42 protein-coding genes, 1 tRNA gene and 2 pseudogenes (2 of these 45 only partly in view) are annotated in these 57,671 nt (G+C 72.3%); 14 read left to right on the top strand and 31 right to left on the bottom strand.

The genetic code is table 11. From position 1 onward, the window contains the following. Positions 1–136, top strand: the 3' end of a protein-coding gene (locus tag ABZY20_RS12245; protein ID WP_356440377.1) for an ATP-binding protein. Its footprint begins 353 nt before the window's first position; only the last 136 of its 489 coding nucleotides appear in the window; its start codon lies off the left edge, out of view; the stop codon is at positions 134–136. Here the strand turns inward: ABZY20_RS12245 and ABZY20_RS12240 are convergent. Continuing rightward, a pseudogene (locus ABZY20_RS12240) lies at positions 135–312 on the bottom strand (FMN reductase); the annotation flags it as partial. The gene ABZY20_RS12245 and the pseudogene ABZY20_RS12240 overlap by 2 nt on opposite strands. Positions 313–552: 240 nt before the next feature. On the opposite strand from ABZY20_RS12240, the gene ABZY20_RS12235 reads away from it, so the two are divergent. Further along, the gene (locus ABZY20_RS12235; protein WP_356440374.1) at positions 553–1,683 is read left to right on the top strand and encodes a hypothetical protein; all 1,131 of its coding nucleotides are present in this window, start codon (positions 553–555) and stop codon (positions 1,681–1,683) included. Positions 1,684–2,368: 685 nt separating this feature from the next. Here ABZY20_RS12235 and ABZY20_RS12230 read toward each other — a convergent pair. Further along, on the bottom strand, positions 2,369–2,683 hold the full coding sequence (locus ABZY20_RS12230) for a WXG100 family type VII secretion target (RefSeq protein WP_356440371.1): 315 nt from the start codon (positions 2,681–2,683) through the stop codon (positions 2,369–2,371). A gap of 154 nt (positions 2,684–2,837) precedes the next feature. Next, a pseudogene (locus ABZY20_RS12225) lies at positions 2,838–2,988 on the bottom strand (sugar ABC transporter substrate-binding protein); the annotation flags it as partial. Positions 2,989–3,264: 276 nt separating this feature from the next. Here ABZY20_RS12225 and ABZY20_RS12220 point away from each other — a divergent pair. Beyond that, positions 3,265–5,052 carry a coagulation factor 5/8 type domain-containing protein gene (locus ABZY20_RS12220; RefSeq protein WP_356440369.1) on the top strand — a complete coding sequence of 596 codons (1,788 nt, stop codon included), beginning with the start codon at positions 3,265–3,267 and terminating at the stop codon, positions 5,050–5,052. 214 nt (positions 5,053–5,266) lie between these two features. Here the strand turns inward: ABZY20_RS12220 and fusA are convergent, their stop codons facing one another. From fusA to ABZY20_RS12195, 5 genes are all read right to left on the bottom strand, one after another. Further along, positions 5,267–7,318 carry an elongation factor G gene (gene fusA, locus ABZY20_RS12215; protein WP_356440367.1) on the bottom strand — a complete coding sequence of 684 codons (2,052 nt, stop codon included), beginning with the start codon at positions 7,316–7,318 and terminating at the stop codon, positions 5,267–5,269. A 322-nt stretch (positions 7,319–7,640) separates the two neighbouring features. After that, positions 7,641–8,555 (bottom strand): YceI family protein, encoded by a 915-nt coding sequence (locus ABZY20_RS12210; RefSeq protein WP_356440365.1) that lies wholly within the window; start codon positions 8,553–8,555, stop codon positions 7,641–7,643. Positions 8,556–8,798: 243 nt separating this feature from the next. Further along, entirely contained in the window at positions 8,799–9,863 is a 1,065-nt protein-coding gene (locus ABZY20_RS12205) for a maleylacetate reductase (protein ID WP_356440363.1), read from the bottom strand. Further along, positions 9,863–10,795, bottom strand: a complete 933-nt coding sequence (locus ABZY20_RS12200; protein WP_356440361.1) for an intradiol ring-cleavage dioxygenase — start codon at positions 10,793–10,795, stop codon at positions 9,863–9,865. Before ABZY20_RS12200 ends, ABZY20_RS12205 begins: the two co-directional genes overlap by 1 nt. 48 nt (positions 10,796–10,843) lie before the next feature. Then, complete coding sequence (locus ABZY20_RS12195; protein WP_356440359.1) at positions 10,844–12,586, bottom strand: FAD-dependent monooxygenase; 1,743 nt, start codon at positions 12,584–12,586, stop codon at positions 10,844–10,846. A gap of 393 nt (positions 12,587–12,979) precedes the next feature. Here ABZY20_RS12195 and ABZY20_RS12190 point away from each other — a divergent pair, with 393 nt between their 5' ends. After that, positions 12,980–14,710, top strand: coding sequence for a helix-turn-helix domain-containing protein (locus ABZY20_RS12190; RefSeq protein WP_356440357.1), 1,731 nt, complete (start codon positions 12,980–12,982; stop codon positions 14,708–14,710). 135 nt (positions 14,711–14,845) lie between these two features. On the opposite strand, the gene ABZY20_RS12185 is transcribed toward ABZY20_RS12190, so the two are convergent. Further along, positions 14,846–14,930, bottom strand: a tRNA-Leu gene (locus ABZY20_RS12185). A gap of 142 nt (positions 14,931–15,072) precedes the next feature. On the opposite strand from ABZY20_RS12185, the gene ABZY20_RS12180 reads away from it, so the two are divergent. Continuing rightward, positions 15,073–16,404, top strand: a complete 1,332-nt coding sequence (locus ABZY20_RS12180; RefSeq protein WP_356440355.1) for a DUF2254 domain-containing protein — start codon at positions 15,073–15,075, stop codon at positions 16,402–16,404. A 101-nt stretch (positions 16,405–16,505) separates the two neighbouring features. Here the strand turns inward: ABZY20_RS12180 and ABZY20_RS12175 are convergent, their stop codons facing one another. The 3 genes from ABZY20_RS12175 to sucC are packed head-to-tail and all read right to left on the bottom strand — an operon-like array spanning position 16,506 to position 20,182. Next, positions 16,506–18,062: an aldehyde dehydrogenase family protein gene (locus ABZY20_RS12175; RefSeq protein ID WP_356440354.1), complete on the bottom strand. Its 1,557-nt coding sequence runs from the start codon at positions 18,060–18,062 to the stop codon at positions 16,506–16,508. Between the two features lie 48 nt (positions 18,063–18,110). Next, positions 18,111–19,037, bottom strand: a complete 927-nt coding sequence (sucD, locus tag ABZY20_RS12170) for a succinate--CoA ligase subunit alpha (protein WP_356440353.1) — start codon at positions 19,035–19,037, stop codon at positions 18,111–18,113. A gap of 14 nt (positions 19,038–19,051) precedes the next feature. Next, the gene (gene sucC / locus ABZY20_RS12165; RefSeq protein WP_356440350.1) at positions 19,052–20,182 is read right to left on the bottom strand and encodes an ADP-forming succinate--CoA ligase subunit beta; all 1,131 of its coding nucleotides are present in this window, start codon (positions 20,180–20,182) and stop codon (positions 19,052–19,054) included. 142 nt (positions 20,183–20,324) lie between these two features. Here sucC and ABZY20_RS12160 point away from each other — a divergent pair, with 142 nt between their 5' ends. The 4 genes from ABZY20_RS12160 to ABZY20_RS12145 all read left to right on the top strand — a co-directional run bounded on the left by ABZY20_RS12160 (position 20,325) and on the right by ABZY20_RS12145 (position 26,913). Further along, a complete protein-coding gene (locus tag ABZY20_RS12160) occupies positions 20,325–22,007 on the top strand; it encodes a thiamine pyrophosphate-binding protein (RefSeq protein ID WP_356440348.1) in 1,683 nt (560 codons plus the stop codon). Positions 22,008–22,017: 10 nt separating this feature from the next. Next, complete coding sequence (gene frc, locus ABZY20_RS12155; RefSeq protein ID WP_356440345.1) at positions 22,018–23,253, top strand: formyl-CoA transferase; 1,236 nt, start codon at positions 22,018–22,020, stop codon at positions 23,251–23,253. Between the two features lie 4 nt (positions 23,254–23,257). Continuing rightward, positions 23,258–25,402, top strand: a complete 2,145-nt coding sequence (locus ABZY20_RS12150) for an acetate--CoA ligase family protein (RefSeq protein ID WP_356440742.1) — start codon at positions 23,258–23,260, stop codon at positions 25,400–25,402. A 122-nt stretch (positions 25,403–25,524) separates the two neighbouring features. Beyond that, a complete protein-coding gene (locus ABZY20_RS12145) occupies positions 25,525–26,913 on the top strand; it encodes an OFA family MFS transporter (protein ID WP_356440343.1) in 1,389 nt (462 codons plus the stop codon). Positions 26,914–27,002: 89 nt separating this feature from the next. On the opposite strand, the gene ABZY20_RS12140 is transcribed toward ABZY20_RS12145, so the two are convergent. From ABZY20_RS12140 to ABZY20_RS12050, 19 genes are all read right to left on the bottom strand, one after another. Beyond that, on the bottom strand, positions 27,003–28,061 hold the full coding sequence (locus ABZY20_RS12140) for a sugar phosphate isomerase/epimerase (protein WP_356440341.1): 1,059 nt from the start codon (positions 28,059–28,061) through the stop codon (positions 27,003–27,005). 118 nt (positions 28,062–28,179) lie between these two features. After that, the gene (locus tag ABZY20_RS12135; protein WP_356440339.1) at positions 28,180–29,592 is read right to left on the bottom strand and encodes a nucleotide pyrophosphatase/phosphodiesterase family protein; all 1,413 of its coding nucleotides are present in this window, start codon (positions 29,590–29,592) and stop codon (positions 28,180–28,182) included. Continuing rightward, positions 29,589–30,758, bottom strand: a complete 1,170-nt coding sequence (gene eboE, locus ABZY20_RS12130) for a metabolite traffic protein EboE (RefSeq protein WP_356440337.1) — start codon at positions 30,756–30,758, stop codon at positions 29,589–29,591. Before eboE ends, ABZY20_RS12135 begins: the two co-directional genes overlap by 4 nt. A gap of 3 nt (positions 30,759–30,761) precedes the next feature. Then, a complete protein-coding gene (locus ABZY20_RS12125; RefSeq protein ID WP_356440335.1) occupies positions 30,762–31,673 on the bottom strand; it encodes a TatD family hydrolase in 912 nt (303 codons plus the stop codon). Further along, positions 31,673–32,425 (bottom strand): EboA domain-containing protein, encoded by a 753-nt coding sequence (locus ABZY20_RS12120; RefSeq protein ID WP_356440332.1) that lies wholly within the window; start codon positions 32,423–32,425, stop codon positions 31,673–31,675. The genes ABZY20_RS12125 and ABZY20_RS12120 overlap by 1 nt, the downstream gene beginning before the upstream one ends. After that, complete coding sequence (locus ABZY20_RS12115; RefSeq protein WP_356440330.1) at positions 32,422–33,438, bottom strand: sugar phosphate isomerase/epimerase family protein; 1,017 nt, start codon at positions 33,436–33,438, stop codon at positions 32,422–32,424. The genes ABZY20_RS12120 and ABZY20_RS12115 overlap by 4 nt, the downstream gene beginning before the upstream one ends. After that, a complete protein-coding gene (locus ABZY20_RS12110; RefSeq protein WP_356440740.1) occupies positions 33,435–34,436 on the bottom strand; it encodes an SCO3242 family prenyltransferase in 1,002 nt (333 codons plus the stop codon). Before ABZY20_RS12110 ends, ABZY20_RS12115 begins: the two co-directional genes overlap by 4 nt. A gap of 230 nt (positions 34,437–34,666) precedes the next feature. Further along, positions 34,667–35,920, bottom strand: a complete 1,254-nt coding sequence (locus tag ABZY20_RS12105; protein WP_356440327.1) for an inositol-3-phosphate synthase — start codon at positions 35,918–35,920, stop codon at positions 34,667–34,669. An 82-nt stretch (positions 35,921–36,002) separates the two neighbouring features. Continuing rightward, positions 36,003–39,725, bottom strand: a complete 3,723-nt coding sequence (locus tag ABZY20_RS12100) for a ThuA domain-containing protein (RefSeq protein ID WP_356440324.1) — start codon at positions 39,723–39,725, stop codon at positions 36,003–36,005. Positions 39,726–39,988: 263 nt separating this feature from the next. Next, positions 39,989–40,987, bottom strand: coding sequence for a sugar phosphate isomerase/epimerase family protein (locus tag ABZY20_RS12095; RefSeq protein ID WP_356440322.1), 999 nt, complete (start codon positions 40,985–40,987; stop codon positions 39,989–39,991). A gap of 13 nt (positions 40,988–41,000) precedes the next feature. Next, complete coding sequence (locus tag ABZY20_RS12090) at positions 41,001–42,209, bottom strand: Gfo/Idh/MocA family oxidoreductase (RefSeq protein WP_356440320.1); 1,209 nt, start codon at positions 42,207–42,209, stop codon at positions 41,001–41,003. A 55-nt stretch (positions 42,210–42,264) separates the two neighbouring features. Next, the gene (locus tag ABZY20_RS12085) at positions 42,265–43,311 is read right to left on the bottom strand and encodes a substrate-binding domain-containing protein (protein ID WP_356440317.1); all 1,047 of its coding nucleotides are present in this window, start codon (positions 43,309–43,311) and stop codon (positions 42,265–42,267) included. 17 nt (positions 43,312–43,328) lie between these two features. Continuing rightward, entirely contained in the window at positions 43,329–44,348 is a 1,020-nt protein-coding gene (locus ABZY20_RS12080) for an ABC transporter permease (protein ID WP_356440315.1), read from the bottom strand. Continuing rightward, positions 44,345–45,862: a sugar ABC transporter ATP-binding protein gene (locus ABZY20_RS12075; RefSeq protein WP_356440313.1), complete on the bottom strand. Its 1,518-nt coding sequence runs from the start codon at positions 45,860–45,862 to the stop codon at positions 44,345–44,347. Before ABZY20_RS12075 ends, ABZY20_RS12080 begins: the two co-directional genes overlap by 4 nt. A 126-nt stretch (positions 45,863–45,988) precedes the next feature. Further along, entirely contained in the window at positions 45,989–47,170 is a 1,182-nt protein-coding gene (locus tag ABZY20_RS12070; RefSeq protein ID WP_356440310.1) for an ROK family transcriptional regulator, read from the bottom strand. Positions 47,171–47,872: 702 nt separating this feature from the next. Beyond that, on the bottom strand, positions 47,873–48,550 hold the full coding sequence (locus ABZY20_RS12065) for a GntR family transcriptional regulator (protein ID WP_356440308.1): 678 nt from the start codon (positions 48,548–48,550) through the stop codon (positions 47,873–47,875). 281 nt (positions 48,551–48,831) lie between these two features. Beyond that, on the bottom strand, positions 48,832–49,770 hold the full coding sequence (locus ABZY20_RS12060) for a beta-ketoacyl-ACP synthase III (protein WP_356440305.1): 939 nt from the start codon (positions 49,768–49,770) through the stop codon (positions 48,832–48,834). 149 nt (positions 49,771–49,919) lie between these two features. Next, on the bottom strand, positions 49,920–50,060 hold the full coding sequence (locus ABZY20_RS12055; protein WP_356440303.1) for a hypothetical protein: 141 nt from the start codon (positions 50,058–50,060) through the stop codon (positions 49,920–49,922). After that, positions 50,029–51,369, bottom strand: a complete 1,341-nt coding sequence (locus ABZY20_RS12050) for an OFA family MFS transporter (protein ID WP_356440301.1) — start codon at positions 51,367–51,369, stop codon at positions 50,029–50,031. Before ABZY20_RS12050 ends, ABZY20_RS12055 begins: the two co-directional genes overlap by 32 nt. A 219-nt stretch (positions 51,370–51,588) precedes the next feature. On the opposite strand from ABZY20_RS12050, the gene ABZY20_RS12045 reads away from it, so the two are divergent. The 5 genes in view from ABZY20_RS12045 to fdhD are tightly spaced (at most 10 nt apart) and all read left to right on the top strand, a layout consistent with a single transcriptional unit that may run on beyond the window. Continuing rightward, positions 51,589–52,560: a 2-dehydropantoate 2-reductase gene (locus ABZY20_RS12045; RefSeq protein WP_356440299.1), complete on the top strand. Its 972-nt coding sequence runs from the start codon at positions 51,589–51,591 to the stop codon at positions 52,558–52,560. Between the two features lie 10 nt (positions 52,561–52,570). Then, a complete protein-coding gene (locus ABZY20_RS12040) occupies positions 52,571–54,490 on the top strand; it encodes a molybdopterin-dependent oxidoreductase (protein ID WP_356440297.1) in 1,920 nt (639 codons plus the stop codon). Positions 54,491–54,496: 6 nt separating this feature from the next. Beyond that, positions 54,497–56,320, top strand: a complete 1,824-nt coding sequence (locus tag ABZY20_RS12035) for an NADH-ubiquinone oxidoreductase-F iron-sulfur binding region domain-containing protein (protein WP_356440294.1) — start codon at positions 54,497–54,499, stop codon at positions 56,318–56,320. After that, on the top strand, positions 56,317–57,177 hold the full coding sequence (locus ABZY20_RS12030; protein ID WP_356440292.1) for a 2Fe-2S iron-sulfur cluster-binding protein: 861 nt from the start codon (positions 56,317–56,319) through the stop codon (positions 57,175–57,177). The genes ABZY20_RS12035 and ABZY20_RS12030 overlap by 4 nt, the downstream gene beginning before the upstream one ends. Before the next feature lie 7 nt (positions 57,178–57,184). After that, on the top strand, positions 57,185–57,671 hold the 5' portion of the coding sequence (gene fdhD, locus ABZY20_RS12025) for a formate dehydrogenase accessory sulfurtransferase FdhD (protein WP_356440290.1). 401 nt of this gene lie beyond the right edge of the window; only the first 487 of its 888 coding nucleotides appear in the window; its start codon is at positions 57,185–57,187; the stop codon falls past the right edge of the window.

The raw sequence follows: 57,671 nt of genomic DNA, 5'->3' as shown, positions 1-57,671 counted from the left end.
CCCCGAAGGCGAGTCCGGCCGCGGGCTCCTCCTCGTCGCCGCCCTGGCCGACGACTGGGGCGTCACCGACCGCCGTGGCGACCCTGGCAAGTTTGTGTGGGCGTCCGTGAACGTGACCTGCCCTTCCACGGCGTGAAGCCGTCCGCCCCGTCGACGATCCGGCTCCACCGGCGGGTGTGCTCGCGGTGGCCGAGCGCCGGTCGACGGGTGTTCCTCGTCGTTCAGGAAGGGCAGGTGCACATCACCGATGGCCAGGGATACGAGGTCCGCGTCGAGCGCTTCGGCGCTCGGGGTGAAGGTCTCGGGGGCCATCCGGCGACGGCGAGCCGAGCGCGCACGCGTGCCTGCCCTCGCGCTTACCGCGCCCGCCTGCAGACCCACGCCCTCTTATCCCAACGCGGCGCCCATCGCGCGACGAGAGGCTAGGGTTGCGCCTCAAGGGGAGGACATCGAGCGGCCGTTGCACCGCTCGCCGAAGCAACGCGCGGAGACGGCAGCCGGGGCCGCGCCCCGCAGCTCGGCCGACCGCGGAACAGTCTGGGGGAACGCGCCGTGACAGACGCGCCGACACACGCTGCCGACACCGGCACGGACCAAGCCGACGACGCCGCCGACCGGAAGGTCGTCGAGCAGGAGCAGGCCGAGATCAAGGACTTCGTCAAGGGCCTGAGCGCGGACGACATCAGGTCGGGCAACTGGTTCACCAAGCTCGCCGCCCATGCCATGCATTCGTACACCGAGAAGGTTGACTGGCAGTACTTCCAGGACCGGTACGCGGGTGTGCCCGCGGACGCCATCGTGGATCAGCGAATCAAGATGGCGTCCCGGTACGCCGCGCTGGAAGGCGGGCTCTCCGCCGGGGCCTACACGGCGACCGTCGCCGCCACCATCGGAAGCCTGGGGGGTGCCTCACCGGCGACCGTCCCCGCGGCCGTGGCGACCGTGATGGTCGACATCGCGTTCATCACCCAGCTCCAGCTTCGCCTGGCCTACGACATCTCCGTCCTCTACCGGGTCCCGCTCGACGTGCACGACCCCGAGGACCTGTGGAAGCTCATCCGCGTGGCCCTCACCATCAAGAGCGGGGAAGCGGCCAACAAGACCGTGGTCAAAGCGGTCCCCGCCCTGGTGCGACCGCTGGTCAAGCGCTTCTACTCGAAATCGGTGCTCGCCGCCGGGAAGGCGCTCCCCGTCGTCGGGAAGCACCTCCTGCAGCGCAACGTCATCAAGATCGGTATCCCCCTGATCGGCGTCCCCCTCGCCGTCCTGTTGAACCGCTACACCACGCTCCTCGCCGGCCGGCACGCGCGGGCCGTCTTCCGGAACGAGGCGCGGGTGATCGAACTCGCCGAGGGGATGAGCGGGAGCAGTCGGCACCCGCAGTTGATGCTGTGGGTCGCATGGCTCGTCATCAGGGCGAACTCCAAGATCGCGGACGACGAGGCGCTGCTGATGCGGCATCTGGTGCGGCTGGTCCGGGAGCGGCACGAGGTGGTCGACGAACGGCTCGCGCACGTCGTCGACATCGACCCGGCCGAGGTGTGGAAGCGCGTGGACGCCGAGCCGGGTGATCTCAGCGACGTCCTCGACGCGGCGGAGCGCGTGGCCACCGTGGACGGTGACGTCAACTCCCAAGAGAAGGCGGTCCTCGCGCAACTGCGGGAGCGATGCCACCGGGGGTGATCCTGTCGTGCGGCAGCGCTCTCGCACCGCCGTCCAGCACGGACGCGTTCCGGGACGGGACTTCCACGTCCGGCTGGCCGCCGAGGCGGACGGCAGGCCGATGCGCGTGGAGGTCTCCGATACCCGCGCGGAATGCCGGCCCGTCGCCACCACCCCCACGGGTCCCCGACGCCGAGTCCGAGTCCGGCCGCGGCCTCCTCCTCGTCACCGCGTACGTCCCGGACCAGCTCGGGCACCCACTCGAGGAGCCTGCGGATGAAATCGTCGCCACCGTCGTCGTCGCCCCACTTCAGATTCGGCACGGAGCCGTAGTCGGGGGGCTTCTCGATTACCTTCGGCAATGGCTGGACGATCGGTTTCGCCTTCCTCGTCGGATCGTTGACCGCCTCCGCCTTCGCATAGGCATTGGCCGTCGAAGTGAAGCCGACCGCCGCACCGCCGATGCTGACGACGCTCTTGGCCCACACTTCGAGGAAACTATTGCCGATCTTGACGTTCGATGTCACGAACGCCTGGGGCGAGGTGCCGAAACCGCCGGCGTCCGGATACTTGTGCAGATCGTCGAGCAGGGCCTTGGCACCTTTGTCCATCACCGTCTGCTGGCTCGCCACACCACCGGAGACTCGGTGGAGGTCGGACGGCTTGACGTCGATGGTGCCGTTCTGGCCCGGCGGCGGCGTACCCATCAGTCGGCCCCCCAGCGGCGCAGTACCGCCTGGTGCGCTGCCGCATAGTTCATGTGGCTTGTGGTCGCGCACTCGTGCAACCACGTCTGGGCCGCCTGGAGGTCCTGGGCCGAGCGGTCCCACTCGTCGAGCTTGTCGACGAAGACCTCGCGGGCCTCCCCCTCCCAGGACAGCACGACCGGCACGACTCGGTCGTGGAGGTCGTCCAGACTGCTGTTGAGCTTCTTGAGGATGTCCTCCAGTTCTGCGGCGAGCTCTCGGAGGGTGGCGCAGGAGACGGTGATGTGCCCGTCGTCCGCGTTCCCGGTCGGCATATTCCCCCGTATGTGGTGTGGCGGTTGCGGCAAAGATCTCGCCGTGCGGTCAGACGGCAAAAGCTGCTGCGCGGCGGGACGAGCGCGGCCGGCTCCGGGTTCGGCGTCGACAGTTTGTCGACCTCGCTGTCGATGTCCACCTGGATTCGCCGTACTCGCCCTCGGCGCCGGTCGAGCCGAGCGCCGAGTCGACGAAGCGGTCCCGGCCGCCGATCCTGTCGGAGTTCTTCACGTACCAGGGCGGCAGCGTGCCGCTACACCTGGAGCGAGGCACTCCAGGTGTTGCCGGTGTTCGGCACGTCCGGGCGCATGGCTGCTCGCGTCCATTCCGGATATGCGGGGGCACAAGGGTGCCTCCCCCGACCGCGCTCCCCCTCCGCGCCCGCCGAGAAGGAGCCGTCATGGCTTAATTCAGGACGTGAGTTAACCCCTCGGCGGCAGTGTCGTCAAGAGGTTCGGCACACTCTTCGAACTCTCGCCGCACCCCTTGACGCGGCTGTTCCAGAGATGAACCATTCAGCGGCGAGAGAGCGCTCCCAGAACCTCACTCCGTTCACTTCCTGAACCAGGAGAGCCGCCCCATGCCTGCTGACTCCCCGTCGTCCCGCCCGGCCGCGCCGGGCCGCCGTGCCGTTCTCGGTGCCGCCGCGGCCGCCTCCGCGCTCGCGGCCCTGCCCGGCCCGGCCGCGGCCGCCCCCGCCCGGCGCGGGAAGCCGCGCGCCCTGCCCGGCGGGGGCGATCTCGGCCCGAACGTGCTGGTCTTCGACCCGTCGACGCCGGACATCCAGGGCCGTCTCGACGAGGTCTTCCGGCGGCAGGAGTCGGCGCAGTTCGGCACCGGCCGCTACCAGCTGCTGTTCAAGCCCGGCTCCTACCACGGCCTCAACGCGCAGATCGGCTTCTACACCTCCATCTCGGGCCTCGGTCTCTCCCCCGACGACACCACCATCCACGGCGACATCACCGTCGACGCGGGCTGGTTCGGCGGCAACGCCACGCAGAACTTCTGGCGTTCGGCGGAGAACCTCGCGGTCGTCCCCGTCAGCGGCACCAACCGCTGGGCGGTGTCCCAGGCGGCCCCCTTCCGCCGGATGCACGTGCGCGGCAACCTCAACCTCGCCCCGAGCGGCTACGGCTGGTCCAGCGGCGGCTACATCGCCGACAGCCGCATCGACGGCCAGGTGCAGCCGTACTCGCAGCAGCAGTGGTACACCCGGGACAGCGCGATCGGCGGCTGGCTCAACGGCGTGTGGAACATGGTGTTCTCCGGTGTCGAGGGCGCCCCCGCGCAGGGCTTCCCGAACCCTCCCTACACCACGCTGGACACCACACCCGTCTCCCGCGAGAAGCCGTTCCTGTACCTCAGCGGTGACGAGTACCGGGTCTTCCTGCCGGAGAAGCGCACCGACGCCCGCGGCGTCACCTGGGGCAACGGCACCCCGCGCGGCACCTCGCTGCCCCTGTCGCGCTTCTACGTCGCCCGGCCCGGCGTCCCGGCGGCCACCCTGAACCAGGCCCTGGCACAAGGGCTGCACCTGCTGCTGACGCCGGGCATCTACCACCTCGACCAGCCGGTCCGGGTCGAGCGGCCCAACACCGTGGTGCTCGGCCTCGGCTACGCGACGCTCATCCCGGACAACGGCGTCACCGCGCTGCGCGTGGCCGATGTCGGCGGCGTACGGCTGGCCGGTTTCCTCGTCGACGCCGGACCGGTCAACTCCCCCACCCTGCTGGAGATCGGCCCGCGCGGTGCCTCCCGGGACCACTCGGCCAACCCGACCACCGTCCAGGACGTGTTCGTCCGCATCGGCGGAGCGGGCCCCGGCAAGGCCACCACCAGCATGGTCGTCAACAGCCGCCACACCATCGTCGACCACACCTGGGTCTGGCGCGCCGACCACGGCGACGGCGTCGGCTGGGAGACCAACCGCGCCGACTACGGCGTCGTCGTCAACGGCCACGACGTCCTCGCGACCGGGCTGTTCGTCGAGCACTTCAACAAGTACGACGTGCAGTGGTTCGGCGAGCGCGGCCGCACGATCTTCTTCCAGAACGAGAAGGCGTACGACGCGCCGAACCAGGCCGCGATCCAGAACGGTGCGATCAAGGGCTACGCGGCCTACCGGGTCGGGCAGAACGTGACCAGCCACGAGGGCTGGGGCCTGGGCAGCTACTGCTACTACAACGTCGACCCGACGATCGTGCAGCACCACGGCTTCTCGGCGCCCAACCGGCCCGGGGTGCGCTTCCACGATCTGCTCGTGGTGTCGCTGGGCGGCAACGGGCAGTACGAGTGCGTCATCAACGACACGGGGTCGCCGACCTCGGGGACGTCCACCGTGCCGTCGACGCTCGTGTCCTACCCGTAGAGACGGACCGCGCTCGTGTCCTACCCGTAGGAGACGGACCGCGCTCGTGTCTTGCCCGTAGGAGACGGGCCCGGCGTCCAGGAGACGGGTCCGGCGCCCCGGAGGCGGGTACCGCGACGCTGTGGGCACCGGCACCGGCACCGGCACCGGCGGGGCCGGCCAGCCCCTTCCCGTCGCGCGAAGGTCGCGCGGAGGGAAGGGGCCGGCCGCGGTCTCAGCGCACCACCGTCGCCGCGGGCGCCGGCGCGTAGCCGGTGGGCCGGGCCGTGAAGGTGCCCCGGCCCTGGGTGCGGCTGCGCAACCGGGTCGCGTAGCCGAACAGTTCGGCCAGCGGCACGGTGGCGGTGACGACCGCCGCGCCCGCCCGGGTGACCGAGCCGGTCACCCGGCCGCGCCGGGCGGCGAGGTCTCCGAGCACGCCGCCCACCGCGTCCTCGGGCACGGTGACCGTGACCTCGACGACCGGCTCCAGCAGGACCATCGCGCAGGCGTGCAGGGCCTCGCGCAGACCGAGCCGGCCGGCGGTGCGGAACGCCGTGTCCGAGGAGTCCTTCACATGGGTCGCCCCGTCGGTGAGCGTGACGCGCAGCCCGGTCACCGGGTGCCCGCCGAGGGGCCCTTCCGCGAGGGCGTCCCGGCAGCCGGCCTCGACCGCCCGGACGTACTCCTGCGGCACGCGCCCGCCGACGACCGCCGAGCGGAAGGCGAACCCGCCCTCCTCGTACGGCTCCACGTCGAGCACCACCTGCGCGAACTGCCCGGCCCCGCCGTCCTGTTTGACGTGCCGGTACACCAGCCCGGTCACGCCCCGGCCGACGGTCTCGCGGTGACTGACCCGGGGGCGGCCCACGTTGACCTCCAGTCCGAGGTCGCGGCGGAGCTTCTCCACCGCCACCTCCAGGTGCAGTTCGCCCATGCCCGACAGCACGGTCTGGCCGGTCTCCGGGTCCGTCCGCACGGCCAGCGAGGGATCCTCCTCGGTCAGCCGTGCCAGCCCCGACGCCAGACGGTCGGTGTCGCCGGCCCGGCGGCACTCCACCGCCACCGACACCACCGGCTCGGGCACGCCGGGCGGTTCCAGCAGCAGCGGGGCGTCCGGTGCGCACAGCGTCGAGCCCGCGCGCGCCGACTTCAGCCCGACGACGGCGACGATGTCACCGGCGACGGCACGGTCCAGCGGGGCGTGCCGGTCGGCCTGGACGCGCAGGATGCGCCCGATCCGCTCGGTGCGCCGCGCGGTCGCGTCCCACAGGGTGTCCCCCTTCTCGATGGTCCCGGAGTAGATCCGCAGATAGGTCAGCCGTCCGGTCGGTGTGGCGTGCACCTTGAACGCGAGGGCGGCCGTCGGTGCCGCCGGGTCGGCGTGGCGTGCGTGCTCCCGTCCGTCGTGGGTGCCCCGGACCGGCGGCACGTCCAGCGGCGACGGCAGCCAGGCCACGACGGCGTCGAGCAGCGGCTCCACCCCGCGGTTGCGGTACGCGGAGCCGCACAGCACCACCACGCCGTCGCCGCTGCGGGTCAGGTCCCGCAACGCCGAGGAGAGCGTCGGCCCGGACAGCGTGCCGGACTCGCAGAACTCCTCCAGCGCGCCCGGGTGGAGCTCCGCGACGGCCTCCTCCAGCGCCCGGCGGCGGGCGAGGGCCTCGTCGCGCAGGTCAGACGGCACCGGCACGTCCTGCATGGCCTCGTCACCGGTCCACAGCAGTGCGCGCATGCGGACGAGGTCGACGACGCCGGTGAAGGCGTCCTCCGCGCCCACGGGCAACTGCACGACCAGCGGGGCCGGGTGCAGCCGCTGCCGGATCGACGCCACCGCGGCGTCGAGGTCCGCGCCGGCGCGGTCCATCTTGTTGACGAACGCGATCCGCGGTACGCCGTGCCGGTCGGCCTGCCGCCACACCGACTCGCTCTGCGGCTCCACACCTGCGACCGCGTCGAACACGGCCACCGCGCCGTCGAGCACCCGCAGGGCGCGTTCCACCTCGTCGGCGAAGTCGACGTGCCCGGGGGTGTCGATGAGGTTGATCCGGTGGCCGTCCCAGGCGCAGCTCACCGCCGCGGCGAAGATGGTGATGCCCCGGTCCCGCTCCTGCGGGTCGAAGTCGGTGACGGTGGTGCCGTCGTGGACCTCGCCGCGCTTGTGCGTGGTCCCGGTGGCGAACAGGATCCGCTCGGTGACGGTGGTCTTGCCGGCGTCGACGTGGGCGAGGATGCCGAGGTTGCGTACGGCGGCGAGCGGGTGAGGGCTGGGGTTGTGGGTGCGCACGGCCCGTGGCCTTTCGGTGCGATCAGGAAAGGGGCAGCGCGATTGCCGGGGAGGAAGGGGCGGGACCGCGGCCCTGACCGTGGGTCAGGGGCCGTGGAGTCGTCCGGTGCTCGTCCCGGTCAGCCGGTGCCGCCGCGCAGCGGGCACCGGGGCGGCGAGGACACGAGGATCACCTCGTGGAGCGGCAGGGAGACGGCGGCTGCGGTGTGGTCACGCATGGCCGTCTCCCTTCGTCCGTCGCGGCGGTGCCCGGCGCCCAGGATGGTGGGCGGCGCCGGTACGAGCGTGAGTGTAGGGAGGGCGGGGGAGACGGGGCCAGGGATTATTCCGGCGGGGTCGGCGTGTCGTGGGTGCGGTACATCGCCTGTACGTCCAGCGCCAGTTGGACCGTCGGGCCGACGACCGCGATGCCCCGGGCCAGCATGGAACGCCAGTTGAGGGTGTAGTCCTCGCGGTGCAGCTCCGCCGTCGCGAGGGCCGCGCAGCGCAGCTCCTGGTCGTAGCCGCCGTTCACCGTGCCGAGGTAGGTCGTGTCCAGGGACACCGAGCGGCTCACGCCGTGCATCGTCAGGGAGCCCAGCAGGGACCACTTGCTGCCGCCCCGGTAGGCGAAGCGCGTGCTGGTGAAGTCGATGTACGGGAAGCGCTCGACGTCCAGGAAGTCGGCGGACCGCAGGTGGTTGTCGCGGGTGGTGTTGCCGGTGTTGATGCTGGAGGCGTCGATGCGGACCTGCACCCGGGAGCGGGTCATGTCCTGGTCGACCTGGATGCCGCCCTCGAACCGCTCGAACCGGCCGTGCACATGGGCCATGCCGACGTGCTTGGCGATGAAACGGATCGCGGTGTGCGGCGGGTCGAAGAGCCAGGTGCCGGGCGCCGGCAGCTGGAGCGCCTCGGCCGGCTGCAGCCACACGCGCTCGGTGGGGGTCGAGGCACCGGCCTGGACCTCGACGGTCTCGCGGTGCGGCCGCAGGCCCTCGGCCGCGATCAGCAGGCTGTACCGGGCGGGCGGCAGCGCCGCGAGGAAGTAGCCGTACGGGTCGGTCGTCCCGCGGGCGGCGACCCGGTGGCTGTCCAGGGCGGTGACGGTGACGTCGGCGGCGGCCAGGGGCGAGCCCATCGGGTCGACGACCTCACGGGCCACGGCGCCGGCACCGGCCGGCAGGGGGAGGGCGAGGCCCGCCGCTGCGGCGGGGTCGCTCTTGAGCCACCGGCGCCGGAGCAGTGCGAGGGCCATGTGGTTCACCTTTCTTCGGGTGGCACGGCCGTGCGGGCGCGTCCGAGCGCATGCCGACGGCCGCGACCTTGCTACGGTCACGCCCCCCTTGTCGATCTTGACGCCCCGGGCTCGGCCGTGGGTGTCTCAATACGAGACAGTCGCCGCGGGACGGCGCGGGCACCGTCCGCCCTCTCTCGCTCTCTCGCTACCTCGCTCTCTCGCCACCTCGCTACCTCGCTACCTCGCTACCTCGCTACCTCGCTACGGCGGGCCTCCCCCGTACGCCGCCCGCAGCACCGCCAGGGCGTCCTCCACCGTCACCGGGCGGGGGTTGGCGTACGGCTCGCCCGCCGCCGACCTGGCCGTCGGTGCCAGGCCGGCCTCCGTGAGGCCGAGTGCGGCGAGGGAGCGGGACGCGCCGAGGCGGCCCGTCAGGTCCCACAGGGCGCGGGGCACGTCGTCGGCGCCGAGGGCGCGGCGGAGCACGCTCAACGCCCCTATGGCAGCGGGTGCGTTGAAGGCGAGGGCGTAGGGCAGGAGCACGGTGTGGGTCTCGGCGTGCGGCAGTCCGAAGGTGCCGCCCAGGACGTGGCACAGCTTGTGGTGCAGCCCCATGGTGGTGGCGCCCAGGCAAGCGCCGCAGAGCCATGCCGCGTACAGCGCCCGGCCGCGCGCGTCCTCGTCCCGCGGGTGTTCGGCCAGCCGGGGCAGGGCCTGCGTCATGGCCCGTACGCCCTCCTTGGCCATGAGCGATGTCAGGGGTGAGGCGTCCGGGGCGTACAGCGCCTCCACCGCGTGCGCGAGGGCGTTGACACCGCTGGTCACGGTCAGCGGCACGGGCAGCCCGAGGGTGAGCCGGGGGTCGTAGACGACGCTGCGCGGCTGGACGGCGGGGTCGCGGCCGGTGCGCTTGGTGCCCCGCTCGGTCAGTCCCCACACCGGGGTCATCTCGGAGCCCGAGTAGGTCGACGGTACGGCGATCAACGGCAGCCCGGTCCGCAGGGCGATCGCCTTGCCCAGGCCGATCGCGGAGCCTCCGCCGACGGCGACGCAGCCGTCCGCCCCGGCCGCCCGCGCGGCGGCGACGGCCCGGTCGGCGTCTTCGACGGGTACGTGCATCCGGGCCTCGGCGTGCACGCCCGCGCAGCGGTCGCCGAGGGCGTCCGCGATCTCCCGGGCCGTCGGCTCGCCCCGGCTGCCGCACACGACGAGCAGTCTGCGCAGCCCCAGCCGCGCGGCCTCGTCCGGGGTGGCGGTGACGGCCGCGCCGGGGCGGAAGACGACCCGCACGGGCCGCGTCTCGTAGGTGAACTCCTGCTGGAACATCAGGAACTCCGCTCCAGGACGAGGTCGAAGCGCGCGTGCCGGAAGGGGTTCGGCACGCCGAACTCCCGGGCCAGGGCGGGGTCGTCCGTCTCCGCGAAGTCCTGGACCAGGCTCTCCTTCACGGCGAACACCGCGTCGGAGTCCAGGTGTTCGTCGCCGGCCACGAAGATGTGCGTGGTGACCGGGGTGTGCCCCTCCGCCGAGGCGATGAAGTGGATGTGGGCCGGCCGGTAGGGGTGCCGCCCGGTCGCGCGCAGCAGGTCGCCGACGGGGCCGTCGGTGGGGATCGGGTACGGCGCCGGGACGCAGGTGCGGAACCAGAAGCGGCCCTCGGTGTCCGCCGTGAACAGCCCGCGTCCGTTGCCCGCGGGCTGGACGCCGGGCTGCTGGACGTCGTAGAAGCCCTGGTCGTCGGCCTGCCAGACATCGACGACGGCGCCGGGCAGGGGCGTGCCGTCCGCGGCGCGCACCCGGCCGCTGACCACGCAGGGTTCGCCGCCGCCGACCAGGTCGATGTCGTCACCGAGCTCCCGGACCGGTGACTCGGTCATGTGGAACGGGCCGAGCACGGTCGACTCCGTGGCTCCGGGGGCGCGGTCCTGGTGGAGGGTCTCCAGGAGCGTGGACAGGCCGAGCACGTCGGACAGGAGGATGAACTCCTGCCGGGTGCCGGTGCAGGCCTGCCCGGTCACCGTGAGGAAGGCGATCGCCCGCTCCCATTCCTGGCGGGTGAGCCGGGTCTCGCGCGTGAAGTCGTGCAGATGCCGGATCAGGGCGGTGAGCAGCTCGCGCAGCCGCGGGTCGGCGGTCCCGTCGAGACTGGCGACGGCCTGCTCGGTGACGCTGGTCCCGGTGGTGTCACGGGGTCCGGTTGCGTCGCTGGTGATCCCAGCTCCTCGTCGTCGACGTCCCGCTGTCGCGTCGCTGGTCATCCCGGCTCCTCGTCGTCGACGTCCCGCTTCTTTCATGATGGCGCGCGCTCAGGCGTGCCCGAGGATCCGCCGCAGCGCATCCGCGAGCAGGTCCCCGGCGCTCTCGGGCGCGGCGGCCGGGTGCCGGAAGGCGACGAAGCCGTCCGGGCGTACGAGCAGCGCGCCCGCGTCGGGGATCTCGCGCAGCCGCGCCCAGTCGCCGTACGGGTCCTCGTACCGCTGCCCCGGTCCGATGACCACGGTCGCGATGTCGACGTCCTGCTCCCGGGCGGCCCGTACCCAGGCCTCTCCCCCGATGCCGGTCAGCAGGGTGAAGCGGCCCCGGCCGGCGGTGTCGAGGGTGGAGAGCGTGCGGGTGCCGGAGGTGATCCAGGCGTGCGGGAGCCGGGCGCCGGGGCGGGTGGACGGCTGGTGGTACAGCTCGGGGTCGCGGGGGAAACCGGGGTCGGGGGTGCCGTCCGGGACGATCGCGCCGGAGGTGTAGCGCTGGTTGAGGTCGACGCCGTGCGCGTTGAACTCGTACACCTTGGAGGCGATCGCCTCGCGCAGCGCGGCACGCTGCTTCTCGGCGCCGCCGGTGGCGTCCTTGCGGGCGGCGATGTTGGCCCACAGCTGCTCGGGGGTCTGCGGGGCGAGCCCGTCGAGGGCCTCGAAGACGGGGGCGGTCTCGCGGATGGACCGGTTGGCGCGGGTGACGATCTGCCGTCCGACCGGGGCGCGTTCGGCGGTGTAGCTGTCGAGGAGCCGGGAGTGGGCGGTGCCGTCGAGGACGAGCCCGAGCTTCCAGGCGAGGTTGTAGGCGTCCTGGATCGAGGTGTTGGAGCCGAGTCCGTTGGACGGCGGGTGCCGGTGCACGGCGTCACCGGCGCAGAGCACCCGGCCGTTGGCGTAGGTCTCGGCGTACATCTCGTTGACGGTCCACGCCGAGGACGAGGTGACCTTGACGGGGATCTCGTCGTCGCCGACGAGTTTCCGGACGATCGACTCGGCGTACTCGGTGGTGAGGTCGGGGGCGCCCGCGGTGACGTCGTAGCCCCACACGATCAGCCACTCGCTCCACGGCCGCACGCAGCGCACCAGGCCCGCGCCGATGCCGCCGACCGTGGCGCCCGGGGCGAGCACCCAGTAGAGCGTGGCGGGGCGGTGCGCGGTGTACTGCGCCAGGTCCGCCTCGAAGACGATGTTGATGCTGCCCGCCACGCCCATCTGGCCGCCCATCGGCAGCCCGGCGTCCCGGGCGACCCGGGAGCGCCCGCCGTCGGCTCCGATCAGGTACCTGGCGCGGATCTCGTAGGTGTCGCCGCGCAGCCGGTCGCGGACGGTGGCGGTGACGCCGTCGGCGTCCTGGGTGTGGGAGAGGTACTCGGTCTCGAAGCGCAGCCGGGTGCCGCGGGCGACGGCCGCGTTCACCAGGACCGGTTCCATGAGGTGCTGCGGCATGTCGCACATGCGGGTGGGACTGGCGAGTTCGTGCTCGGCCTGCACGAGCGGGTCGTTGCCCCAGGAGCGCACCCGGCCCAGTTCCTCGCCCGCCAGGCTGGTGCAGAACGTGGTGTTCCCCATCAGGTGCTGCGGGGTGGCCCGCGCGACGACCTCCTCCTCCACGCCGAGGTCGCGCAGCACCTCCATGGTGCGCTGGTTGGTGATGTGCGCGCGGGGGGTGTCGGCGAGGCTCGCGTAGCGGGTGACGACGATGTTGGGCACGCCGTAGGTGCTCAGGGCGAGCGCGGCAGAGGCACCGGCCGGGCCGCTGCCCACGATCAGGACGTCGGTTTCGACGACGGGGGACACGGGGCGCTCCTGCGAGGGTTGGGCGTCGGGCGTCGGGCGCGGGGAGGGCTACGGCGTTGGGGGCGGGGGTTGGGCGGCACGGGTTGGGCGTTGGGCGTTGGGCGTTGGGCGTTGGGCGTTGGGCGTTGGGCGTTGGGCGTTGGGCGTTGGGCGTTGGGCGTTCACGATGATGGTGTGTCCGGTCCGTTCGCGGGTGTCTCATTACGAGACATCGCCGGGCAGGCCGGACCCGCAGTTGTTTCCCCTTCAACTGAACCCGCTACGGTGTCCAGTGCCGTGACCACCGCAGAGCCCTCCCCCACAGCCACGCCCCTGCCCTCACCGTCCCCCGTGTCCGCCGTACCCTCCACGCCTTCCGTGCCCTCCGTGCCCTCCGTGCCCTCCGTGCATTCGATGTCTTCCCTGTCTTCCCTGCGTCTCGCCCGTGAGCGGTTCCTGTCGGGGCGTCCGGTGCCGAGGGACGTGCCGGAGGAGATCGTCGCGGCGTGGCGACGGGCCCGCTTCTTCGGCGTGCCGCACGACTTGGAGGGACCGGCAGCGGATCCCGTACCGCCGCGGGAGTCGGCGCTGCTCGCCGCCGCCCGGCCGGTGCTGGACCGGATCGTCCCCGCCCTCGATCCCGGCCGGTCGCTCCTCGTCCTGACCGATGAGCGGCTGCGCGTGCTGTGGACGGCGGGGAGCGTGCCGGGGCTCGACGAGTGCGCGGTCCTGTCGGAGCGGGAGGTCGGCCACAACAGTGCCGCCCTCGCCCTGCACACCCGCCGCCGCGGTGAGGTGCACGGGCCCGAGCACTTCCTCGACCGGTGGCAGGACGTGTCCGCGGTGAGCGTCCCGCTGCTCGCCCCGGAGGGGGCGCGGGCGCTCGGCACCCTGTCCGTCGTGACGCCGCTGTGCCCCGCGCGGGGACCGCACCCGCAGGCGGCGCTCCTGGAGGCGACGGCCGTGGCCGTCGAGACGGAGGCGCGGGCCCGGGCGGGGCGGGCGGAACGGGTGTTGCTGGAGGCGTATCTGCGGGCCGGCCGGGAGCGGGCCGTGGCGGCGCTCGACGGCCGCAACCGACTGGTCAGCGCGGCGGCGCAGCGGTTGCTGACGCCGGAGGTGCTGCGGGTTCTGGAGCGTACGGCGGTGGCTGCGAGGAGTCGCGCTCCCGGACACCCGGAACGGCCGGACGAGGGCGCGGTCTCACGGCGCGTGGCGTTGCCGGAGGGAGCCGGGTGCGCCGCCCGCGTCACCCCGGTCCGTCTCGACGGCACGGTCATCGGAATCGTCGCCGTCCTGGAACCGCTCGACGAGCCGGCGTCCACGCCCGCACCGGTCCCTCCCGCGCCGCCGGTCGCGCTGACCGGCTCCTCGGTCCCGTGGCGGCATGCCGTAGGACGTGCCGTCGAACTGGCGCGCTCCCGGGAACCACTGCTGCTGACCGGCGAACGGGGCACCGGCAAGTCCGCCCTGGCCCGGCAGGTGCTGGGCCAGGAGGCGCTCCTGGTCGCCGACGCCGCGCGGGACCCCGGGCTGGAACACGTCCTGCCCCTCCGGCGGGACGGCCGCCCGCTCCTGCTCACGCACGCCGAGCGCCTGGCGCAGCCCGGCGTGGCCGCGCTCAACTCCCTGCTGGACGACCGCCCGGACACGCCGCTCCTGGTCACCTACACCCCCGGCGCCCCGGTCGGTCCCTGTCTGCAGCGTCTGCTGGACAAGCTCTCCGCCCGCTCGGTGACGCTGCCCCCGCTGCGGGAACGCACCGAGGACATAGGGGAACTGCTGCCCGCGCTCGCGCCCCGGCCGGCGCCCGGGCGGCCGCCGCTGACCTGGACCCTGGACGCGCTGCGCGCGCTCGAGCTGTACTCGTGGCCCGGGAACGTCACGGAGCTGGCGCATGTCGTCCGTGCCCTGGCGGAGCACCGGCGGCTCACCGGTCCGGTGCGTCGCGCGGAGCTGCCGGACGCCGTGCGGGAGGGACCCGCGGCACGTCCCCTCAGCCCGATGGAGAGCGCCGAGCGCGCCACCATCCTGGAGGCGCTGCGCCGTCACGGCGGCAACAAGGCCCGTGCGGCGGCGGCGCTGGGGATCGGCAGGGCGACGCTCTACCGCAAGCTGCGGGGCTACCGGGGGGACCGGGGGTGAGGGCGGATCCGGAGGCGGAGACGGGGCACCAGGCGTCCCGTACATCCCGCACATCACACAGCTCGGGTACATCCCGCGCATCATCACACAGCTCGGGCGGGCCGGGATTTCTCCCGACCCGCCCGAGCTGGTCTGTGTCCGAGGGGGGACTTGAACCCCCACGCCCGATAAAGGGCACTAGCACCTCAAGCTAGCGCGTCTGCCATTCCGCCACCCGGACGAGGTGTCCGCCGCCTTGCCAGGGCTGGCCCCGGCGGCGACATGGACAACCATACCAAGGTTTCGCAGTGCCTTTCACCTGCGTTTCCTTGCACAGGGCGGGGGTGCGGGACCTCGTGCGGCGATGCCCCTATGGTCACACCATGAGTGACTGGATGGTTGCGCAGAGTTCTCCCGCCAGGCGCCGGCCGCGTGCGTTGTCGCCGTTCCAGGAGCATCTGCGGGACACGTTCTGGTTCGCCCCGACCGCCGCGATGGTGAGCGTCTTCGTGGTCTGGGTGGCGGCTCAGGCGCTCGACACGGCCATCGTCGGGGCGCTGCGGGAGGACGGCGACTACGAGGCGCTCGACGAGCTGCTGCGGTTCGCGGAGGACGCGAAGGCCGTGGTGACCGCGGTCGGCTCGGCCATGATGACCTTCATCGGTGTGGTCTTCAGCATCTCGCTGGTGGCCGTGCAGATGGCGAGCGGGCAGTTCACACCGCGGGTGGTGCGGTTGTTCGTCCGCAGCCGGATCACCAAGGCGACCTTCGCGGTCTTCCTGGCGACGTTCGTGCTGACCCTGCTGGTCCTGACGTCCTTCGACACCGTCGACGACCCCCGGAAGGTGACGACGCTGCCCTTGGTGCAGTCGGTCCTCACGCTCTGCATGGTCGCGCTGAGTCTGCTGCTGTTCGTGCTGTACGTGAACTCCACCCTGCGGCTGATGCGGATCAGCCATGTGATCGCCCGGATCGCCGCGGAGTCCTTCCGGGTGGTCGCCTCCATGCCCGGGCAGGGCGACGGGCGGGATGCGCCAAGTCTCGGTCCCGTCACCGCGTGGGTGCCGCACGAGGGCGGGGCGGGGGTGCTGCGGGACGTGCACATCGCGCGGCTGCTGCGGGTGGCCCGCAAGCACGGTGTCGTGCTGCGGCTGATCCCGCGGATCGGGGACTTCGTGGTGCCGGGCACGCCCCTGCTGGCGGTCCACGGCGGGGCCGCACCGCCGCGCGGCGCGCTGCGCCGCACCGCGTCGGTCGGGGTGGAGCGGACCTACCACCAGGATCTCGGCTTCGGGCTGCGGCAGTTGTCCGACATCGCGCTGCGCGCCCTGTCGCCCGCGATCAACGATCCGACGACGGCGGTCCAGGCGCTGGACCGCATCGTCCAGCTCCTGGCGGCGCTGAGCCGCTGTCCGCTGGACACCGCCCTGCACCGTGACCGGGGCGGGACGGTTCGGCTGGTGCGGCCCGTGCCCGGGTGGAGCGCGTTGGTGGACCTCGGGTTCGCGGAGGTGCGCGGGTGTGCCGCCGGGAGCCCGCAGGTGTCGCGCCGCATGCTGGCCGGGCTGGACGATCTGCTGCTGCTCGCGCCGCCCGGCCGGCGGGAACCGCTGCTGCGCCACCGCGCACTGCTGTGCCAGGCGGTCGACCGGACCGTCCCGAGCCCGGCGGACCGCGCGTTCGCCCAGCGCCCGGACCGGCAGGGCATCGGCTGACCGGATCACTGACACACGGGCACGCCGACTCACCGGCACACCGGCACACCGGCACACCGGCACACCGGCACACCGGCACACCGGCACACCGACTCACCGACTCACCGACTCACCGACGACGGAAGCAACTGGTACTCCGGAAAGTTCCCCGGCAGCCACTCCCCCGCCGGTCCCTGTGTGACCGCGCGCACCAGCAGTTCCCCGCCGACGAACGCGCCGCGCCAGGACGCCCCGAGTCCGCCGAACAGTTCGTCGCGGTCGCCGCGGGAACGGGGCCGGCCGTGGCCGACCTTGAACGCGCGGATCTGCGGGGCGAGCCGCTCGTAGGTGGCCCGGTCGTCCGTGGACAGCGTGGCGACCAGCGCCCCGTTGGAGGCGTTCATCGCGGCGAGCAGCTCCGCCTCCGTGTCGACCAGGACGATCGTGTCGACCGGGCCGAACGGTTCCGCGTGGTGCAGTGGTGAGGACCGCGGCGGGTTGAGGAGCGTGACCGGCTGGACGTAGGCCGAGGTGTCCTGGCCGGGCAGGAAGCGGGCGCCGGCCGGGCTGCCGCGGTGCAGCGGGACCGCGCCGCGTTCGACCGCCTCGGCGATCTGGTCTCGCAGCTCCTTCGCCTTGGCCGCGTTGACCACCGGCCCGAAGTCCAGCTCCGGGTAGGGGTCGTCGGGCTGTTCGACGGCGAGCGGATGGCCGACCCGCAGTGCGCGGACCGCCGGGAGGTACGCCGCCAGGAACGCGTCGAACAGCTGCCGCTGGACGACGAAGCGCGGGTACGCCGTGCAGCGCTGCTTGCCGTAGTCGAAGAGCTTGGGGATCACCGCGGTGAGGGCGTCCCAGTCCGAGTGGTTCCAGATGCCCCAGGTGTTGAGTCCCTCCTGTTCGAGGACGTGTCGTTTGCCGAGGTCGGTGACGGCTGTGGCCACCGCGGCGCCGGTGTCGCGGCCGCCGACGAAGGAGACGCAGCCGATCTCGGGCGCCCGCACCAGCGCCCGGGACAGCTCGCCTCCGCTGCCGCTGACCAGGGTCACCGGAACGCCCTCGCGGGCGGCGAGCGCGCAGGCCAGGGTCAGGCAGGCGACACCACCGTCGGTCGGGGTCTTGGCGATGACCGCGTTGCCCGCCAGTGCCTGCACCAGCATCGCGTGAACGAGCACGCTCATCGGGTAGTTCCAGCTGGCGATGTTGGACACCGGGCCGTCCAGCGGGGCCCGGCCGGCGAGCATCGGCTCGATGCCGTCGACGTACCAGCGGACCCCGTCGACGGCGCGGTCGACGTCCGCCTGCGCGAGCCGCCAGGGCTTGCCGATCTCCCAGAGGAGCAGCAGGGCGAGCAGTTCGCGGTGGGCGGTGAGCGCGTCGAGGGTGGCCGCGACGCGGGCCCGGCGTTCCTCCAGTGGCAGGTGCCGCCAGGCGCGGTGCTGGTCGAGTGCCGCGCGCACGGCCCGGTGGGCGGTGTCCCCGTCCAGGCGCGGCGGGCCGGCCACGGGGCTGCCGTCGACGGGGCTGACGGCGGGCAGCACCCGGCCGTCCTCCCGCCAGGCGCCGTTCCAGAGGTTGAGGACCCGGTCGTCGCGGAAGGCCTCGGGCGCGGCGGCGAGGCAGCGTCGCCACGCGTCGGGCCAGGACGTGCCGGTCTTGAGGGTGAGGGTGGGTGTCATGCGGTCGCTCCGCTCTCGGTGCGCGGTCGGGGGCGGAAGGGCACGGGCTCAGGCGGCCCACTGCCGGTCGTCGAGCAGCGCGAGCACGAGCTGCGCGGTCTCGGTCGGTGTGCGGCCCACCCGCACCCCGACCGCCTCCAGGGCCTCCTTCTTCGCCTGCGCCGTACCGGTGGAGCCGGACACGATCGCACCCGCGTGCCCCATGGTTCTGCCCTCGGGTGCGGTGAAGCCGGCGATGTAGCCGACGACCGGTTTGGTGACGTGCTCGCGGATGTACGCCGCCGCGCGTTCCTCGGCGTCGCCGCCGATCTCGCCGATGAGGACGATCAGTTCGGTGTCGGGGTCGTCCTGGAAGGCGGCGAGGCAGTCGATGTGCGTGGTGCCGGCGACCGGGTCGCCGCCGATGCCGACGCAGGTCGAGAAGCCGGTGTCGCGCAGCTCGTACATGAGCTGGTACGTCAGCGTGCCCGACTTGGAGACCAGGCCGATGCGGCCGGGTTCGGCGATGTCGGCCGGGATGATCCCGGCGTTGGACTGGCCCGGGGCGATGAGGCCCGGGCAGTTGGGGCCGATGACGCGGGTGCCGTTCGCCTGGGCGTACGCGGTGAAGGCGACGGAGTCGTGGACGGGGATGCCCTCGGTGATGACGACCGCGAGCGCGATGCCGGCGTCGGCGGCCTCGGTCACGGCCGCCTTGGCGAAGGCGGGCGGGACGAAGACGACGGTGACGTCCGCTCCGGTCGCGCTCATGCCCTCGGCGACCGAGCCGAAGACGGGGACGGTCACGGGTGCGCCTCCCTGGCCGTTCGGGCACCGGGGGACGTCGAAGTCGACGGTACGGCCGGCCTTGCGCGGGTTGACGCCGCCGACGACGTTCGTGCCGGCCGCGAGCATGCGCCGGGTGTGCTTCATGCCCTCGCCGCCGGTCATGCCCTGGACGAGGACCTTGCTGTCCTTGGTGAGGTAGATGGCCATGGCGTTCTCTCCCGTCAGGCCGTGGCGGCGAGTTCGGCGGCACGGGCGGCGGCGCCGTCCATGGTGGTGACCTGCTCGACCAGCGGATGCGCGTGCGCGTCGAGGACGGCTCGTCCGCGGGCCGCGTTGTTGCCGTCGAGCCGGACGACGAGCGGCTTGGTCAGCCGGACGCTGTCCAGCGCCTGGACGATGCCGTCGGCGACCGCGTCGCAGGCGGTGATCCCGCCGAAGACGTTGACGAGGACGGATTTCACGGCCGGGTCGGCGAGGATGACGGACAGTCCGTCCGCCATGATCCGGGCGCTCGCACCGCCGCCGATGTCGAGGAAGTCGGCGGGGCGCGCGCCGCAGCCCGCGACCACGTCGAGGGTCGACATGACGAGTCCGGCGCCGTTGCCGATGACGCCGACCTCGCCGTCGAGCTTGACGTAGTGGAGGCCCTTGGCGGCCGCCGCCGCCTCGAGGGCGTCGCCGTGCTCCGGGTCGTCGGCGCCCCAGCGTGCCTGCCGGAAGCGGGCGTTGTCGTCGAGGGTGACCTTGCCGTCGAGGGCGAGGACGCGGCCCTGCCGGGTGCGGACGAGGGGGTTCACCTCGACCAGGAGGGCGTCCTCGCGGACCAGGACGTCCCAGAGCCGTACGAGGACGTCGACGGTCTGCGGCGGCAGTCCGGCCGCTTCGGCGATCTCGGCCGCCTTCGCGGAGGTGACGCCCGTGCCCGGGTCGACGGGGACGCGGGCCACGGCCTCGGGCCGGGTGGCGGCGACCTCCTCGATGTCCATGCCGCCCTCGGCCGAGGCGATCGCGAGGAACCGGCCCGCCGCGCGGTCGAGTACGTAGGACACGTAGAACTCGGCCTCGATGTCGACCGGTTCGGCCAGCATCACCGTGCCGACCGTGTGCCCCTTGATGTCCATGCCGAGGATCTGACGGGCGGTGAGCTCCGCGGCGGCGGGGTCGGCGGCGAGCCTGACCCCGCCGGCCTTGCCCCGTCCGCCGGTCTTCACCTGGGCTTTGACCACCACACGCCCGCCGAGCCTGCGCGCGATGCCGCGTGCCTCCTTGGGCGAGTCGGTGACCTCGGCCCTCGGCACCAAGATGCCGTGTTCTGCGAAGAGTTCCCTTGCCTGGTGTTCGTACAGGTCCATTCCGGCTCCTGACTGAAAGTGCCGCACGCCCCCTGGACACCACCCACCGGATGCGGGATAACAAGCTTCATACAGTATTCGTCGACTGTATGCAATGTACCGCGAGCCGCTCCAACCCCCTACGAAGGGACAGGACTTCGCCATGCCCGACGACACCCAGGACGTGATCTCCGGTGGTCATCTCGTAGCCAAGGCGCTCAAGGCAGAGGGGGTCGAGCGCATCTACACGCTGTGCGGCGGCCACATCATCGACATCTACGACGGCTGCGTCGACGAGGGCATCGAGGTCGTCGACGTACGCCACGAGCAGGTCGCCGCCCACGCCGCCGACGGCTACGCGCGCATCACCGGCAAGCCGGGCTGCGCGGTCGTCACCGCCGGCCCCGGCACGACCGACGCCGTCACCGGGGTCGCCAACGCCTTCCGCGCGGAGTCCCCGATGCTGCTCATCGGCGGCCAGGGCGCCCTCACCCAGCACAAGATGGGCTCCCTGCAGGACCTCCCGCACGTCGACATGATGAACCCCATCACCAAGTTCGCGGCGACCGTGCCGGACACGGCCCGCGCGGCGGACATGGTCTCCATGGCCTTCCGCGAGTGCTTCCACGGCGCGCCCGGCCCTTCCTTCCTGGAGATCCCGCGCGACGTGCTGGACGCCAAGGTGCCGGTGGCCACGGCACGCGTGCCGCGGGCCGGTGCCTACCGGGCCTCGACCCGCTCGGCCGGCGACCCGGAGGCCCTCGAGAGGCTCGCCGACCTGCTGGTGCACGCCGAGAAGCCGGCCATCCTGCTGGGCAGCCAGGTCTGGACGACCCGCGGCACCGAGCCGGCCGTCGAGCTGGTGCGCACGCTGAACATCCCGGCGTACATGAACGGCGCCGGCCGCGGCACCCTGCCGCCCGGCGACCCGCACCACTTCCAGCTCTCCCGCCGCTACGCGTTCTCCCACGCCGACGTCATCGTCATCGTCGGCACGCCCTTCGACTTCCGCATGGGCTACGGCAAGCGGCTGTCACCGGAGGCGACCGTCGTGCAGATCGACCTCGACTACCGCACGGTCGGCAAGAACCGCGACGTCGACCTCGGGATCGTGGGCGACGCCGGGCTGGTGCTGAAGGCGGTCACCGAGGCCGCCTCCGGACGCGTCAACGGCGGGGCGTCGAAGCGCAAGGAGTGGCTGGACGAGCTGCGCGCGGCCGAGCAGACCGCCCTGGAGAAGCGGCTGCCCAGCCTGAGGTCGAACGCCTCACCCATCCACCCCTACCGCCTGGTCAGCGAGATCAACGACTTCCTCACCGAGGACTCGATCTACATCGGCGACGGCGGGGACATCGTCACCTTCTCCGGCCAGGTCGTGCAGCCCAAGTCGCCCGGGCACTGGATGGACCCCGGTCCCCTCGGCACGCTCGGCGTCGGCGTCCCCTTCGTGCTCGCGGCCAAGCAGGCACGGCCCGACAAGGAGGTCGTCGCCCTCTTCGGCGACGGCGCGTTCTCCCTGACCGGCTGGGACTTCGAAACCCTCGTCCGCTACGACCTCCCCTTCGTCGGCATCGTCGGCAACAACTCCTCCATGAACCAGATCCGCTACGGCCAGGCCGCCAAGTACGGCAAGGACCGCGAGCGGGTCGGCAACACCCTCGGCGACGTCCACTACGACGAGTTCGCCCGGATGCTGGGCGGTTACGGCGAGGAGGTCCGCGACCCCGCCGGCATCGGCCCGGCCCTCAGGCGCGCCCGTGAGTCCGGCAAGCCGTCCCTGATCAACGTCTGGGTCGACCCCGACGCGTACGCCCCCGGAACCATGAACCAGACCATGTACAAGTGAGGTGCCCCCGATGACAGGAACCAAGGCCCTCGAAGGCATCCGCGTCCTGGACATGACGCACGTCCAGTCCGGGCCCTCCGCGACCCAGCTGCTCGCCTGGCTCGGCGCGGACGTCGTCAAGCTGGAGGCGCCGGCCGGCGACATCACGCGCAAGCAGCTGCGCGATCTGCCGGACGTCGACTCCCTCTACTTCACGATGCTCAACTGCAACAAGCGGAGCATCACGCTCAACACCAAGACCGAGCGCGGCAAGGAGATCCTCACCGAGCTGATCCGCCGCTCCGACGTCATGGTCGAGAACTTCGGTCCGGGCGCGGTGGACCGGATGGGCTTCACCTGGGACCGCATCCAGGAGATCAATCCACAGATCGTCTATGCCTCCATCAAGGGGTTCGGCGAGGGCCCGTACACCGACTTCAAGGCGTACGAGGTCGTCGCGCAGGCCATGGGCGGGTCGATGGCGACCACCGGTTTCGAGGACGGGCCGCCGCTGGCGACGGGGGCCCAGATCGGGGACTCGGGGACGGGGGTGCACGCCGTCGCGGGCATCCTCGCCGCGCTCTACCAGCGGGAGCGCACCGGTCGCGGGCAGCGGGTCAACGTGGCCATGCAGCACGCCGTACTGAACCTGTGCCGGGTGAAGCTGCGGGACCAGCAGCGTCTGGCACACGGGCCGCTCACTGAATATCCCAACGACGACTTCGGCGACGAGGTTCCCCGGTCCGGGAACGCGTCCGGCGGCGGCCAGCCCGGCTGGGCGGTCAAGTGCGCGCCGGGCGGCCCGAACGACTACGTGTACGTCATCGTGCAGCCCGTCGGCTGGCGGCCCCTCAGCGAGCTCATCGGCCGGCCCGAGCTGGCCGACGACCCCGAGTGGGCGACGCCCGAGGCGCGTCTGCCCAAGCTGAACAAGATGTTCCAGCTGATCGAGGAGTGGTCCTCGACGCTGCCCAAGTGGGAGGTGCTGGAGCGGCTCAACGCGCACGCCATCCCGTGCGGGCCGATCCTGTCCACCCGGGAGATCATCGAGGACCGGTCGCTGGTCGCCAACGGGATGGTCGTCACCGTGCCGCACCCCGAACGGGGCGAGTTCGTGACCGTGGGCAGCCCGCTCAAGCTGTCCGACTCCCCCGTCGAGGTGACCAGCTCGCCCCTGCTCGGCGAGCACAACGAAGAGGTCTACGTCGGCGAACTCGGCCTCGGCGACGAGGAAGTGCGCCTGCTCAAGTCGAACGGGGTGATCTGACGTGATGGCCGAAGACCGGGTGCTGCGGGTGCGCTCCCTCCTCGATGCCGTGCGGGCCGAGGGGCGGACCGCGCTGACCGCGCCCGAGGGCAAGGTGATCGCCGACGCCTACGGCATCGCCGTACCGGGCGAGGAACTGGCGCGGGACGTCGAGGAAGCCGTGGCGTACGCGGCGCGTTTCGGCGGGCCCGTGGTGATGAAGATCGTCTCGCCTGACATCCTCCACAAGACCGACGCCGGCGGCGTGGTCGTCGGGGTCGAGGGGTCGTCCGAGGTGCGGGCCGCGTTCCACCGCGTCATCGGCAACGCGCGCGCCTACAAGCCGGACGCCCGCATCTCGGGCGTGCAGGTGCAGGAGCTGCTGCCCCAGGGGCAGGAGGTCATCGTCGGCGCGGTCACGGACCCGACGTTCGGGAAGGTGGTCGCCTTCGGGCTCGGCGGGGTGCTCGTCGAGGTGCTCAAGGACGTCACCTTCCGGCTCGCGCCGGTGGACGCCGACGAGGCGCTGTCCATGCTGGACTCGATCCGGTCGGCGGAGATCCTGCGCGGGGTGCGGGGCCGGCCCGGCGTGGACCGGTGGGCCGTCGCCGAGCAGATCCGCCGGGTGTCCCGGCTCGTCGCGGACTTCCCGGAGATCGCGGAGGTCGACCTCAACCCGGTGATCGCCACCGCGGAGGGGGCGGTGGCGGCCGACATCCGGGTGATCCTCGCCGAGTCGCGGCCCGCGCCGCGCCGGACGTACTCCAGGGAGGAAATCCTCACCTCGATGCGCCGGCTGATGCAGCCAGCCTCGGTCGCCGTCATCGGCGCGTCCAACGAGCAGGGCAAGATCGGCAATTCCGTGATGCGCAACCTCGTCGACGGGGGTTTCGCGGGCGACATCCACCCGGTGAATCCCAAGGCCGACGACATCCTCGGCCGCAAGGCCTACAAGAGCGTCACGGACGTTCCCGGCGAGGTGGATGTGGCGGTCTTCGCGATCCCCGCCAGGTTCGTGCCTGCGGCGCTGGAGGAAGTGGGACGCAAGAGGATCCCGAACGCCGTGCTGATCCCCTCCGGTTTCGCCGAGACCGGCGAGCACGCGCTCCAGGCGGAGATCGTGGCGATCGCCGAACGGCACGGCATTCGCGTGCTGGGACCGAACATCTACGGCTACTACTCGACCTGGCAGGACCTGTGCGCCACCTTCTGCACGCCGTACGACGTCAAGGGCGGGGTGGCGCTCACCTCGCAGTCGGGCGGCATCGGCATGGCCATCCTGGGGTTCGCGCGCGCCACCAAGACGGGCGTGTCGGCGATCGTCGGGCTCGGCAACAAGTCGGACCTGGACGAGGACGACCTGCTGACCTGGTTCGGTGAGGACCCCCGCACCCAGTGCATCGCGATGCACCTGGAGGACCTGAAGGACGGGCGTGCCTTCGTGGAGGCCGCGCGGGCGACCGTGCCGAAGAAGCCGGTGGTCGTGCTGAAGGCGGGCCGCACTGCGGCGGGCGCCAGGGCGGCCGGTTCGCACACCGGGGCGCTGGCCGGTGACGACGCGGTGTACGACGACATCCTGCGGCAGGCCGGTGTCATCCGGGCGCCCGGGCTGAACGACATGCTGGAGTACGCGCGCGCCCTGCCCGTACTGCCCGCTCCCCGGGGCGACAACGTCGTGATCATCACGGGCGCCGGCGGCAGCGGAGTGCTGCTCTCCGACGCGGTCACGGACAACGGCCTGTCCCTGATGGAGATCCCGCCCGACCTGGACGAGGCGTTCCGCACGTTCATCCCGCCCTTCGGGGCGGCGGGCAACCCGGTGGACATCACCGGGGGCGAGCCGCCGTCGACGTACGAGGCGACGATCCGGCTGGGGCTGGAGGATCCGCGCGTCCACGCGCTGGTGCTGGGCTACTGGCACACGATCGTCACTCCCCCGATGGTCTTCGCGGAGCTCACCGCGCGCGTGGTGGGCGAGTTCCGCGAGCGCGGGATCGAGAAGCCCGTGGTGGCGTCGCTCGCGGGTGACGTGGAGGTCGAGGAGGCCTGCCAGTACCTCTTCGAGCGCGGGGTCGTGGCGTACCCGTACACGACCGAGAAGCCGGTGGCCGTGCTGGGTGCGAAGTACCGCTGGGCGCGGGCGGCGGGGCTGCTGGGGGGCGGTACATGAGGTGAGGCAGCGGGGGGCCGGCCGACGGTGCGCGTCGGCCGGCCCCGGGACCCGCACGCGCACGAAAGGCATGGGACAGGGGGCGCTGGCCAGATCTTTCGACGCAAGGGGTGCGACACGACATGACAACGACCGAGCTGCCCACCACGGTTCCCTACCGGGAGGTCACCGACGCGAACGGCCGCGTCTACCGCCTCGGTGAGACCGACATCGACATCATGGGGCGCAAGCGCAAGTGGATGGTGATCCTGCCGTGGATCGGCATGATGGGCATCTCCTCCGCCGAGTACGCGTTCGCGTCGGCCGAGGAGACGCTGCACACGGCGCACAGCTGGAACAGCATGCACATCTTCTGGATGATGACGGTCTGGGTCTTCTTCCAGGCCGCGGTGGCCTTCCCCGCGGGCAAGCTGCGGGAGAGCGGAAAACTCCCGGCCCGCTGGGCCATGATGTGCGGCGCGGCGGGCACCCTCATGGGCTACCTGTCACTGGCGTTCGCACCGCACGTCGTCTTCGCCTACATCGGCTTCAGCATGTTCAGCGGCATGGGCGCGGGCATGGTCTACGCCACCTGCGTCAACATGGTCGGCAAGTGGTACCCGGAGCGCAAGGGCGGCAAGACCGGCTTCGTCAACGGCGGTTTCGCCTATGGTTCGGTGCCCTTCGTCTTCCTCTTCAACGGCTACATGGACCTGACCAACTTCCGCTGGGTGCTGGTCTCGGTGGGCGTGTTCCTGGCCGGGATCGTGGCGTTCTCCGGCTACTTCTTCAGGGATCCTCCGAAGAACTGGTGGCCCGCCGACATCGACCCGCTCAACCCGCCGAAGGACCCGCGCGCGGCCCGCTCGCTGCGCATGAACCCGCCGGCGGTGCGCCAGTACTCCCCCAAGGAGGCGTGGCAGACCGGCCGGGTGGCCCTGATGTGGTTCTGCCTGGCGTGCACGTCGGGGGTGAACATCTTCGGCATCGCCTTCCAGGTGGAGATCGGCGAGGAGGCCGGGTTCGCGGGCGGCGTCGTCGCCACGGCCATGTCCTTGAAGGCCATCGTCAACGGCACCGGCCGCGGTGTCATCGGCTGGCTCTCCGACCTCTACGGCCGCAAGCGGTGCCTGCTGGTGGTGTGCGTCATCCTGGGCCTGTCCCAGTACGGCATCCTCTGGTCGGCGAACGCCGGGAACCTGCCGCTGTTCCTGGTCTTCTCCTCCATCTCCGGCTTCGGCGGCGGCGCCATCTTCCCGATGTTCGCCGCACTGACCGCCGACTACTTCGGTGAGAACAACAACGCGTCCAACTACGGCATGGTCTACAGCGCCAAGCTCGTCTCCGGACTGGGCGCCGGCATGGGTGCCGTGGTCGTCGGCGCCTGGGGGCACTCCGGTGCCTTCGTCCTGGCCGGGTCCATCTCCCTGTTCGCCGGCTGCGTGGCGCTGTTCCTCACCCCGCCGGGACGCGACAAGGAGAAGCGCCGCATCTCGCCCAACCCCCGGCCGCTCGGCGAGGACGTGGCCTGACCGGCCGGTCCGTCCCGTGGGCCGCGGTCCCACGGGTGAGGAGGCCCCTCCCCCGCCCGGGGAGGGGCCTCCTCATGCGCGTACGGCGGTCAGCACTTCTCCCGGAGCGAGTGCAGGTGCGCGCTGGAGCGGCGCGCGAACGTGAAGGACTCGTTCGGGTTGTCGTGCTCGGCCTGCCAGTGGTGGGCCATGCGGTGGCCGCGCAGCCGGGTCACGGCGGAGATGAACCGCTGGTAGTCGATGTCGCCGTCGCCCACGTCGGTCATGCGGTAGCCGTAGGGGTTCGACGGGTCGCTCTCGCCGTCCTTGACGTGGAACAGGGGGTAGCGGTCGGGCTGCCGCAGGACGTAGTCGAGCGGCTCGAACGGCGCGGCCGTGCCGTCGGGCCGCCTGGAGAAGCGGAACTGGCCGACGTACGCCCAGTAGATGTCCATCTCCAGGTAGACGAGGTCCGGGTCGGTCTCCTTCAGCAGGACGTCGTAGAGGCGGACCTTGGGATCGTCGGTGGCGAAGGAGAACTCCTCGGAGTGGTTGTGCTGGTAGAACTTCATGCCGCGGGCCCTGGCCGCCGCCCCGTAGGTGTTGAAGTCCTCGGCGGCGCGCTTCCAGGCGTCGACGGTCGAGCCGTAGCGGAATGGGTCGGCGGCCGTGCCGATGTGCTTGAGGCCGAGGGCCTGGGCGTCGTCGAGGACCTTGGTGAGGTTCTGCGCGAAGGTGTAGGCGTTGGGGTCGTCGGAGTAGTAGCCGACATGGCTGCCGATCGGGTTCAGGCCGTGGCTGCGGGCCAGGCGCTTGAGCTGTGCGAGCGTGATGGGGCCGGCCGAGCCCTGGGTGTAGCCGGCGAACTCGACCTCGTCGTAGCCGTACTTCTCCAGTTCGGCGAAGACGGGGCCGAAGCCGAGGGTGGAGACCTTGTCGCGCAGGCTGTAGAGCTGGATGCCGAGGCGGCCGGGCGGCAGGACGGGGCGGCCGCGGCCCTTGGCGCCGGACGCGGTGCCGGTGGCGGCCGTCGTGTCGCCGGTGGCGGCGGTCGCCGGGGCGGCGGCGCCGAGCAGGGTCGCGGCGGTGGCGCCCGCCGCCACGCCGAGCATGCCTCGTCTGCTGAGGCGGTGGCCGAGCTCGGGGTCGGGCTGGGAGAAGCGGCTCATGCGTGGAACTCCTCGTGATCGCGGGGCGTTGTCAGTGGTGAGTGCTTCACTTGTGACCAGTCGGATCTGAGGGCTGTGGCTGTGGCTGCGGCCGTGTTGTGCGGCTGCGGCTGAAGCCTCAGGTGAGACCGGCGAGTCGGAGCAGCAGTGACTTCACATCGGTGGCCGCGACGCGGTCGCCGACAGCGCGGGGGGTGGAGCAGATGAGGAGCGGACCGTCGTCGTCGCTCTGCGGAAGGCGGCCGTGGCTGCCGCGAATAGGTGACGGGTCGAGGGGCACGACCGCCATGCGGTAGCGCATGCCGAGTTTCTTGCGCGCCAGCGCGGTGGCCGCCTTGACCTTGACGTAGGGGTCGAGGGGGTCCATGAAGAGCTCGACCGGGTCGTAGCCGGGTTTGCGGTGGATCTCGACGAGCTGTGCGAAGTCGGGCGCGCGGTCGTCGTCGAGCCAGTAGTAGTACGTGAACCAGGCGTCCGGTTCGGCCACGGCGACGAGTTCGCCGGCGCGCGGATGGTCGAGGTGGTGGGTCTTCTTGCCCTCGTCGTCGAGGAGTTGCTCGATGCCGGGCAGTCCGTCGAGGGCGGCCCGGGTGGCGTCGAGGTCCTCGGGGCGGCGCACGTAGACGTGGGCGATCTGGTGATCCGCGACCGCGAAGGCGCGGGACGCCATCGGGTCCAGGTACTCCATGCCGTCCTGCGTGTGCACCTCCAGCAGACCGGCGCGGCGCAGCGCCCGGTTGATGTCGACGGGCCGGTTCACGCGGGTGATGCCGTACTCGGACAGCGCGACGACGGTGCGGCCCTCGGTGCGGGCGTCGTCGAGCAGCGGGGCGAGTGCGGTGTCCAGGTCGGCGGCCGCCTTGAGGGAGCGCGGGTCGTCGGGGCCGAAGCGCTGCAGGTCGTAGTCGAGGTGAGGGAGGTAGCAGAGCGTCAGGTCGGGGTGCCGGGTGCGGTTGATGTGACGGGTCGCGTCGATGATCCACCGGCTGGAGACGAGGTCCGCTCCGGGGCCCCAGAAGTGGAACAGGGGGAACGTGCCGAATCGGTCGGTGAGTTCGTCGTGCAGGGCCGCCGGCCGGGTGTAGCAGTCGGGTTCCTTGCGGCCGTCGGCGTAGTAGACGGGACGGGGGGTGACGGTGATGTCGGTGTCGGCGCCCATGGCGTACCACCAGCAGATGTTGGCGACGGTGTAGCCGGGGTGGGCGCGGCGGGCGGCGTCCCAGAGTTTGTCGCCGGCCACGAGCCCGTTGTGCTGGCGCCACAGGAGGACGTCGCCGAGCTCGCGGAAGTACCAGCCGTTGCCGACGATGCCGTGCTCCGAGGGCATGGTGCCGGTGAGGAACGTGGACTGGGCTGCGCAGGTGACGGCGGGCAGGACGGTGCCCAGCGGGGCGCGGGAGCCGGACTGGCCGAGCGATTTCAGATGGGGCATGTGGTCGAGGAGACGGGGGGTGAGGCCGACGACGTCGAGGACGAGGAGCGGGGTGGGGCGGCCGGCGGTGGCCGGGGCCGTGTCCGCGCGGGTGCTCATGGCAGCTCCTTCAGGCCGAGGTCCGTCAGCAGGTCGCGGGCGAGGGCGAGTTCGGCGGCGATGCCTTCGGCCAGCTGGGAGCGGCCCTTGGGGCGCAGCTCGGGCGGGAGGGCCTGCCAGGTGTAGGTCTCGACCTCCAGGTGCCGGGTGAGCGGGGCCGGGCCGCCGACGAGCCGGTTCAGTACGGCCTTGAGGACCGGGAGTGTGGAGGTGAGGGGCGCGGCGGGGGCCGCGTGCAGGGGGACGTGGAAGTGCGCGCGCCAGGGCGTGCCGTCGGGCAGGGCGCCGCCCGAGAGGGCCTCGTCGAGGTCGTCGGTGGCGCGCAGCCCGGCGGCGGTGGCCGTGCGGGTCTGGTGCAGGAAGCGGGGTTCGGCGAAGGCGGCGAGGGCCTCGCGGACCTCGGGCAGATGGGGGTGTTCGGCGTGCAGGGCGGCGGAGAGCTGGGATTTGACGACGGGGACGCGGGCTTCGGTGAGCGCGTCCAGGGCGGTGTGCGGGTCTTCGAAGGAGGTGGCGAGGTGGCAGGTGTCGACGCAGATGCCGATGCGGTCGTGGCCGATCGCGGTGAGGGGGGCGAGGGCGTCGCGGGTGGTCTCGACGACGCAGCCGGGCTCCGGTTCCAGTCCGACGCGCAGGGAGCGGCCGGTCAGCTCCTCGATGGCGTCCAGGCGCTCGGCGAGGGTGCGCAGTGCGGTGCGGGCGGTCTCCGCGCGCTCGTCGTCGTAGGCGGTGCGCCAGGCCAGGGGCAGGGTGGAGATGCTGCCCTCGGTGACGTCGTCGGGGAGCAGCCCGGCGAGGACGCGGGCCAGGGCCGTGGTGTGGTCGAGGCGTTCCGGGTCGGCCCAGTCCGGCTTGTAGACGCGGTACTTGACCTCCTCGGCGCCGAAGCCCTCATAGGGGAAGCCGTTGAGGGTGACGACCTCGAGGCCGCGCCGGTCGAGTTCGGTGCGCAGCCGGCGCAGCGCCGACGGGTCGGTGACGAGGGCGTGGGCGGCGTCCTTGGCGAGCCAGAGGCCGATGCCGAGCCGGTCGCGGCCCAGGCGCCGGCGGACGGGTTCGCAGTGGTCGCGGAGCTGGGCGAGGACGCCGTCGAGGGTTTCGGCGGGATGGACGTTGGTGCAGTAGGCGAGGTGGACGGTGGTGCCGTCGGGGTGGCGGAAGCGCATGGCTCACGCCTCCGCGGCGGGGACGGGTTCCGGCGCTTCTGGGCCGGGGTTCGGCTGCTGCGGGTCCTTGGGGACGCCGCGCAGGACGGAGTTGCCCTCGTGGGTGGCCGCCGTGCCGGTGACGTCGAGGTTCAGCCGGCCGCTCAGGCCGTAGAAGGCGACGGGGTTGCGCCACAGCACGCGGTCGACGGTGTCCTCGTCGAAGCCCTCGGCCAGCATCAGGTCGCCGACCTTGCGGGTCTTGAGAGGGTCGCTCTTCCCCCAGTCGGCGGCCGAGTTGACCAGGACCTGCTCGGGCCCGTAGGCGCGCAGGATCGCGACCATCCGTTCCTCGTCCATCTTGGTGTCGGGATAAACGGAGAAGCCCAGCCAGCAGCCGCTGTCCTTGGCCTCCTTGACGGTGGTCTCGTTGAGGTGGTCGACCAGGACGCGTTCCGCGGGCAGGGCGGACTCCCGGACGGCGTCCAGGGTGCGGCGCAGACCGGCCAGCTTGTCGCGGTGGGGGGTGTGCACGAGGGCGGGCAGGCCGTGGTCGGCGGCGAGCTGGAGCTGCGCGGCGAGCGCGGCGTCCTCGGCGGGCGTCATGGAGTCGTAGCCGATCTCGCCGACGGCGACGACGTTGTCCTTGACGAGATAGCGGGGCAGCTCGTCGAGGACGGGCACGCAGCGCGGGTCGTTCGCCTCCTTGGGGTTCAGGGCGATCGTGCAGTGGTGGGCGATGCCGTACTGGGCGGCGCGGAAGGGCTCCCAGCCGAGGAGGGAGTCGAAGTAGTCACGGAAGGAGGCGGGCGAGGTCCGGGGCTGGCCGAGCCAGAAGGAGGGCTCGACGACGGCGCGCACACCCGCGGCGTACATGGCCTCGTAGTCGTCGGTGGTGCGGGACGTCATGTGGATGTGGGGGTCGAAGATGCGCATCAGGACTCCTTGCCGTGGGGGTGGTCCGTGCCGGTGGCCGGGGTCGCGGACTCGGTCAGGTCCAGAACGCGGTACAGGTCCCCGGGGACGGGGCGGCCGGCGGCGGTGCGCTCGGCGGCGTAGTCGCCCAGCATGCGGGCGAGTTCGCCGTCGCCGCGGGCCCGCCGGTCCAGATCCGCCACATGGTCGACGGGGACGCCGGTGAACAGGCACTTCAGCACGGCGTGACGCCAGGCGTGGGCGTCCAGGTGCCGTGCGGCGTAGGGGCCGACGGCGGCGGTGAGGAGGCGGGTGTCGTTGGTGCGCAGGGCGTCCTCGACGAGCGGGAGGGCGCCGGGGCCGGACACGAGGTGGGGCAGGGCGTGCAGGACGGCGCGGCGCTCGTCGGCGGTGCCCTGGAAGTACACCCGGGTCAGGGCGTCGGTGCCGGCGTGGGCCGCGTCGAGGATGAGGACCCGTGCGGCGTCGGCGTGGGCGCCCCCGCAGCGGCGGCCGGCCTCGGCGAGCCGCAGCTCCCAGGCGGAGATCGGCCCGTGGAGGCCGGGGTGGGCGGCGGCCTCCTCCAGGGCGTGCTCCAGCCAGGTGCGGGCGGCCGGGTCGAGGCCGGTGGTGAGGCGGTGACGGAGGTCGGCGAGCGAGGGGAGCGTGGTGAAGGACGTGTCGGGGCCGGCCGGGCCGGTGTGGGCTGCGGCGCTGGGGGTGTTGCGGCTGCTCTCGGTTCTCGCCGCCGGGGTGGGGCGGGGGTGGGTCATGGGGTGCTGCTCCCTTCAGGGGTGGTGGAGGGAGCGCCGTGGGGTGGCGCGGTCTGCTGCGGGGCCGGAGCGGGGGCCGGCGGCGCGGTGGCCGCGGTCTGCTCGGCGTGGCGGAGGAACGGCAGGGACTGGGCGGCGAAGTGCGGGCCGGCGTGGGAGTGGCGGGGCAGTTCGACGACGGTCAGGCCCTGGTAGCCGGTGGCGGCGAGGGCCTCCAGCACCGGCGGGAAGTCGATTTCCCCGTCCCCGAAGGGCAGGTGCTCGTGGACGCCGCGCCGCATGTCCTCGATCTGGACGTGGCGCAGCCAGGGCGCGGCGTCGCGCACGCAGTCGGCTGGCGGCAGGGGTTCGAGGCATTGGCAGTGGCCGATGTCGAGGGTGAGGCCGAGCGGCTCGGGTTCACCGAGGGTGCGGCGGAGGTGGTGGAAGTCGGCGAGGGTGCCGAGGAGGTGGCCGGGCTCGGGTTCGACGGCGAGCGGGACACCGGCGCGGGCGGCGGCGTCCAGGACCGGGGCGAGGGCCTCGGCCAGGCGCTTCCACGCGGTGTCGGCGTCCGTGCCCGCCGGGAGGACGCCGCTGAAGCAGTGCACCGCGTGGGCGCCGAGGTCGGCGGCGACCTGGACCGCCCGGATCAGCAGGTCGACGCGGCGGGCCCGGTCGGCGGGGTCCGGGTCGAGCAGGGACGGTCCGTGCTTGCGCCGCGGGTCGAGCACATAGCGGGCGCCGGTCTCCACGGTGACGCCCAGGCCGAGCTCGTCCAGCCGGTGCGCGACCCGGCGGGTGCGGGTGGCCAGGCCGGGGGCGAGCGGGTCTAGGTGCATGTGGTCGAGGGTCAGGCCGACACCGTCGTAGCCGAGGTCGGCGAGGAGGGCGAGCGCGTCGTCGAGTCGGAGGTCGGCGAGGCCGTTGGTGCCGTAGCCGAAGCGGAGGGGAGGGAGAGCGTCGGGCCGGCCTGCGGTCGCTCGTGGGGCCGCTTGGGTTCTGCTCGGGGAGGTGCGGGCTTCCGGGCTCATGTGACGCTCACCTTCTTCGCGAACTTCGCTCCGAGCGGGGCGAGGGCGGCGATGAGGAGGGCGGTGGCCGTGCCCCGGGAGCGGGCGGTGAGGGCAGCCTGGAGGGGAATGGTGGCGCGGATGCCGGCGCCGACGGCGCGCTGGGTGAGGGGAGGTGAGGGGTTGAGCGTGGCGTGGAGGTAAGGACGGGCGGTGGTCGCGGCGTAGGCGGCTGCGCAGGCGCCGGCGAGCAGATCGGCGGCCCTCGGCCCCGGGTGCTCACGGGCGGGACGCGTCCCCGTCAGCCGGAGCCTGCCGTCCGTGGCCTGAGGGCGGCCGCGGCCGGTCCCCGCACCCACGGATCGGTGCGCCACCGGACGGGTCAGCAGAGCCACCGTCAACCGCCGCGCCACCGGGCCGGTCAGCGAGGTCGTCGTCGGCCGGCGCGTCACCAGGCGGGTCAGCAGGGCCGTCGTCGCGAGGGCCGCCAGCGGCGCAAGGGGTGAGCCGCCCCGGGCCTCCTGGCGGGAGACCGTCGTGACGGCGGCGGTGTGGGTGCCGAGGAGGACCGCGGAGCGCAGTGCCGGGCGGGTGCGGCCGGTGGTGGCCGCTGCTCCCAGGAGCAGGTCGAGACCGCGGGCCGCGCCCATGGCCACGGGTCCGGCCGGGGTGTGCTTCAGGCCGAGGTCGTACGCCCACACGGTGGCCGCGAGGGGGGCGGCGACGGCCAGGGCGGGGCGGCCGGCGCCGGCGGCCAGGGCCAGCCCGGCTCCGGTGAGGGCACAGGCCGCGGTGAGTGCGGCGGCGGGACGGATCCGGCCGGAGGGCAGGGGGCGGTGCGGGCGTTCGACGGCGTCGACCTCGCGGTCCGCCCAGTCGTTGAGGGCCATGCCGGCCTCGTACAGGCAGAGGGAGGAGCCGATGGCGAGCAGGGTGCGGGAACCGGGTGTCCCACCGGCCGCGGCCGCGCCGGCCAGGGCATCGCCGGGGACACTGAACAGGGCCGGCAGGCGCAGCAGTTCGGCCCAGGCACGTCCTCGGCGGGAGCGGTCGAGGCAGTCGCAGGGCGGTGCGGCGGGGGCGGTGTCCGCCGGGTCGCTGCGGTACCGGGGCGGCGGGGCCTCGGCGGCGGCCGTTCCGGCTCGGTGGTCGCGCGGGGCCGCCTCCGGTCCCCGGCCGCGAGCGCCGTCCTCGGCGGCGGGGCTGCTCCCCGCGCTGTCCAGGCACCGGCAGGAACGCGCGGGCGGCCTCACCGCGCCTCCTCGCTCCGGCCGGCGTCTCCGCTCGGGCCGGCGTCCCCACTTCGGCCGGCCTCCCCGCTCGGGCCGGCGTCCCCGCTCCGGCGCGCCTCCCCGCCCCGGCCGGCGTCCCCGCTCGGGCCGGCGTCTCCCAGCCGCCGTCCGAACCGCACCAGTTCCCCGTACTGCTCGGCGAGTGCCGACGGTCCGTCCCCCACCGGGTCCTTGAAGTAGAACCCGAGCGCGTCGAGGGGGCCGGAGAGACCGGTCTCGTGCGCGCGGGCGGTCAGGCGGGCCAGGTCGAGCACCAGGGGCGCCGCGAGTGCCGAGTCGCAGCCCTGCCAGATGGTCTGGAGGATCATGCGGGTGCCGAGGAAGCCGTCGAAGGCGATGTGGTCCCAGGCGGTCTTCCAGTCGCCGAGGGCGGGGACGTCGTCGATGTGGACCTCCCCCTCGGGGACGGTGCCGAGGGTGTCGGCGAGGACCCGTTCCTTGCCGGCGTTCTTCGCCGCGGCGGCGGCCGGGTCGGCGAGGGCGGCGCCGTCGCCGCCACCGAGCAGGTTGGCGCCGGACCAGGCCCGTACGGTCAGCGCCCGCTGGGCGAACATCGGGCCGAGCACGGCCCGCAGCAGGGTCTGCCCGGTCTTGCCGTCGCGGCCGGCGTGGGGCAGGCCGCTGTGCTCGGCCTCGCGGGCGGCGGCGGGGTGGTGCATGCCCTCGGAGGGGGTGAAGTTGACGTAGGGGCAGCCGGCGCGCAGGGCCGCCAGGGCGTAGAGGGTGCTGGCCGGGAGCGGGGCGCCGGGGCCCTGGGAGGCGGGTTCGGTGGAGGCGACATTGACCACCACGGTCCGCTCCAGCGCATGGCGGTGCGTGAAGTCGCGGATGTCGTGGGCGAAGGCCTCGATCAGCTCGGCCTCGCTCCTGGTGTCCCCGGGGGTGGGGCCGCCGGGCCTGATCTCGCGGTCGGCGGCGCTGAGTTCGGCGGCGACGGCGGTGGCGATGCCCGGGGGGAGGACGCCGCCGGCGGTCAGGGTCTCGGCGCGTTTGGGCAGGGGGCAGTCGAGGGTGTCGTGGCCGCCGAAGACGAGGTCGGACAGGGCGGGCAGGCCGCTGTCGGTGAACGCGGGGGTCTCGGTCACCATGCCGGTGGGCGGGTGCAGTCCCGCGGTCACGGCGGCGCACCCCGTGACGACGGTGGTGGCGACGGAGCCTCGGGCTCCGATCAGCCACACCCCCACACGCGGTCGGGGAAGGGACGCGGACATGGGCAGCCTCCTGGTCGTACGCGAACCCGGGGGGAGGGGGGAGACGGCGGGCGGGGGTCCGGCGTCCCCCGCCCGCCGCCGTTCACCGGCCCTGGACGGGCAGTTCCTTGAGCTGGATGTTGCGGAAGGAGACCTGGTCGTCGGCGCCGTGGTTCTGCAGGCCGATGTAGCCGTCGGTCAGGCTCCGCTCGGGGTCCTTGTTGGTGAAGTCGTTGATCTTCACTCCGTTGAGGAACACCTGGAGGCGTTCGCCCTGGACCTTGATCTCGTAGGAGTTCCACTGGCCGGGCGGCCGCAGAACCTGGTCACGGGCCTTGATGTCGGCCGACTTGAAGGAGTACACGGAGCCCGTGGTGCGGTCGGGGGCGTCCGTGGCGTCGATCTGGATCTCGTAGCCCTTGTTCACCGCGGACCAGGGGTCGTCGGAGGCCGGGAAGCCCACGAAGATCCCGGAGTTGTCGTCGCCCCGCATCTTCCAGTCGAGCTTGAGGGAGTACGACTTCAGCTCCTTGGCCTGGTACCAGAGCAGGCCCATGCCGCCCTCGGTCTCCATCACGCCGTCCTTGACGACGAACTTGCCGGGGCCGGCCTGCTTCCAGCCGTCCAGGGTGTGGCCGTTGAAGATCGTCCGGTAGCCCTTGCCGGGCTTGCAGTCCGCCTTCACCTGGCCGGTGGCGTACTGCAGGCCGCCGAGCAGGTGGGCGCGGAAGGCCTCTTCGGCGTAGGACTCCTTGGTGTGGCCACCGCCGGTGTAGAAGGAGCGGCCGCCGCCGTAGCTCTGGCACCAGGCGATCGGGTGGTCGCCCTTCATGGTGCCGCCCTGGTAGGTGGTCTCGTCCAGGGTGGCGAGGACCTTGGCCTGCTCGCGCGGGTTGGTGCGGTAGTTGTACCACTCGTCGGTGCGCTCCCAGGCCTCGTCCAGGTGCGCGGTCGACGGGTGGTCGTGGTCCTCGACGCGGACGGTGGCCTTCTGGATGGCCGGGTGCGAGTCGAAGTAGGCGCCGACGAGGCCGCCGTAGAACTCCCAGTCGTACTCGGTGTCGGCGGCGGCGTGGATGCCCATGTAGCCGCCGCCGTTCTTCACGTAGTTCTCGAACGCCTGCTGCTGCGCGGCGTTGAGGACGTCACCGGTGGTGGACAGGAAGGCCACCGCGTCGTACTTGGCGAGGTTGGCGGTGGTGAACTGCCCGGCCTCCTCGGTGGCGTCGACGGTGATGCCGGCCGGGCCGCCGAGCTCCTTCAGGGCGGTGATGCCGGCCGGGATGGAGTCGTGGCGGAAGCCCGCGGTCTTGGAGAAGACCAGGACCTTCTTGCCGCCCTTGAACGGCTGGGTGGAGAACTCGAAGTCGTCCACGTCGTACAGCGCGCCCTCGCCGCCCTTGAAGACCAGGTAGATGTCGGTGGTCTTCTTCGGCAGCGACCGCAGCGGCACGTCGACGTTCTGGAAGGTCTCCCAGCCGCCGGTCGGCGGGATGTACGCCGAGCCGTGCAGCGGTCCCTCGGGCGAGCCGGTGCGCAGCTCGATGAAGCCGCCCGCGCCGCCGGAGGAGGCCCGCACGGTCATCTTCTTCTGCCCGTCGAACTTGTAGGGGCTGAAGGAGATCCAGTCGCCGTCGTGGATGTCGCCGACGGTCTTGCCGCCGTTGGCGCCGGTCTTGTCGATGACGGACACGCCGGACTGGGCGGTGAAGTGCTCGCCCTGGCGGTGCAGCGGCTGCAGGACGGTGCGGGCGGTGCCGGTCAGGGCCTCCTGGCCGCCTGCCCCGCCGTCGGTGTAGCTGGCGCCGACGACGCCGTAGATGTTGGCGTTGGGGTCGTGGCCGCCGTCACCGGGGGGCGGTGTCAGGGTGCCCTCGCAGCCCATCTCGCTGGTCAGCTCGTGGGCGTGGGAGTCGTGGCCGAGGCTGTAGGTGACCTTGACCTTGGAGCAGTCGACGGTCTCCTCGGGGTCGGTGACGGTCACCTTGAAGGGGACGGGCTTGCCGAACTCGGCCAGCGTGCCGTTGCCCGGGACGTCGATGCGCACCTTGGGCTCGGTGTTGCCGACGACGATGCGGATGCTGGCGTTGCCGGTGTTTCCCTCGGGGTCCTTGGCGGTGAAGGTGGCGCTGTAGGTGCCGGCCTTGTTGTACCGGTGGGTGGGGTTGAGGCCCTCGCCCTTGGTGCCGTCGCCGAAGTCCCAGCTGTAGGTGAGGTCGGTGGAGTCGGCGTCCTTGGCCGAGGCGGTGAACCGGACCTTCAGGCCTGCCGCTCCGGACGTCTTGTCGGCGCTCACCTCGGCGATGGGCGAGAAGCCGTCCTCGGCGTTCTCGATGCGGTACAGCGCGGAGTGCTCGTCGCCCTGGAACCAGGAGACGCCGTAGTCGAGGACGTAGAGCGCGCCGTCGGGGCCGAACTCCATGTCCATGATCTGGGTGCCGGTCCACGGGAAGTCGTTGATCTTCGCGACGGAGCCGTCCTCGTTCTGCTCGATCCGCTTGATCCAGCGGCGGCCGAACTCACCGGCGAAGAAGTCGCCGTCGTAGGACTCGGGGAACTTCACGCTGGAGTCGAGGTCGGGGTCGTAGCGGTAGACCGGGCCCGCCATCGGGGACTCGGAGCCGCTGCCGAACTCGGGCAGGGAGCCGCCGTCGTACGGGATCCACGCCGCCTGCGCGGGCGGCAGGTCGACCAGGCCCGTGTTGTGCGGGGAGGTGTTCTTCGGGGCGGCGCAGTCGAACTTCCCGCCGGACTCCTTGGTGGCGAAGTCGTAGTCGACGTAGGCGTCGTTGTCGCCGGTGCAGAAGGGCCAGCCGAAGTTGGCGGCCTCGGTGACCTTGGCGAACTCGACCTGTCCGGCCGGGCCCCGGTCGGGGTCGGCGGCGCCGGCGTCGGGACCGTAGTCACCCACGTACACGATGCCGGTCTTGTCGTCGACGCTCATCCGGAACGGGTTGCGGAAGCCCATCGCGTAGATCTCGGGGCGGGTCTTGTCGGTGCCGGGGGCGAAGAGGTTGCCCTCCGGGATCGTGTACGAGCCGTCCTCGGCGACCTTGATGCGCAGGATCTTGCCGCGCAGGTCGTTGGTGTTGGCGGAGCTGCGGCGGGCGTCGAAGGCCGGGTTGCGGTTCGGGCGGTCGTCGATCGGGGTGTAGCCGTCGGAGGCGAAGGGGTTGGTGTCGTCGCCGGTCGACAGGTACAGGTTGCCGTCCGCGTCGAAGTCGATGTCGCCGCCGACGTGGCAGCAGATGCCGCGGGAGGCCGCGACGTCGATGATCTTCTTCTCGCTGGCGGTGTTGAGGGTGCCGTTGGCGTTCAGCGTGAAGCGGGACAGGCGGTTGACGCCGTCGAACTTCTCGAAGTCCTCGGCGGTGCCGGTCTCCGGGGCGTCGCCGGCGGGGGTGTCGAGCGGCGGGGCGTAGTAGAGGTAGATCGCCCGGTTGTTCGCGAAGTCCGGGTCGACGCCGACGCCCTGGAGGCCTTCCTCGTCGTGGGTGTAGACGGGGATCTTGCCGGCGACCTTGGTGACGCCGCCCTGGTCGGTGAGGCGCAGCGTGCCGTCGCGCGAGGTGTGCAGGACGCTGCGGTCGGGGAGCACGGCGAGCGACATCGGCTCGCCCGTCTCGGGTTCGCCCTTGGCGAGCGGCACCTGCTGGAACTGGCCCTCGGCGGCTGCCGGTTCGTCGTGCTCCGGGTGGCCCGGGTGGGCGCCGGCGACGGTGGCCGGGGTGCCCACGGCCAGGAGCAGTCCGGTGAACAGGGCGACGGCGGTGCGGAGCTGAGGGCGTCGGGGGGTGCGGGTGCTTCCGGGTCTGGTTCTGTGCACGAAGTCCCTCCGGGAACGGGGTGGGCCGTACGGGTGGGTGTGAGGTCGTGCGGTGCGGGCGCCGGGGTGCGCCGTCACCCCGGAGGTGTGCATGTCCTGAACACTTCAAGGACGGTAACCGGGTCCGTCCGGGGCGAACACCCCTTGGGCCGGGATCGGTTGAGCTTTCTCCCAGTGCAGGACAAAGCGGTATCCGGGCAGGTCGGAGGGGGGACCGGCAGGGGTGCCGGTCCCCGTCCCCCGACCTGGGCCGGGTGTGCGGTTCAGCTGTTGAACGCGGCGTCGAAGGACGCGCTGGGCGGATCGAAGTCGAACGCCTTCAGCCGGGTCAGCGCCTCGGGCGCGCCCTGCAGCCGGTCCATGCCGGCGTCCTCCCACTCGACCGACACCGGTCCCTGGTAGTCGATGGAGCGCAGCATCCGGAAGACGTCCTCCCAGGGGACGTCCCCGTGCCCGGCGGAGACGAAGTCCCAGCCGCGTCGCGGGTCGCCCCAGGGCAGGTGGGAGCCGAGCCGGCCGTTGCGTCCGTCGAGGCGCTTGCGGGCCTCCTTGCAGTCGACGTGGTAGATGCGGTCGCGGAAGTCCCAGAGGAAGCCCACCGGGTCCAGGTCCTGCCAGACGAAGTGGCTGGGGTCGAAGTTGAGGCCGAAGGCGGGGCGCCGGCCGACGGCTTCGAGGGCCTTCTGCGTCGTCCAGTAGTCGTAGGCGATCTCGCTGGGGTGGACCTCGTGCGCGAAGCGCACGCCCTCGGCGTCGAAGACGTCCAGGATCGGGTTCCAGCGGTCGGCGAAGTCCTGGTAGCCGCGTTCGATCATGGCGTCGGGGGCGGGCGGGAACATGGCGACCAGGTGCCAGATGGCGGAGCCGGTGAAGCCGATGACGGTGTCGACGCCGAAGGCCGCCGCGGCGCGGGCGGTGTCCTTCATGCGCTGCGCGGCCCGCTGCCTGACCCCTTCCGGGTCTCCGTCGCCCCACACCGCGTCGGGCAGGATCGCCTGGTGGCGTTCGTCGATGATGGCGTCGCAGACGGCCTGGCCGACCAGGTGGTTGGAGATCGCCCAGCACTTCAGGCCGTACTTGTCGAGGAGCTGGTGCCTGGACTCCACGTAGGAGGGGTCGTCCAGCGCCTTGTCGACTTCGAAGTGGTCGCCCCAGCAGGCGAGTTCGAGTCCGTCGTAGCCGAAGTCGCGGGCGAGTCGGCAGACCTCCTCCAGGGGCAGGTCCGCCCACTGGCCGGTGAACAGGGTGAAGGTGCGCGGCATCCTCAAGGCCTCCTCAGACCGCGATCGGGGTGTAGACGGAGTTCTTCTCGGCGCTCTCCTCGACGGCGGCGAGCACGCGCTGCACCTGCAGCCCGTCGGCGAAGGACGGCTCGGGGCGGCGGCCCTCGGCGATGGCGTGGACGAGGTCGCGGGCCTGGTGGACGAAGGTGTGCTCGTAGCCGAGGCCGTGGCCCGGCGGCCACCAGGCCTCCAGGTAGGGGTGGTCGGGTTCGGTGACGAGGATGCGGCGGAAGCCGGCTTCCGCGCCCGGGTCGGTGCCGTCGTGGAAGGACAGCTCGTTGAGCCGCTCCAGGTCGAAGGCGAGCGAGCCGCGCTCGCCGTTGAGTTCGATGCGCAGGGCGTTCTTGCGGCCGGTGGCGTAGCGGGTCGCCTCGAAGGAGGCGATCGCGCCGGAGGGGAAGCGGGCCGTGAACAGGGCCGCGTCGTCCACGGTGACCTCGCCGGTGCCGGCGGCCGAGACGGCGGACAGCCCGCTGGTGGCGCCGGTGGGCAGGGGCCGTTCGCGTACGAAGGTCTCGGTGAGCGCGGAGACGCCCGACAGCCGCTCCCCCGTCAGGTACTGCGCCAGGTCGATGATGTGCGCGCCGAGGTCGCCCAGCGAGCCGGATCCGGCCTGTTCCCTGCGCAGCCGCCAGGTCAGCGGGAAGGCGGGGTCGACCAGCCAGTCCTGGAGGTAGGTCACGCGCACGTGCCGCAGCCTGCCCAGACGCCCCTCGGCGACCATGCGGCGGGCCAGGGTGGTGGCCGGCACCCGGCGGTAGTTGAAGCCGACCATCGCGATCTGGCCGCGGCGGTGGGCCTCCTCGGCCGCCTGGGCCATGGCGGTGGCCTCCTCGACGGTGTTGGCCAGCGGCTTCTCGCACAGCACGTGCTTGCCGGCGGCCAAGGCGGCCAGCGCGATCTCGGCGTGGCTGTCGCCGGGGGTGCAGATGTCGACGAGGTCGACGTCGTCCCGCTCCACGAGGGCCCGCCAGTCGGTCTCGACGGACTCCCAGCCGTGCCGGTCGGCCGCCACCCGCACCGCCGACCGGTCCCGGCCGCAGATCACCGCCTGCACGGGGTTCAGCGGCAGGTCGAAGACACGGCCGGCGGTGCGCCATCCCTGGGAGTGGGCGGCGCCCATGAAGGCGTAGCCCACCATCCCCACGCGCAGGGGCGGCTTACCTGCCTCGGTCCCTTCCGGCTGCGCTTGCTGTCCCATACGGGTGTCCTCCTCGTCCTGGTCGGGGTGGCGCACGTGGGGGGTGCGGGCGGTATCACTTAAAGCCGGTGGGCATGTACTGGTCGACGTTGGTCTTGTCGACGACGGCCGAGTAGAGCGTGATCGAGGCGGGGATCTCGAACTCGGCCATGCCGCCGACGCCCTTGCCCTGGCCGAGGGCGCGGGCCAGGTCGATCGCGGAGGCGGCCATGGTGGGCGGGTACAGCACGGTCGCCTTGAGCACGCCGTCGTCCCGCTTGATGGCCTGGAAGGCGGACAGGGCCCCGGCGCCGCCGACCATCAGGAAGTCGTCGCGTCCGGCCTGCTCGATGGCGCGCAGCGCGCCGACGCCCTGGTCGTCGTCGTGGTTCCACAGCGCGTCGACCTTCGACTGCGCCTGGAGCAGCTGGGCCATCTTGGCCTGCCCGGACTCGACGGTGAACTCGGCGGCCTGGCGGGCGACCTTCTTGATGTTGGGGTAGTTCTTCAGGGCGTCGTCGAAGCCCTTGGTGCGCTGCTTGGTCAGCTCCAGGTTGTCCAGGCCGGCCAGTTCGATGACGCGGGCGTCGGACTTGCCCTTGAGCTTCTCGCCGATGTAGTGCCCGGCGTTGAGGCCCATGCCGTAGTTGTCGCCGCCGATCCAGCAGCGGTAGGCCTGCGGGGTGTTGAAGATGCGGTCGAGGTTGACGACGGGGATGCCCGCGCGCATCGCCTTCAGGCCGACCTGGGTGAGGGCCTTGCCGTCGGCGGGGAGCACGACCAGGACGTCGACCTTCTTGTTGATGAGGGTCTCGATCTGGCCGATCTGCTGGGCGGTGTCGTTGGAGCCCTCGGTGATCTCCAGGGTGACGTCGGAGTACTTCTCGGCGCGGCTCTTGGCGTTGTCGTTGATGGCGTTGAGCCAGCCGTGGTCGGCCTGCGGTCCGGCGAAGCCGATGGTGACCCGCTTGCCGGGCTTGTCGTCGGCGGCCGGCTGGTTGTTGCCGGCCGGCTCGTCCTCGGACTCGGACGGCTCGTTGCTGGTGCACCCCGTGAGGAGGGCACCGGCGGAGACGGCGGCGGCCCCGAAGAGCAGCCCTCTGCGGCTCGTGATCTCTGGCATGGCGGTGAACCCTTTCCTCAGGTCGTGCTCGCGGTACGGCGCTGGACCAGCACGGCGGCGACGATGATCGCGCCCTTGGCGATCTGCTGGACGTCGCTCTGCAGGTTGTTCAGGGCGAAGATGTTGGTGATGGTGGTGAAGATCAGGACGCCGAGGACGGAGCCGGTGATGGTGCCCCGGCCGCCGGTCAGCAGGGTGCCGCCGATGATGGCGGCGGCGATGGCGTCGAGTTCGTAGAGGTTGCCGTTGGTGTTCTGGCCGGAGCCGGACAGGACGATCAGCAGGAAGGCGGCGATGCCGCAGCACAGCCCGGACAGCAGGTAGAGGTAGAGCCGCTGGCGGCGGACGTCGATGCCGGCGAGCCGGGCGGCCTCCGGGTTGCCGCCGACGGCGACCGTGCGGCGGCCGAAGGTGGTGCGGTTGAGCACCAGCCAGCCGATGACCGTCACGACCGCGAAGACCAGCACCAGGGGCGGGATGCCGAGGACGTACGCGTCGCGCTCCCCCAGGTCGAGGACGGACGGCACGGTGACGATCTGCGTCTTGCCGTCGGTGATCTGCAGGGCGAGACCGCGGGCGGAGGCCAGCATGGCGAGGGTGGCGATGAACGGCACCATCGCGCCGTAGGCGATGAGCACCCCGTTGACCAGGCCGCAGCCGACGCCGACGACGACGGCCGTGAAGAGGATCCCGGCGAAGCCGTACTCCTGGGTGGCGACGGTGGTGGCCCACACGGAGGCCAGGGCGACGATCGCGCCGACCGACAGGTCGATGCCGCCGGAGACGATGACGAAGGTCATGCCGACGGTGACGACGCCGATCACGGACGCCTGGGTGAGGACGAGTTGCAGGTTGCGGGTGTCGAGGAACTCGTCGGGCTTGGTGATGCCGCCGATGAGGACCAGCACGGCGAGCACGCCGAGCAGGGACAGGGTGCGGACGTCGGCGCGGACCATGAGGCCGCGCCAGGCGGGGGGCTGGGCCTGGGGCACCTTGCCGGTGCCGGTGTCCCGCGGCGGGGAGACGGGCTGCGTCATGACGCCGGGCTTCCTTCCATGACCAGGTCGAGTACGCGGTGTTCGTCGAGCTCGCGCGCGGGTGCCGTGTGGACGACCCGGCCCTCGCGCAGCACCAGGACGCGGTCGGCGAGGCCGAGCACCTCGGGCACCTCGCTGGAGACCAGGAGCACCGCGAGGCCCTCGTCGGCCAGCCGGCGGATGACCGCGTAGAGCTCGGCGCGGGCGCCGACGTCGACGCCCCGGGTCGGTTCGTCGAGCAGCAGCACCTTGCAGCCGCGCAGCAGCCAGCGGGCGAGCACGGCCTTCTGCTGGTTGCCGCCGGACAGGGTGCGCACGGGCACCGACGGGTTGTCGGGCCGGAGCGACAGCTCGCGGGTGGCGGCCCGGGCGGCGCCGAGTTCGGCGCCCCGGTCGATCCAGCCGCCGCGCGCGAAGCGGGACATGGAGGAGACCGACACGTTGCGGGTGACGGACTCCAGCATCAGCAGGGCCTGCGCCTTGCGCTCCTCGGGGGCGAGCCCGAGCCCGGCGCGCACGGCGGCCCGGACACTGCCGGGCCTCAACGCCCGTCCGTCGACCAGTACCTGACCGGTCGTCGGTTTGCGGGCCCCGTAGACGGTCTCCAGGATCTCGGAGCGGCCCGAGCCGACGAGCCCGGCGAGGCCGACGATCTCCCCCGGCCGCACCTCCAGGTCGAGCGTCTCGAACTCGCCCTGCCGGGAGAGCCCCTGGACCTTCAGGACGGGTTCGCCGGGCGGCGGGGAGACGGGCCGGTCCGGGAAGACGTACTCCACGTTGCGGCCGGTCATCAGGGCGACGACCTCTCGGGTCGGGGTCGACCTGGCGGGCAGCCCGTTCGCCACGGCCCGGCCGTCCTTCAGCACGGTCACCCGGTCGCCGATGCGGCGGATCTCCTCCAGGCGGTGCGAGATGTAGACGACGGCGACCCCCGCGGCGGTCAGGTCGCCGACGATGCGGAAGAGGTTGTCGACCTCGTCCGGGTCGAGGGCGGCGGAGGGCTCGTCCATCACGATGAGCCGTACGTCGTGGGAGAGGGCCCGGGCCATGGAGACGATCTGCTGCTGGGCGGCGGAGAGTTCCCCGACCAGGCGGCCCGGGTCGATCTCGCCGTGGCCGAGCCGCTTGAGCAGCGCGGCCGTCGACGCCTTGGCCGCCTTGCCCCGGACGACGAAACCGGCGGCGGTCGGCTCGTGGCCGAGGTGGACGTTCTCCGCGACGGACAGGTGCTCCACCAGGTCGAGTTCCTGGTAGATGGTCGCGATGCCGAGGCGCATGGCGGCGATCGGCGAGCGGAGGGTGACCTGCTCGCCGCGCCATCGGATGGTGCCGGTGTCGGGCTGGTGGGCACCGGCCAGGACCTTGATGAGGGTCGACTTCCCGGCGCCGTTCTGGCCGAGGAGACAGTGCACCTCACCGGCCTGGACGTCGAGGTCGACGCCGTCGAGGGCCCGGACTCCGGGGAACGACTTGGTGATGCCGGACATGCTGAGCAGCGGTGGTTCTGGTGCCATGCGGATTCCCCTTGGCGGACGGGCCGGTGTCAGGGCGCTTGTCGAGCAGGCGTGTTCGGGGCAGGGCAGAGCAGGGCAGGGCGTTGAGCTGGTGAGCCGTGCTGTCGAGCAGGACCGCGCGTGGGACTACGCGGGTGAGAACAGGTGGTCGCTGATGAGCCGGGCCGCGCCGGTGACACCGGCGGCGGGTCCCAACTCGCCCAGGACGATGGGCAGATTGCCGGTCGCCAGGGGCAGCGACTGGCGGTAGACCTGGGTGCGGATCGCGGCGAGCAGGGTGTGGCCGAGGCCGGTCACCCCGCCGCCGATCACCACCAGGCCCGGGTTGAAGAAGCTGACCAGGCCGGCGATGACCTGGCCGGTGCGGTTGCCGCCCTCGCGGATCAGCTCCAGGGCGGTGGCGTCACCGGCGGCGGCCGCGGCGGCGACGTCGACGGCGGTCAGACCGCCGTTCGTCTCCAGCCGCGAGGCCAGCTCGGCCGAAAGCCCCTGCTGGGCGGCCTCCATGGCGTCGCGGGCCAGGGCCGCCCCGCTGAAGTGGGCCTCCAGGCAGCCCCGGTTTCCGCAGGCGCACGGGCGGCCGTCGGGGACGGCCTGGATGTGCCCGATGTCGCCGGCGCTGCCCGTCGTACCGCGGTAGACCTCACCGCCGACGACGATGCCGCAGCCGATGCCGGTGCCGATCTTGACGCAGAGGAAGTCGCCGACGGTGCGGGCGACGCCCGCGTGCTGCTCCCCCATCGCCATCAGGTTCACGTCGTTGTCGACCATGACCGGGCAGCCGAGCTCCTGGCTGAGCGCCTCCCGCACGGGGAAGCCGTCCCAGCCGGGCATGATCGGCGGTGCCACCGGGATGCCCTCGGGGAAGCGGACCGGGCCCGGGACACCGATGCCGGCGCCGTCGAACCCCTCCGCGAGCCCGGAGGCCCTCAGCTTCGCGGCCATGGCCAGGACCTGCTCGAAGACCGCGACCGGGCCTTCGCGCACGTCCATGGGGTGGTTGATGTGCCCGAGGGTCTCCAGCTCGGCGTTGGTGACGGCGACGTCGACCGAGGTCGCGCCGATGTCGACGCCGAGGAAGCGCAGTTCGGGGTTGAGCCGGATGTTGTGGGAGCGGCGCCCGCCGCGCGAGGCGGCGAGTCCGTCGGCCACGACCAGCCCCGTCTCCAGCAGCCGGTCCACCTCCACGGCCAGTTTGGAACGCGAGAGGTCGACCTGGTCGCCCAGCTGGGCGCGGGAGTTGGGGCCACCGTCGCGCAGCAGCTTGAGCAGTCGGGCCTGATGGGCGTTCCCGGGTCGTGCGGTCATCCGTCTCACGAGCCCCTCCCCGCCTTGATCGGCCTGTGCGCGCCGGTTTCACGCCACCGCGGTGGCTTGCTTTCGGAGGGAACGTAGCAGCGGCTGCCGGGAGTGGGAAGAAGTCGCGCAGGAATTGCCCTCCACTTTTTCCACTGAGAGGACAAAGACCGGGTTGCGGGCCTCACCCGGGAGGTCGTCGACCGTGAACGGGCCTTGGGCCGGGCGGGCGTGAGTTCATGTCACCCCCGGCAGGTGCCGGAGGGCCGGGCATCCCGGCGGAGGAGGCCGGCCACGCCCGGTCCGGGCCGTGCGGTCGGGGCCGTGCGGTCGGGCTCCGTCCGCGGAGCGAGTCACGGCGCGGACCGCCCGGACCGCGCGGGCCGCGCCTGGGCGCCGGTCCGGACGGAAGTCCTCGACGGACCGGTCCCCGTCCGGACGGAAGCCCTCGACGGACCGGTCCCCGTCCGGACGAATCCCTCGACGGACCGCCGTCCGGACGGAAGGTCCCGATGGGCGGCGCCGATGAGGACGGCGGCGCGCTGGTCGCCCGTGAGGAGGAGTCCGCCGCCGACGCGGCGCTACGGCCGGACGGCGCGAACCCGGACGACCCGGAGCCGGACGGCGCGGACTCGGAGCGAACCCGGAGGCGCGAACCCGGAGGCGCGAACCCGGAAGCGCGAACCCGGGCGGCGCCGACGGCCGGACGAGAGGCTACGAGCGCGTCCGCGCGTGGTACGAACGCCGGGTGTGCTCGGTGTGTTCACGCATCAGCCGGGTGGCCCGCTGCTCGTCCCGGTCGGTGACCGCGGCGATCAGTTCGCGGTGCTCGATCCAGGACTGGTGGCCGCGCTGGCGGGCCACCGGCGTGTAGTACCAGCGCACACGGCGGTCGACCTGGGCGGCGAGTTCGGCGAGGACCGCGTTGCCGGCCAGCTCCATGATCTTGGCGTGGAAGCGGGCGTTCATGGCGACGGCACCGTCGACGTCGTCGGCCTCCACGGCCTTCTCGCCCTCCGCGCACAGCGCTTCGAGGGCGGAGATGCCGGCGCTGTCGGCGTTGGCGGCCGCGAGCCGGGCCGCCTCGGCCTCCAGGAGCGTGCGGACCGTGAGGAGCTGGTCGGCCTCCTCCTCCGTCGGCTCGTGCACGAACGCGCCCTGGGCGGGCCGCAGATCGACCCACCCCTCGGTGTTGAGCCGCTGCAGCGCCTCGCGCACGGGCTGCCGTGAGACGCCGAGATGCCCGGCGAGTTCGCTCTCCACGAGGTGCTGGCCGGGCTGGAGGGCCCTGGTCGTGATGAGTTCGAGCAGTGCCTCGTAGACACGGTCGCGCAGCGGACCCGGGCGTTCCAGCTTGGGTACCGCCCCTTGGGGCAGGCCTGTCGACAGCATCGCGGTCCCCCTCCTCGGCAGGGCCGTGCACAGCGCGGCGGAAGCCGGTGTCGTGTCGCCGCAGAGTCAGTATCGATTGTCTTTCGTCTACAGTCTACGGCGCACCGGTGCCGGGCTTGCGGGGAGTCGCCCCCGTGACACCGCCGCCAGGCTTGCGGGGACTCGCCCCTCGTACACCGCCCCCCGTCAGCCGGCCCCCTTCGTCACACCGCCCCCCGTCAGCCCGCCCCCTCGTCACACCACCCCCCGTCACACCACCCCCCGTGACACCGCCCCTCCGCTCAGGGGCAGCGCACGACCTGACCCGCGTACGACAGGTTGCCGCCGAAGCCGAACAGCAGGACCGGGTCGCCGGTGGTGATCGCGCCCTGCTCGACCAGCTTGGACAGCGCCAGCGGGATGCTCGCCGCCGAGGTGTTGCCGGACTCGGTGACGTCGCGGGCGACGACCGCGTTGACGGCGCCGATCTTCTCGGCGAGGGGCTCGATGATGCGCAGGTTGGCCTGGTGCAGCACGACCCCGGCGAGGTCGGCCGGCTCGAGACCGGCCCGCTCGCAGGCCCGGCGCGCGATGGGCGGCAGCTGCGTGGTGGCCCAGCGGTAGACGCTCTGCCCCTCCTGGGCGAAGCGCGGCGGGGTGCCCTCGATGCGCACCGCGTGCCCCATCTCGGGCACCGAGCCCCACAGCACCGGCCCTATGCCCTGCTCGCGGGACGCCTCCACCACGGCCGCCCCGGCGCCGTCGCCGACGAGCACGCAGGTCGTGCGGTCGCTCCAGTCGGTCACCTCGGACATCTTGTCCGCCCCGATGACCAGCGCCCGGGCCGCGCCCCCCGCGCGGACGGCGTGGTCGGCGGTGGCCAGGGCGTGGGTGAAGCCGGCGCACACCACGTTGAGGTCCATGGTGGCGGGCCCGGGCATGCCGAGGCGGGCCGCGACCCGGGCGGCGGTGTTGGGCGAGCGGTCGACGGCGGTGGAGGTGGCGACCAGCACCAGGTCGATGTCGGCCGGGGTCAGTCCGGCCGCGGCCAGGGCCTTGGCGGCGGCGTGCGCGGCCAGCTCGTCGACCGGCTCGTCGGGTCCGGCGATGTGACGGGTGCGGATGCCCACCCGGCTCCTGATCCACTCGTCACTGGTGTCCACCACACCCGCCAGGTCCTCGTTGGTGAGCACTTTGGCGGGCTGGTAGTGGCCGACGGCGGTGATGCGCGAGCCGTTCATCGGGTGGGTCCCCCTCGTTGCCTTGAGTAGCGGATCCACCAGTCTGATCAGTGACTCACGGGTACGACGGCAGGCAACGTGACAGGATTCCGGCGCCTGGGTTGTCAGCTTCGGTCAGCACCGCGGACGCCCGGACACCTGTCGGGCCGCTACCCGGTGAACAGCTGCGTCGCCTTGCGGACCAGCTCGTACAGGCCGTAGGCGAGCGGCAGGCCCACCCAGGCCCAGGCGAAGGCGATCAGCCAGCGGCGGTCGGGGCTAGGCGGACTCTGGCTGCTGTCGTTCGACATGGGCGGCCTCCTTCGGTGCCGGGACGTGGTGACGCTGAGCGACGGGCCGGACCAGTTCGTTGGCGGCGAAGCCGACGACGAGCAGCCCGATCATGATGACGAAGGACAGTCCGTACAGGGACGCGCCGTGCCGGCCGGCCTCCTCCTGCCGGTCGGCGATCCAGTTCACGATGAGCGGCCCGAGGACCCCCGCGGTGGACCAGGCGGTGAGCAGCCGCCCGTGGATGGCGCCGACCTGGTAGGTGCCGAACAGGTCCTTCAGATACGCCGGGACCGTGGCGAAGCCGCCGCCGTAGAAGGAGAGGATGACCAGCGCGCACAGCACGAACAGCGGTTTGGAGGAGTCGCCGAACAGGGCGATGAGGGCGTACATCAGGGCGCCGGCGCCCAGGTAGACGCGGTAGATGTTCTTGCGGCCGATCAGGTCGGACGTCGACGACCAGCCGATGCGGCCCGCCATGTTGGCCGCGGACAGCAGCGCGACGAAACCGGCGGCGGCCGTCACCGACACCGGGGTGGAGGTGTCCGCGAAGAAGTCCGTGATCATCGGCGCGGCCTTCTCCAGGATGCCGATGCCGGCGGTGACGTTGGTGCAGAGCACGATCCACAGGCACCAGAACTGCGGGGTGCGCAGGGCCTGGTCGGCGGAGACCCGCGGGCCGGCGGGGGCCTGTGCCGCCGCGGGTCCGCGCGCCTCGGGGGCGCTGCTCCGCGGCACCCGCACCAGCAGCACGCCCAGCAGCATGAAGACCGCGTACGTCAGGCCGTGCACCAGGAAGGCGAGGGCGATGCCGGAGCTGTCGGACCCGAACGAGTCGAGCATCCGCGCCGACCAGGGCGAGGCGATGAGCGCGCCGCCGCCGAAGCCCATGATGGCGATGCCGGTGGCCGTGCCGGGCCGGTCCGGGAACCACTTGATGAGCGTGGAGACGGGCGAGATGTAGCCGATGCCGAGACCGATGCCGCCGACGAAGCCGTAGCCGAGGACGATCAGCCAGTACTGCTCCCAGAACGCGCCCAGCGCGGAGAGCAGGAAGCCGGACGAGAAGCAGACCAGGGCGACGGTCATCGCCCAGCGCGGGCCGTTGCGCTCGACCAGCGTGCCGCCGAACGCGGCGGACAGGCCCAGCATGACGATGCCCAGCTGGAAGGGGAGCGCGCTCTGCGTGCCGCTGAGGCCGAGCGCGGACTCCAGGGGCGGTTTGAACACGCTCCAGGCGTAGGCCTGGCCGATGGAGAGGTGTACGGAGAGAGCGGCGGGCGGAACGAGCCAGCGGCTCCAGCCCGCGGGTGCGACGGGGGGACTCATGAACCCCGGACGGTAGGCATCCGTGCGGGAGTTGAGAAGGCGACCGGTCGACCGTATGCGGTGAACGGTATCCAGGATGCGGCGAACGGTCGGTGCGCGGAGTCTTGCCGCCCCAACCTCCATACTGTAGACAATATTTCGTCGACACAAGGCGTGCACCGGCCGGGAGCCGGCCGCACGCACCTCCGCGGTATCCCTCGAACCGAACGGAGTGTTCCCGTGAAAGTCGCAGTTCTCGGCGCCGGTGCCATCGGCGCCTACGTCGGCGCCGCGCTCCACCGCGCGGGCGCCGAGGTGCATCTCATCGCCCGTGGACCGCATCTGGCGGCCATGAGGCACCATGGAGTGCGGGTGCGCAGCCCGCGCGGCGACTTCACCGCGCACCCGCACGCCACCGACGACCCGTCCCGAGTGGGCCCGGCCGACTACGTCTTCCTGGGCCTGAAGGCCCACGCGTACGCGGCGTGCGGGCCGCTGATCGCACCCCTGCTGCACGACACGACGGCGGTCGTGGCCGCCCAGAACGGCATCCCCTGGTGGTACTTCCACCGGCACGGCGGCCCCTACGACGGCCACCGCGTCGAGAGCGTGGACCCGGACGGCGCGGTCAGTGCGGTGCTCGCGCCCGAACGGGCCGTCGGATGCGTCGTCTACGCGGCGACCGAGCTGGAGGGCCCGGGCGTCGTGCGGCACTTGGAGGGCACGCGCTTCTCCGTCGGGGAGCCCGACCGCAGCCGCTCGGCCCGCTGTCTCGCCTTCAGCGAGGCCATGCGGGCGGGCGGCCTGAAGTGCCCCGTGGAGACCGAGCTGCGCAGCGACATCTGGGTCAAGCTGCTCGGCAACATCTCCTTCAACCCGATCAGCGCGCTGGCCCGCGCCACCATGCGGCAGATGTGCCTGCACGGCGGCACCCGCCGGGTCATCGAGATCATGATGACCGAGACGCTCGCGGTCGCCGAGGCCCTGGGCTGCGAGGTCGGCGTCTCCGTCGAGCGCCGCCTCGCGGGCGCCGAGCGGGTCGGCGACCACCGCACCTCCACGCTCCAGGACCTGGAGCGCGGCAGACCGCTCGAACTCGACGTGCTGCTCGCGGCGGTCGTCGAACTGGCGGAGATCACCGGCGTGGAGGTGCCCACCCTGCGCACCGTGCACGCCCTCTCGGACCTGCTCGCGCTGAGGAGCGCCGCATGAGGAGCACCCTATGAGGAAGCGGCAACCGAAGACCTACACCCGGCTGACGCACCCGCTGGTCCGGGACTCCCGCGACCAGCCCTTCCGGCGGGCGAGCTGGGAGGAGGCGCTGGACCGGGCCGCCCGGGGGCTGGAGCGCCACCGCGGCGCCTTCGGCCTGTTCTCCTGCGCCCGCGCCACCAACGAGATGAACTACGTGGCGCAGAAGTTCGCCCGGGTCGTCATGGGCACCCACAACGTCGACTCCTGCAACCGCACCTGCCACGCCCCGAGCGTGGCGGGCCTGTCGGCGGCGTTCGGCTCGGGCGGCGGGACGTCGTCGTACGAGGAGATCGAGCACACCGACGTCATCGTGATGTGGGGCTCCAACGCCCGCTTCGCGCACCCGATCTTCTTCCAGCACGTGCTGAAGGGCATCAGGAACGGCGCCCGGATGTACGCGGTCGATCCGCGCCGCACCTCGACCGCCGAGTGGGCGGAGAGCTGGCTGGGCCTCAACGTCGGCACGGACATCCCGATGGCGCACGCGATCGGCCGCGAGATCATCCACGCGGGGCTCGTCAACGAGGCGTTCGTCGCGCGGGCCACCACCGGCTTCGAGGAGTACAGGGCCCTGGTCGAGCCGTGGACGCTGTCGCTCGCCGAGAAGGTGACGGGCGTCCCGGCCGCGGCGATACGGCAGCTGGCGCACGCCTACGCCCGGGCCGAGCGCGCCCAGTTGTGCTGGACGCTCGGCATCACCGAGCACCACAACGGCACCGACAATGTCCGTGCCCTGATCAACCTGTCGCTGCTCACCGGGCACGTCGGCCGCTGGGGCTCGGGCCTGCAGCCGCTGCGCGGGCAGAACAACGTGCAGGGCGGCGGCGACATGGGCGCGATCCCCAACCGCCTGCCCGGCTTCCAGGACATCCTCGACCCCGGCACCCGGCGGAAGTTCGAGTCGGCCTGGGACACGGTCATCCAGCCGCACTACGGCCTGAACCTCACCGAGATGTTCGAGGCGATGGAGGACGGCACGCTCAAGGCCGTCTACTGCATCGGCGAGAACCCGGCCCAGTCGGAGGCCGACAGCGAGCAGGCCGTACGCCGGCTGAAGGCGCTCGACTTCCTCGTCGTGCAGGACATCTTCCTGACGAGGACCGCCGAGCTCGCGGACGTCGTGCTGCCCGCCACGGCCGGCTGGGCGGAGACCGAGGGCACCACCACCAACAGCGAGCGCCGGGTCCAGCGCGTACGCAGGGCCGTCACCCCGCCCGGCGAGGCCCGCGAGGACATCGGCATCCTCTGCGACCTCGCCGCCCGCCTCGGCCACGACTGGAAGTACGCCGACGCCGAGACCGTGTGGAACGAGCTGCGGTCGCTCTCCCCCGACCACCACGGCATGACCTACGAGCGCCTGGAGGAGCACCAGGGCATCCAGTGGCCCTGCCCCAGCACCGACGGGCTCGAACCGACGTACCTGCACGGCCGGTTGTGGGACCCCGACCCCGCGCGGCGCGGGCGGCTCGCGCCGTTCGGGATCGTGCGGCACGACCCGCCGGTGGACCTCACCGACGAGCGGTACCCCATCCGGCTCACCACCGGGCGGCGCCTCGATTCCTACAACACCGGTGTGCAGAGCGGCGGTTACGCCTCCCCGCTGCGGCGCGGCGAGTACATCGAGCTGTCCCCGGAGGACGCCGAGCGCTACGGCGTGGTGGTCGGCGAGCGGGTGGGGGTGACCTCGCGGCGCGGGTCGGTGACCGCGCCGGTGTGGGTGGACCCCGCGCTGCGGCCCGGGCTCGCCTTCATGACCATGCACTTCCCGGACGAGGTGGACACCAACGCCCTGACGATCGAGGCGAACTGCCCGATCGCGGGGACGGCGGAGTTCAAGGCGTCGGCGATCCGGATCGAGAAGCTGCCCATCGCGACCATCGTGGGGTGACGCACCGTGGACCTGCACTTCGGCGACAGCAAACCGACGGACGACGAACGGGCGGCCGTGGACGCCCTGCTCGGGCCCCCGGAGTCCTCCTGGGAGGGCGCCGACCGCTCCGATGCCGATCTCAGGTGGGCCCGGGGCGGACGCGAGGCCCGGGACCGCCGCGACCTGCTGCTGCCGGGGCTGCACGCGATCAACGACCGGGTCGGCTGGATCAGCGACGGCGCCCTCGGCTACCTGTGCCGGCGGCTGACGGTGCCACCGGCGGAGGCGTACGGGGTCGCCACCTTCTACGCGATGTTCTCCGTCAAGCCACGTCCGGCGACCGTGCTGCACGTGTGCACGGACCTGGCGTGCGCGGCGGCCGGGGCACCGGAGCTGTGCGCCGGGGTCGAGGAGCGGCTGGGCCCCGGCAGCGGGGTGAGCGTGCAGCGCGGACCCTGCCTGGGCCTGTGCGAACGGGCCCCGGCGGCGCTCGCGATCAGAGCCGGGGACCCGGTCCGTACGGCGGTGTCCGCACCCGCGACCGTCGAGGAGGCCGTCCTCGCGGCGAGCGCCCCGGACTCGGCGCCCGAGGAGCCCCCGGCCGCGCGGGCGGTGCCCCAGGCCGGGCAGGACGGCCTGATGCTGCTGCACCGCGTCGGCGTCGTCGACCCGGCGTCCCTCGACGACTACCGCGCCCACGGCGGCTGCACGGCGCTGCGCCGGGCCTTCGAGCTGGGCCCGGCGGGCGTCATCCGCGAGGTCACCGACTCGGGCCTGGTCGGACGCGGCGGCGCGGCCTTCCCCACCGGCCGCAAGTGGCAGGCCACGGCGTCCCGGCCGGACCGCCCGCACTACCTGGTCTGCAACGCCGACGAGTCCGAGCCCGGCACCTTCAAGGACCGGGTGCTGATGGAGGGCGACCCGTACGCGCTGATCGAGGCCATGACGATCGCCGGGTACGCGACCGGCGCCCACCAGGGCTACCTGTACCTGCGCGGCGAGTACCCGCGCGCCCTGCGCCGCCTGGAGCACGCCCTCGCGCAGGCCCGCGCCCGGGGCCTGCTCGGCGGGGACGTCCTCGGGCAGGGGTACGCCTTCGACATCGAGATCCGGCGCGGCGCGGGCGCCTACATCTGCGGTGAGGAGACGGCCCTGTTCAACTCCATCGAGGGCTACCGGGGCGAGCCCCGCTCGAAGCCGCCGTTCCCCGTGGAGAAGGGCCTGTTCGGCAAGCCGACGGTCGAGAACAACGTGGAGACCCTGGTCAACGTCCTGCCGATCCTGACGATGGGCGCCCCCGCGTACGCCGCGATCGGCACCGGGCGCTCGACCGGGCCGAAGCTGTTCTGCGTCTCGGGGGCGGTGGACCGGCCCGGTGTGTACGAGGTGCCGTTCGGGGCGACGCTGGGTGAGGTGCTGGCGCTCGCCGGGGTGCGGGACGGGCTGCGGGCGGTGCTGCTCGGCGGCGCGGCGGGCGGTTTCGTCCGGGCCGACGAGCTGGACATCCCGCTCACCTTCGAGGGGACGCGCGAGGCCGGCACGACGCTCGGCTCGGGGGTGGTGATGGCCTTCGACGACAGCGTGCCCCTGCCCCGGCTGCTGCTGCGCATCGCGGAGTTCTTCCGCGACGAGTCGTGCGGGCAGTGCGTGCCCTGCCGGGTCGGGACCGTGCGGCAGGAGGAGGCGCTGCACCGGATCGCCGAGCGTACGGGTGCCGCCGCAGCGGACGACATCGCGCTGCTCAGGGAGATCGGCCGTGCGATGCGGGACGCCTCGATCTGCGGTCTGGGGCAGACCGCGTGGAACGCCGTGGAATCCGCCATCGACCGTCTGGGGGCGTACGCATGACCGTCACACCGCTGGGGATCCCGCGCCGGCTGCTGGAGTTCACGCTCGACGGCGAGACGGCCCGGGTCACCGAGGGCTCGACGATCCTCGACGCCTGCCGGGCGGCGGGCAAGGACATCCCGACCCTGTGCGAGGGCGACACCCTGCGGCCGAAGAACGCCTGCCGGGTGTGTGTCGTCGAGGTCGAGGGGGCCCGCACCCTGGTCCCGGCCTGCTCCCGCAAGGCCGAGCCGGGCATGGAGGTCCGCACCGGCACCGAGCGGGCCCGGCACAGCCGCAAGGTCGTCCTCGAACTCCTCGCGTCCTGCGTCGACCTGTCGACCACGCCCCGGGTCGCCGAGTGGCTCAAGGACTACGAGGCCGAGCCGGACCGCTTCGGCCCGGACGCGGCCCGGCTCGGCGAGGAGCCGCGGATCGACAACGACCTGTACGTGCGCGACTACGGCAAGTGCATCCTCTGCTACAAGTGCGTCGACGCCTGCGGCGACCAGTGGCAGAACACCTTCGCGATCTCGGTCGCCGGACGCGGTTTCGACGCCCGGATCGCCGTCGAGCACGACGCGCCGCTGACCGAGTCGGCATGCGTGTACTGCGGCAACTGCATCGAGGTGTGCCCCACGGGAGCGCTGTCCTTCAAGTCGGAGTTCGACATGCGCGCGGCGGGTACCTGGGACGAGTCGCGGCAGACGGAGACGACCACGGTGTGCGCGTACTGCGGAGTGGGCTGCAACCTGACGCTGCACGTGCAGGACAATGAGATCGTCAAGGTCACCTCGCCGCACGACAACCCGGTGACCCACGGCAACCTCTGCATCAAGGGCCGCTTCGGCTACCAGCACATACAGAACCGGGACTGATCAGGACATGGGACGAGTCACGGAACGACGCAAGGTGCTCCGCATCCGGGACGGGGCGGTCTCCAGCCGCCCGGACACGCTCGTCGCCGAGGAACCCCTGGAGATCCGGCTGAACGGCAAGCCCCTGGCGATCACCATGCGCACCCCGGGCGACGACTTCGCGCTGGCGGCGGGCTTCCTGGTGAGCGAGGGCGTGCTGGGCGGGCAGCAGGACCTCAGGAACATCGTCTACTGCGCCGGGGCCACCGGTGGGGGCACCTCCCTGCTCGATCGAAGCCGAGAGCTTGGGGGAGGCTCGAACACGTACAACGTGGTCGACGTGCAGACGGCCCCGGACGTGGTGATCCCCGACATCACGCTGGAGCGGAACGTCTACACGACGTCCTCCTGCGGTCTGTGCGGCAAGGCGTCGCTGGACGCGGTGCGCACCACGGCCCGCTGGCCCGTCGCCGACACTCCGCCGGTCCGGCTCACCCCCGAGCTGCTGGCGGACC

Origin of the sequence: Streptomyces sp. NPDC006624, from assembly GCF_040611555.1 — a bacterium.
In the GTDB taxonomy this organism is placed as follows: domain Bacteria; phylum Actinomycetota; class Actinomycetes; order Streptomycetales; family Streptomycetaceae; genus Streptomyces.
Note: the sequence above shows the minus strand (reverse complement) of the source record. Positions and strands in the feature narration are given on the sequence as shown.

What these genes read in the sequence shown, in the direction of transcription:
- ABZY20_RS12210 (WP_356440365.1), bottom strand. Translation starts at nt 8,555, where the DNA reads ATGGCCCTCGCACTGCTCCGGCGCCGGTGGCTCAAGAGCGACCCCGCC.
- ABZY20_RS12125 (WP_356440335.1), bottom strand. Translation starts at nt 31,673, where the DNA reads ATGCGCATCTTCGACCCCCACATCCACATGACGTCCCGCACCACCGAC.
- ABZY20_RS12200 (WP_356440361.1), bottom strand. Translation starts at nt 10,795, where the DNA reads ATGACCAGCGACGCGACAGCGGGACGTCGACGACGAGGAGCTGGGATC.
- ABZY20_RS12090 (WP_356440320.1), bottom strand. Translation starts at nt 42,209, where the DNA reads ATGGGACAGCAAGCGCAGCCGGAAGGGACCGAGGCAGGTAAGCCGCCC.
- ABZY20_RS12040 (WP_356440297.1), top strand. Translation starts at nt 52,571, where the DNA reads ATGAGGAAGCGGCAACCGAAGACCTACACCCGGCTGACGCACCCGCTG.
- ABZY20_RS12095 (WP_356440322.1), bottom strand. Translation starts at nt 40,987, where the DNA reads ATGCCGCGCACCTTCACCCTGTTCACCGGCCAGTGGGCGGACCTGCCC.
- ABZY20_RS12135 (WP_356440339.1), bottom strand. Translation starts at nt 29,592, where the DNA reads ATGAGCACCCGCGCGGACACGGCCCCGGCCACCGCCGGCCGCCCCACC.
- ABZY20_RS12220 (WP_356440369.1), top strand. Translation starts at nt 3,265, where the DNA reads ATGCCTGCTGACTCCCCGTCGTCCCGCCCGGCCGCGCCGGGCCGCCGT.
- ABZY20_RS12080 (WP_356440315.1), bottom strand. Translation starts at nt 44,348, where the DNA reads ATGACGCAGCCCGTCTCCCCGCCGCGGGACACCGGCACCGGCAAGGTG.
- ABZY20_RS12085 (WP_356440317.1), bottom strand. Translation starts at nt 43,311, where the DNA reads ATGCCAGAGATCACGAGCCGCAGAGGGCTGCTCTTCGGGGCCGCCGCC.
- frc (WP_356440345.1), top strand. Translation starts at nt 22,018, where the DNA reads ATGACAGGAACCAAGGCCCTCGAAGGCATCCGCGTCCTGGACATGACG.
- ABZY20_RS12030 (WP_356440292.1), top strand. Translation starts at nt 56,317, where the DNA reads ATGACCGTCACACCGCTGGGGATCCCGCGCCGGCTGCTGGAGTTCACG.
- ABZY20_RS12075 (WP_356440313.1), bottom strand. Translation starts at nt 45,862, where the DNA reads ATGGCACCAGAACCACCGCTGCTCAGCATGTCCGGCATCACCAAGTCG.
- ABZY20_RS12105 (WP_356440327.1), bottom strand. Translation starts at nt 35,920, where the DNA reads ATGTCCGCGTCCCTTCCCCGACCGCGTGTGGGGGTGTGGCTGATCGGA.
- ABZY20_RS12145 (WP_356440343.1), top strand. Translation starts at nt 25,525, where the DNA reads ATGACAACGACCGAGCTGCCCACCACGGTTCCCTACCGGGAGGTCACC.
- ABZY20_RS12055 (WP_356440303.1), bottom strand. Translation starts at nt 50,060, where the DNA reads ATGTCGAACGACAGCAGCCAGAGTCCGCCTAGCCCCGACCGCCGCTGG.
- ABZY20_RS12070 (WP_356440310.1), bottom strand. Translation starts at nt 47,170, where the DNA reads ATGACCGCACGACCCGGGAACGCCCATCAGGCCCGACTGCTCAAGCTG.
- ABZY20_RS12150 (WP_356440742.1), top strand. Translation starts at nt 23,258, where the DNA reads ATGGCCGAAGACCGGGTGCTGCGGGTGCGCTCCCTCCTCGATGCCGTG.
- sucC (WP_356440350.1), bottom strand. Translation starts at nt 20,182, where the DNA reads ATGGACCTGTACGAACACCAGGCAAGGGAACTCTTCGCAGAACACGGC.
- ABZY20_RS12230 (WP_356440371.1), bottom strand. Translation starts at nt 2,683, where the DNA reads ATGCCGACCGGGAACGCGGACGACGGGCACATCACCGTCTCCTGCGCC.
- ABZY20_RS12190 (WP_356440357.1), top strand. Translation starts at nt 12,980, where the DNA reads ATGTCTTCCCTGTCTTCCCTGCGTCTCGCCCGTGAGCGGTTCCTGTCG.
- ABZY20_RS12050 (WP_356440301.1), bottom strand. Translation starts at nt 51,369, where the DNA reads ATGAGTCCCCCCGTCGCACCCGCGGGCTGGAGCCGCTGGCTCGTTCCG.
- ABZY20_RS12060 (WP_356440305.1), bottom strand. Translation starts at nt 49,770, where the DNA reads ATGAACGGCTCGCGCATCACCGCCGTCGGCCACTACCAGCCCGCCAAA.
- ABZY20_RS12175 (WP_356440354.1), bottom strand. Translation starts at nt 18,062, where the DNA reads ATGACACCCACCCTCACCCTCAAGACCGGCACGTCCTGGCCCGACGCG.
- sucD (WP_356440353.1), bottom strand. Translation starts at nt 19,037, where the DNA reads ATGGCCATCTACCTCACCAAGGACAGCAAGGTCCTCGTCCAGGGCATG.
- ABZY20_RS12180 (WP_356440355.1), top strand. Translation starts at nt 15,073, where the DNA reads ATGAGTGACTGGATGGTTGCGCAGAGTTCTCCCGCCAGGCGCCGGCCG.
- ABZY20_RS12140 (WP_356440341.1), bottom strand. Translation starts at nt 28,061, where the DNA reads ATGAGCCGCTTCTCCCAGCCCGACCCCGAGCTCGGCCACCGCCTCAGC.
- ABZY20_RS12205 (WP_356440363.1), bottom strand. Translation starts at nt 9,863, where the DNA reads ATGTTCCAGCAGGAGTTCACCTACGAGACGCGGCCCGTGCGGGTCGTC.
- ABZY20_RS12120 (WP_356440332.1), bottom strand. Translation starts at nt 32,425, where the DNA reads ATGACCCACCCCCGCCCCACCCCGGCGGCGAGAACCGAGAGCAGCCGC.
- ABZY20_RS12160 (WP_356440348.1), top strand. Translation starts at nt 20,325, where the DNA reads ATGCCCGACGACACCCAGGACGTGATCTCCGGTGGTCATCTCGTAGCC.
- ABZY20_RS12065 (WP_356440308.1), bottom strand. Translation starts at nt 48,550, where the DNA reads ATGCTGTCGACAGGCCTGCCCCAAGGGGCGGTACCCAAGCTGGAACGC.
- ABZY20_RS12115 (WP_356440330.1), bottom strand. Translation starts at nt 33,438, where the DNA reads ATGAGCCCGGAAGCCCGCACCTCCCCGAGCAGAACCCAAGCGGCCCCA.
- eboE (WP_356440337.1), bottom strand. Translation starts at nt 30,758, where the DNA reads ATGCGCTTCCGCCACCCCGACGGCACCACCGTCCACCTCGCCTACTGC.